At 66.9% G+C, this 55,501-nt stretch carries 52 protein-coding genes (1 of these 52 only partly in view); 25 read left to right on the top strand and 27 right to left on the bottom strand.

Going from position 1 to position 55,501, the window contains the following annotated elements; all coding sequences use genetic code 11:
• Positions 1-68: 68 nt before the first annotated feature.
• From HV783_RS14340 to HV783_RS14295, 10 genes are all read left to right on the top strand, one after another.
• Entirely contained in the window at positions 69-1,427 is a 1,359-nt protein-coding gene (locus tag HV783_RS14340) for a THUMP domain-containing class I SAM-dependent RNA methyltransferase (protein WP_175189355.1), read from the top strand.
• A 251-nt stretch (positions 1,428-1,678) separates the two neighbouring features.
• On the top strand, positions 1,679-1,867 hold the full coding sequence (locus HV783_RS14335; protein WP_006393542.1) for a hypothetical protein: 189 nt from the start codon (positions 1,679-1,681) through the stop codon (positions 1,865-1,867).
• 152 nt (positions 1,868-2,019) lie between these two features.
• On the top strand, positions 2,020-2,535 hold the full coding sequence (locus tag HV783_RS14330) for an RDD family protein (protein WP_054501505.1): 516 nt from the start codon (positions 2,020-2,022) through the stop codon (positions 2,533-2,535).
• Positions 2,536-2,687: 152 nt separating this feature from the next.
• The gene (locus tag HV783_RS14325) at positions 2,688-3,596 is read left to right on the top strand and encodes a DUF2167 domain-containing protein (protein ID WP_054501506.1); all 909 of its coding nucleotides are present in this window, start codon (positions 2,688-2,690) and stop codon (positions 3,594-3,596) included.
• Positions 3,597-3,599: 3 nt separating this feature from the next.
• Entirely contained in the window at positions 3,600-4,325 is a 726-nt protein-coding gene (locus tag HV783_RS14320; RefSeq protein WP_054501507.1) for a site-2 protease family protein, read from the top strand.
• Between the two features lie 105 nt (positions 4,326-4,430).
• Positions 4,431-5,303, top strand: coding sequence for a UDP-2,3-diacylglucosamine diphosphatase (locus tag HV783_RS14315; RefSeq protein WP_175189352.1), 873 nt, complete (start codon positions 4,431-4,433; stop codon positions 5,301-5,303).
• Between the two features lie 128 nt (positions 5,304-5,431).
• Entirely contained in the window at positions 5,432-7,099 is a 1,668-nt protein-coding gene (locus tag HV783_RS14310) for an acetate--CoA ligase (protein WP_054501508.1), read from the top strand.
• Between the two features lie 46 nt (positions 7,100-7,145).
• Complete coding sequence (locus HV783_RS14305; protein ID WP_054501509.1) at positions 7,146-7,667, top strand: gamma carbonic anhydrase family protein; 522 nt, start codon at positions 7,146-7,148, stop codon at positions 7,665-7,667.
• Between the two features lie 86 nt (positions 7,668-7,753).
• Positions 7,754-8,683: an Hsp33 family molecular chaperone HslO gene (gene hslO / locus HV783_RS14300; RefSeq protein WP_054501510.1), complete on the top strand. Its 930-nt coding sequence runs from the start codon at positions 7,754-7,756 to the stop codon at positions 8,681-8,683.
• A 47-nt stretch (positions 8,684-8,730) separates the two neighbouring features.
• Positions 8,731-9,504 carry a TadE/TadG family type IV pilus assembly protein gene (locus HV783_RS14295; RefSeq protein ID WP_240806393.1) on the top strand — a complete coding sequence of 258 codons (774 nt, stop codon included), beginning with the start codon at positions 8,731-8,733 and terminating at the stop codon, positions 9,502-9,504.
• An 82-nt stretch (positions 9,505-9,586) separates the two neighbouring features.
• On the opposite strand, the gene ftsB is transcribed toward HV783_RS14295, so the two are convergent.
• The 4 genes from ftsB to pyrG form a co-directional block, all read right to left on the bottom strand.
• On the bottom strand, positions 9,587-10,033 hold the full coding sequence (gene ftsB / locus HV783_RS14290) for a cell division protein FtsB (protein ID WP_175189351.1): 447 nt from the start codon (positions 10,031-10,033) through the stop codon (positions 9,587-9,589).
• 64 nt (positions 10,034-10,097) lie between these two features.
• Positions 10,098-11,384 carry a phosphopyruvate hydratase gene (gene eno, locus HV783_RS14285; protein WP_006389345.1) on the bottom strand — a complete coding sequence of 429 codons (1,287 nt, stop codon included), beginning with the start codon at positions 11,382-11,384 and terminating at the stop codon, positions 10,098-10,100.
• A gap of 4 nt (positions 11,385-11,388) precedes the next feature.
• On the bottom strand, positions 11,389-11,673 hold the full coding sequence (locus HV783_RS14280) for a DUF1330 domain-containing protein (protein WP_006389344.1): 285 nt from the start codon (positions 11,671-11,673) through the stop codon (positions 11,389-11,391).
• Between the two features lie 227 nt (positions 11,674-11,900).
• Positions 11,901-13,553, bottom strand: coding sequence for a CTP synthase (gene pyrG, locus HV783_RS14275; protein ID WP_054501512.1), 1,653 nt, complete (start codon positions 13,551-13,553; stop codon positions 11,901-11,903).
• A 191-nt stretch (positions 13,554-13,744) separates the two neighbouring features.
• On the opposite strand from pyrG, the gene HV783_RS14270 reads away from it, so the two are divergent.
• The gene (locus tag HV783_RS14270) at positions 13,745-14,749 is read left to right on the top strand and encodes a hypothetical protein (protein WP_116792764.1); all 1,005 of its coding nucleotides are present in this window, start codon (positions 13,745-13,747) and stop codon (positions 14,747-14,749) included.
• An 80-nt stretch (positions 14,750-14,829) separates the two neighbouring features.
• On the opposite strand, the gene HV783_RS14265 is transcribed toward HV783_RS14270, so the two are convergent.
• From HV783_RS14265 to HV783_RS14225, 9 genes are all read right to left on the bottom strand, one after another.
• A complete protein-coding gene (locus HV783_RS14265) occupies positions 14,830-16,620 on the bottom strand; it encodes an aminopeptidase P family protein (protein ID WP_175189350.1) in 1,791 nt (596 codons plus the stop codon).
• 8 nt (positions 16,621-16,628) lie between these two features.
• Positions 16,629-17,531, bottom strand: a complete 903-nt coding sequence (locus HV783_RS14260) for a M55 family metallopeptidase (RefSeq protein WP_054501515.1) — start codon at positions 17,529-17,531, stop codon at positions 16,629-16,631.
• Positions 17,532-17,551: 20 nt separating this feature from the next.
• Positions 17,552-18,646 carry a DmpA family aminopeptidase gene (locus HV783_RS14255; protein WP_144654975.1) on the bottom strand — a complete coding sequence of 365 codons (1,095 nt, stop codon included), beginning with the start codon at positions 18,644-18,646 and terminating at the stop codon, positions 17,552-17,554.
• Positions 18,647-18,815: 169 nt separating this feature from the next.
• Positions 18,816-19,718, bottom strand: coding sequence for a glutathione ABC transporter permease GsiD (gsiD, locus tag HV783_RS14250; protein WP_054501517.1), 903 nt, complete (start codon positions 19,716-19,718; stop codon positions 18,816-18,818).
• 7 nt (positions 19,719-19,725) lie between these two features.
• Positions 19,726-20,646, bottom strand: a complete 921-nt coding sequence (gene gsiC, locus HV783_RS14245) for a glutathione ABC transporter permease GsiC (protein ID WP_006389337.1) — start codon at positions 20,644-20,646, stop codon at positions 19,726-19,728.
• 89 nt (positions 20,647-20,735) lie between these two features.
• Positions 20,736-22,289 carry a glutathione ABC transporter substrate-binding protein GsiB gene (gene gsiB / locus HV783_RS14240; RefSeq protein ID WP_054501518.1) on the bottom strand — a complete coding sequence of 518 codons (1,554 nt, stop codon included), beginning with the start codon at positions 22,287-22,289 and terminating at the stop codon, positions 20,736-20,738.
• Between the two features lie 66 nt (positions 22,290-22,355).
• A complete protein-coding gene (locus tag HV783_RS14235; RefSeq protein WP_064524437.1) occupies positions 22,356-24,242 on the bottom strand; it encodes a dipeptide ABC transporter ATP-binding protein in 1,887 nt (628 codons plus the stop codon).
• Between the two features lie 46 nt (positions 24,243-24,288).
• Positions 24,289-25,269: an isoaspartyl peptidase/L-asparaginase family protein gene (locus HV783_RS14230; RefSeq protein WP_054501520.1), complete on the bottom strand. Its 981-nt coding sequence runs from the start codon at positions 25,267-25,269 to the stop codon at positions 24,289-24,291.
• Positions 25,266-26,141, bottom strand: coding sequence for a MurR/RpiR family transcriptional regulator (locus HV783_RS14225; protein ID WP_054501521.1), 876 nt, complete (start codon positions 26,139-26,141; stop codon positions 25,266-25,268). The genes HV783_RS14230 and HV783_RS14225 overlap by 4 nt, the downstream gene beginning before the upstream one ends.
• A gap of 188 nt (positions 26,142-26,329) precedes the next feature.
• Here HV783_RS14225 and HV783_RS14220 point away from each other — a divergent pair, with 188 nt between their 5' ends.
• Positions 26,330-26,788, top strand: a complete 459-nt coding sequence (locus HV783_RS14220; protein ID WP_175189349.1) for a GNAT family N-acetyltransferase — start codon at positions 26,330-26,332, stop codon at positions 26,786-26,788.
• A 96-nt stretch (positions 26,789-26,884) separates the two neighbouring features.
• Here the strand turns inward: HV783_RS14220 and HV783_RS14215 are convergent, their stop codons facing one another.
• From HV783_RS14215 to HV783_RS14205, 3 genes are all read right to left on the bottom strand, one after another.
• Complete coding sequence (locus HV783_RS14215; protein WP_175189348.1) at positions 26,885-27,538, bottom strand: CoA transferase subunit B; 654 nt, start codon at positions 27,536-27,538, stop codon at positions 26,885-26,887.
• A gap of 12 nt (positions 27,539-27,550) precedes the next feature.
• A complete protein-coding gene (locus HV783_RS14210; protein WP_054501524.1) occupies positions 27,551-28,249 on the bottom strand; it encodes a CoA transferase subunit A in 699 nt (232 codons plus the stop codon).
• Between the two features lie 298 nt (positions 28,250-28,547).
• Positions 28,548-28,997 carry an acyl-CoA thioesterase gene (locus tag HV783_RS14205; protein ID WP_054501525.1) on the bottom strand — a complete coding sequence of 150 codons (450 nt, stop codon included), beginning with the start codon at positions 28,995-28,997 and terminating at the stop codon, positions 28,548-28,550.
• Between the two features lie 112 nt (positions 28,998-29,109).
• On the opposite strand from HV783_RS14205, the gene HV783_RS14200 reads away from it, so the two are divergent.
• The 6 genes from HV783_RS14200 (at position 29,110) to aptA (ending at position 35,522) form a co-directional block, all read left to right on the top strand.
• Positions 29,110-30,756, top strand: a complete 1,647-nt coding sequence (locus HV783_RS14200) for an electron transfer flavoprotein-ubiquinone oxidoreductase (protein ID WP_054416785.1) — start codon at positions 29,110-29,112, stop codon at positions 30,754-30,756.
• A gap of 15 nt (positions 30,757-30,771) precedes the next feature.
• Positions 30,772-31,617, top strand: a complete 846-nt coding sequence (locus HV783_RS14195; protein WP_116792760.1) for an NAD-dependent epimerase/dehydratase family protein — start codon at positions 30,772-30,774, stop codon at positions 31,615-31,617.
• A 71-nt stretch (positions 31,618-31,688) separates the two neighbouring features.
• Positions 31,689-32,807 carry a cytochrome P450 family protein gene (locus tag HV783_RS14190; RefSeq protein ID WP_175189347.1) on the top strand — a complete coding sequence of 373 codons (1,119 nt, stop codon included), beginning with the start codon at positions 31,689-31,691 and terminating at the stop codon, positions 32,805-32,807.
• Complete coding sequence (locus HV783_RS14185) at positions 32,804-33,148, top strand: antibiotic biosynthesis monooxygenase family protein (protein WP_144654972.1); 345 nt, start codon at positions 32,804-32,806, stop codon at positions 33,146-33,148. Before HV783_RS14190 ends, HV783_RS14185 begins: the two co-directional genes overlap by 4 nt.
• Positions 33,149-33,198: 50 nt before the next feature.
• Positions 33,199-34,080 carry a GntR family transcriptional regulator gene (locus HV783_RS14180; protein WP_175189346.1) on the top strand — a complete coding sequence of 294 codons (882 nt, stop codon included), beginning with the start codon at positions 33,199-33,201 and terminating at the stop codon, positions 34,078-34,080.
• A 107-nt stretch (positions 34,081-34,187) separates the two neighbouring features.
• Positions 34,188-35,522, top strand: a complete 1,335-nt coding sequence (aptA, locus tag HV783_RS14175) for an omega-aminotransferase AptA (RefSeq protein ID WP_175189345.1) — start codon at positions 34,188-34,190, stop codon at positions 35,520-35,522.
• Between the two features lie 67 nt (positions 35,523-35,589).
• On the opposite strand, the gene ltaE is transcribed toward aptA, so the two are convergent.
• From ltaE to HV783_RS14145, 6 genes are all read right to left on the bottom strand, one after another.
• The gene (gene ltaE / locus HV783_RS14170; protein ID WP_054501531.1) at positions 35,590-36,600 is read right to left on the bottom strand and encodes a low-specificity L-threonine aldolase; all 1,011 of its coding nucleotides are present in this window, start codon (positions 36,598-36,600) and stop codon (positions 35,590-35,592) included.
• 42 nt (positions 36,601-36,642) lie between these two features.
• The gene (locus tag HV783_RS14165) at positions 36,643-37,530 is read right to left on the bottom strand and encodes a DMT family transporter (RefSeq protein WP_116792770.1); all 888 of its coding nucleotides are present in this window, start codon (positions 37,528-37,530) and stop codon (positions 36,643-36,645) included.
• Between the two features lie 138 nt (positions 37,531-37,668).
• On the bottom strand, positions 37,669-39,648 hold the full coding sequence (acs, locus tag HV783_RS14160) for an acetate--CoA ligase (RefSeq protein ID WP_054501532.1): 1,980 nt from the start codon (positions 39,646-39,648) through the stop codon (positions 37,669-37,671).
• Between the two features lie 265 nt (positions 39,649-39,913).
• Positions 39,914-41,254, bottom strand: a complete 1,341-nt coding sequence (locus HV783_RS14155) for an MFS transporter (protein ID WP_116792756.1) — start codon at positions 41,252-41,254, stop codon at positions 39,914-39,916.
• Positions 41,251-41,658 (bottom strand): heme-binding protein, encoded by a 408-nt coding sequence (locus HV783_RS14150; RefSeq protein ID WP_054501534.1) that lies wholly within the window; start codon positions 41,656-41,658, stop codon positions 41,251-41,253. Before HV783_RS14150 ends, HV783_RS14155 begins: the two co-directional genes overlap by 4 nt.
• Positions 41,655-43,544: a propionate--CoA ligase gene (locus HV783_RS14145; RefSeq protein ID WP_175189344.1), complete on the bottom strand. Its 1,890-nt coding sequence runs from the start codon at positions 43,542-43,544 to the stop codon at positions 41,655-41,657. The genes HV783_RS14150 and HV783_RS14145 overlap by 4 nt, the downstream gene beginning before the upstream one ends.
• A 313-nt stretch (positions 43,545-43,857) precedes the next feature.
• Here HV783_RS14145 and HV783_RS14140 point away from each other — a divergent pair, with 313 nt between their 5' ends.
• Positions 43,858-44,517 (top strand): C40 family peptidase, encoded by a 660-nt coding sequence (locus HV783_RS14140; protein ID WP_054501536.1) that lies wholly within the window; start codon positions 43,858-43,860, stop codon positions 44,515-44,517.
• A 201-nt stretch (positions 44,518-44,718) separates the two neighbouring features.
• On the opposite strand, the gene HV783_RS14135 is transcribed toward HV783_RS14140, so the two are convergent.
• From HV783_RS14135 to HV783_RS14120, 4 genes are all read right to left on the bottom strand, one after another.
• Positions 44,719-45,042 (bottom strand): DUF2325 domain-containing protein, encoded by a 324-nt coding sequence (locus HV783_RS14135; protein ID WP_035361296.1) that lies wholly within the window; start codon positions 45,040-45,042, stop codon positions 44,719-44,721.
• A gap of 233 nt (positions 45,043-45,275) precedes the next feature.
• Positions 45,276-46,220, bottom strand: a complete 945-nt coding sequence (locus HV783_RS14130; RefSeq protein WP_175189343.1) for a CysB family HTH-type transcriptional regulator — start codon at positions 46,218-46,220, stop codon at positions 45,276-45,278.
• 93 nt (positions 46,221-46,313) lie between these two features.
• Positions 46,314-47,807, bottom strand: coding sequence for a CoA-acylating methylmalonate-semialdehyde dehydrogenase (locus tag HV783_RS14125; RefSeq protein WP_049072202.1), 1,494 nt, complete (start codon positions 47,805-47,807; stop codon positions 46,314-46,316).
• Positions 47,808-47,904: 97 nt separating this feature from the next.
• Positions 47,905-49,122 (bottom strand): ABC transporter substrate-binding protein, encoded by a 1,218-nt coding sequence (locus HV783_RS14120; protein ID WP_054501537.1) that lies wholly within the window; start codon positions 49,120-49,122, stop codon positions 47,905-47,907.
• A 170-nt stretch (positions 49,123-49,292) separates the two neighbouring features.
• On the opposite strand from HV783_RS14120, the gene HV783_RS14115 reads away from it, so the two are divergent.
• On the top strand, positions 49,293-50,213 hold the full coding sequence (locus tag HV783_RS14115; RefSeq protein ID WP_054501538.1) for a LysR family transcriptional regulator: 921 nt from the start codon (positions 49,293-49,295) through the stop codon (positions 50,211-50,213).
• Positions 50,214-50,305: 92 nt separating this feature from the next.
• Here the strand turns inward: HV783_RS14115 and lptF are convergent, their stop codons facing one another.
• Complete coding sequence (gene lptF / locus HV783_RS14110; protein WP_064524420.1) at positions 50,306-51,406, bottom strand: LPS export ABC transporter permease LptF; 1,101 nt, start codon at positions 51,404-51,406, stop codon at positions 50,306-50,308.
• 55 nt (positions 51,407-51,461) lie between these two features.
• On the opposite strand from lptF, the gene HV783_RS14105 reads away from it, so the two are divergent.
• From HV783_RS14105 to HV783_RS14085, 5 genes are all read left to right on the top strand, one after another.
• A complete protein-coding gene (locus tag HV783_RS14105; RefSeq protein ID WP_116792754.1) occupies positions 51,462-52,967 on the top strand; it encodes a leucyl aminopeptidase in 1,506 nt (501 codons plus the stop codon).
• A 22-nt stretch (positions 52,968-52,989) separates the two neighbouring features.
• Positions 52,990-53,445 carry a DNA polymerase III subunit chi gene (locus HV783_RS14100; RefSeq protein ID WP_054501540.1) on the top strand — a complete coding sequence of 152 codons (456 nt, stop codon included), beginning with the start codon at positions 52,990-52,992 and terminating at the stop codon, positions 53,443-53,445.
• A gap of 60 nt (positions 53,446-53,505) precedes the next feature.
• Positions 53,506-54,018, top strand: coding sequence for a hypothetical protein (locus HV783_RS14095; protein ID WP_175189342.1), 513 nt, complete (start codon positions 53,506-53,508; stop codon positions 54,016-54,018).
• A gap of 150 nt (positions 54,019-54,168) precedes the next feature.
• Positions 54,169-54,879, top strand: coding sequence for a Bax inhibitor-1/YccA family protein (locus tag HV783_RS14090; protein ID WP_006393496.1), 711 nt, complete (start codon positions 54,169-54,171; stop codon positions 54,877-54,879).
• A 67-nt stretch (positions 54,880-54,946) separates the two neighbouring features.
• Positions 54,947-55,501, top strand: partial view of an aldo/keto reductase gene (locus HV783_RS14085; RefSeq protein WP_175142177.1) — the 5' portion only. Its footprint extends 363 nt past the window's final position; only the first 555 of its 918 coding nucleotides appear in the window; its start codon is at positions 54,947-54,949; its stop codon lies beyond the right edge, outside the window.

Raw genomic sequence — 55,501 nt, 5'->3', positions numbered from 1 at the left:
GAGACCGCCCGCGCCGCGATGCCGCGCCGGCGCCGCGACCGGGCCGTACGCCGCAGCGCGCCCCGCGCCTGGACGACAAGTACGTCGCCCCCGCCACGCCCGCTGGCCGCTTCTACGATCCGTTCGAAGACGACGGCCCCGCGCCCGAATTCGCGCCGGAACCCGATTACGACGACGAGGCGCCGGTCGACGCCGGCCCGGCGCACGGCGCCGACGCGCCACATCGTCGCGCCCCGACCGTCGAGGTGCGCGAACGCCGTCCGCGCGAACCGCGCCAGGCCGAACGCTTCAAGGTGTTCGCCCCCTGCCCCCAAGGCCTGGAGGAAGCACTGACGGCCGAGATGCAGGCCCTGGGTTACGAAGATGCCGAAGCCGGGCGCGCCGGCTGTTCCTTCACGGCCGATTGGGCGGGCGTGCAGCGCGCCAACCTGTATTCGCGCCTGGCGACCCGCATCCTGGTGCAGGTCGCGCACGCCGAGATCTCGCACGAAGACGACATCCTGGATCTGGCCCGCGACACGCCCTGGGAGCGCTGGTTCGGCGCCGAACAGACTCTGCGCGTGGACACCTCGGCGATCAAGAGTCCGGTGCAAAGCCTGCAGTACTGCAACCTGCGCGCCAAGGACGGCATCTGCGACCGCCTGCGCGAGCTGGAAGGCGAACGCCCCAGCATCGACACCGTCCGCCCCGACGCGCGCGTACACCTGTTCCTGACCGGCCACACCGCCACCCTGTACCTGGACACCTCGGGTGAATCGCTGTTCAAGCGCGGCTGGCGCCTGGACAAGGGCGATGCGCCGCTGCGCGAGAACCTTGCCGCCGGCATGCTGGCGCTGGCGGGCTGGGACCCGGCCGCGCCGTTGCTGGATCCTTTCTGCGGCTCGGGCACCATCCTGATCGAAGCCGCCTGGATCGCCCTGGGCGTGCCCCCCGGCATCTCGCGCCCGTTCGGCTTCGAGCGCCTGCGCGGCCACGACGCCTACCGCTGGCGCGACCTGAAGGACGACGCGCGTTCGCGCATCCTGCCGCAGTTGGACGCGCCGCTGGTGGGCTACGACCTCGATCCACAGGCGGTCGAATTCGCCCGCAACAACGCCGAGCGCGCCTGGCTCACCGCCGACACCATCCGCTTCGAGGTGGGCGACGCCCGTGAAATACAGGCGCCGGCGGATCATGGCTGGATCGTCACCAACCCGCCCTACGGCGAGCGCATGGCCACCGAACAGGATGCCGACCTGTGGCGCGACTGGGCCACGTGCCTGAAGCGCAATTTCGCCGGCTGGCAACTGCACATCATCACCAGCGACCTGACCCTGCCCAACCAGATGCGCCTCAAGCCCAGGCGCCGCGTGCCGCTGCACAACGGCGCGCTGGACTGCCGCCTGTTCGGCTTCGAACTGGTCGCGGCCGGCTACCGCGACGCCTGACGTCATCCCCGCCACCCCCGGGGCGGTTCTTCCCCGGGGCGTCATCCTTTTTCCACGGCCCGCGCGTTGTAAAAGCGCCGCAACATCGCGCCCGTATCTTTGCTTATGGTGCCCCGCAGCGCCGATTTGGGGCATCATCAGCACCAGGGTGTTGCCAATGCGCACCAGGTGCTTGCACAGTTTCAGGGTTAACCCTATAATTCGGGTTATCCCTAGTAGCTAAACAACAGTGCAAGCCCGTGGAGGCTATTGTGATCAACCCGAACAACACCATCCGCCTGACCGACGAACTCGAGCGTCAACTGATGCTCCAGGCCATTGAAGAACAGTTCCGCCCGCACCCGATGCGTGCGTTGGCCGCGGGCCTGCGTAAGCTGGCCCACGGCGTCCGTGCCCTGGCTGGCAAGACGAGCGCCAAGAACGCGCACTCCGCCGCCTGAGCAGGACCCAGGCCTTCGGGCCTGAACGATTTCCCCTTGGGGGCTGCATAGCCCCTTTTATAGACCCGCCCTTACCGGCGGGTTTTTTTTATGGCCGGCACCGGGAAATCGTCAACCCACTGGGCGGTGGCTTTGTCGGATAATACCGGCCCATGACCGACGCCTCCCTCGACCAGACCCCCAACCGGCTGCGCCGGTTCGCCTGCATGATGTACGAAGCCGTGCTGCTGTTCGGCGTGGTCTTCCTGGCGGGTTATCTGATGGACACCCTGACCCAGAGCCGCAACGCCCTGGAATTGCGGCCCGTCCGCCAGGCCTGGCTGTTCGTGGCAATCGGCGCCTACTTCGTGCTGTGCTGGCGCCGCCGCGGCCAGACGCTGCCGATGAAGACCTGGAACATCCGCCTGGTCGATCGCGACGGCAATCCGCCCTCCACTGCCCGCCTGATCCTGCGCTATGTGCTGGCCTGGCCCCTGGTGCTGGCCGGCGCCGCCGTGGTTTGGGCCGCCGCCAGCGCCACCGGCTGGCCTTCGATGGACATGTTCATCGTGGCCGCGCCGTTCACGATCTTCGTCTGGTCGTGGTTCGATCCCGACGGCCAGTTTCTGCATGACCGCCTGCTAGGCACGCGCCTGCGCAATGCGCCGCAGCGCAAGAAGACCCGGTGAGCAAGCATTGAGTCAGGTGCCTGACCACACGCTGAACATACCTGCTTACAACTGGCAAAATCATGCGGCGAATTAGGCGGAGCCTTTCAGAAAGTTGAAAGTCGCGCGCAAAGACAATGGGGCCCCTTTCATAGACGCTCCAATAACCAATCATGCGCGCATTCCTTTCCCGCCTGTCGCTGGCCGCCGCCAGCGCCCTCCTGTTCCTGCCGTTCGGCGCCTCGGCCCAGAATGCCGCCGCGCAACAGGAGATCGAAGCCGCGATGAAAGCGGCCTACGCGGCCGCCCAGGAAGGCCCGGCGGATGTGAAGCTGGGCGACCAGGCCGTGGTGCACCTGCCGGAATCCATGTTCTTCGTGCCGCGCCTCCAGGCCGACCGCCTGATGGCAGCCTACGGCAATGGCAAGGACCCCTCGCTCTTGGGCGTGGTCATGCCCAAGAGCGACGATGACGACTGGGTCATCACCATCAACTTCGACAAGGCCGGCTACATCAAGGACGATGACGCCAAGAACTGGAACGTCAACGAGCTGCTGGACAGCCTGCGCGACGGCACCGAGGAATCCAACGTCGAACGCAAGAAGCGCGGCTTTCCCGAACTGGTGATGGACGGCTGGGTCGAGGCGCCCAAGTACGACAGCAACACCCAGCGCCTGGTCTGGTCGGTCGCCGTCAAGCACAAGGGCGAGACGGCCAACGACAACCCCACCGTCAACTACAACACCTATGCGCTGGGCCGCGACGGCTACATCACGCTGGACCTGATCACGCAGAAGAACCTGGTGCCGAAGGACAAGACCGCGGTGCTGACGCTGCTGGACAACCTGAAGTACGTCGAGGGCAAGCGCTACGCCGACTTCAACTCGTCCACCGACAAGGTCGCCGAATACGGGCTGGCCGCGCTGGTCGCGGGCGTCGCCGCCAAGAAGCTGGGCCTGTTCGCCGTGATCGCGGCGTTCCTGGCCAAGTTTGCCAAGGTCGGCATCCTGGCCGCCGCGGCGCTGGGCGGCGGGCTGTGGAAGCGTTTCCGCGGCAAGAAGGCCGAACAGCAGCAACCCTGAGCAATGAAGCTGCTCCTGCTGCTGTTTTCCGGTATCAAATACCTGAAATTCGGCAAGCTGTTCGCCACCGGCGGCACCATGCTGCTGTCGGTGGCCGTCTACGCCTTCGTCTTCGGCTGGCGTTACGCGGCCGGCTTCGTGCTGTTGCTGCTGGTGCATGAACTGGGCCACTACATCGCGGCGCGCCAGCGCGGGCTGGACGTGGGTGCGCCCGTCTTCATCCCGTTCGTCGGCGCCTGGATCCAGCTCAAGGACATGCCGCACGATGCCGACACCGAGGCCTATGTGGGCCTCGGCGGGCCGCTGGCCGGCACGGTGGCGTCGCTGGCCTGCTATTTCGCGGCGCGCAGCACCGGCAGCGACCTGCTGCTGGCGCTGTCGTACGCGGGCTTTTTCATCAACCTGTTCAACCTGATCCCGCTGTCGCCTTTCGACGGCGGCCGCATCACCGCGGTGCTGTCGCCGCGCATCTGGCTGGTGGGCGTGCCGGTGCTGGTGGCCCTGTTCTTCTGGCGTCCCAGCCCGATCCTGATCCTGGTGGCGGTGCTGGCCTTTCCGAACGTGCTGCGGGCCTTCAAGTACGACCCGACGCTGCCCGAGAACCAGGCCTATTACGGCACCACGCTGGAAAGCAAGCTGACCTATACCTGCGCCTACCTGGGCCTGGTCTGCGTACTGGCCATCATGGCCCACGACGTGCACGACATGCTGGGCCATCTGCGCGGCTGATCCCGCCTGTTTGACGGCCGCCGCCGCCGAAACGGAGGCGGCCGTCACAACAGCGTCACTTTTTTTTCATGTCACGGTCATCGCGGGGTGGTTTCATTCCCAGGCATGACGACAGCCCCCATGGACAGCACCGTGAACGAAATCCGCCCCACGCACTGGCGCGCTCTCTGGATTTCCGACATTCACCTGGGCACCGCCGGGTGCAAGGCGGAATTCCTGCTGGATTTCCTCGAGCATAACGATTCCGACACCCTGTACCTGGTCGGCGACATCGTCGACGGTTGGCAACTGCGCAAGCACTGGCACTGGCCCAGGGCCCATAACGACGTGATCCAGCGCATCCTGCGCAAGGCCCGCAACGGCACCCGGGTGGTGTTCATCCCCGGCAACCATGACGAATTCGCGCGCGAATTCGCCGGCTACGCCTTTGGCGACATCGAGATCCTGGACGAAGACGTGCACGTGACGGCCAAGGGCCTGCGCCTGCTGGTGCTGCACGGCGACCAGTTCGACGGCGTGATCCAGCACAGCCGCTGGCTGGCGCACCTGGGCGACGGCCTCTACCAACTGGCGCTGTGGATCAACCATCATTTCAACCGCCTGCGCCACCGCCTGGGACTGCATTACTGGTCACTGTCGCAGTACCTCAAGCACAAGGTCAAGAACGCGGTGTCGTTCATCACCGACTTCGAGGAAGCGCTGGCAGGCGAGGCCCGCCGCCGCGGCCTGGACGGGGTGGTGTGCGGCCACATCCACAAGGCCGAGCTGCGCGACGTGGGCGGCATCCTGTACTGCAACGACGGCGACTGGGTGGAAAGCCTGTCGGCCCTGGCCGAGACCCATGACGGCCAGTTGCAGTTGCTGGACTGGGCCGCGATCCAGGCCGGGCGCCAGGCCGACCCGACGCCGCGCAAACCCCGTTCGCTGTCCCTGCCGGCGCTGCCGTCGGCGCTGCGCCGCCAGGGCAAACACCCGTGATAACCCTTATACGTCCCCGTTACGCAACGCGGATATTGCAGTTCACGGCCCTCTAGGTCATGCTTGCAGTTGGGGCAACGGGCAAAAACTGACCCGTTCACGCTGCAACATGCTCACAACATAGGGCCATGAACGACCAATATCAGGTGCTCTACCAAACATTCCGCTGGCTGGTTCCCACCCAGTTCAACATAGCGGAAGCGTGCTGCCACCGCTGGGCATCCAGTAGTCCGGATGCGCGGCGCATCGCCATCTACTACGAAGATGAAGCCGGCAACCGCGAGGTCTGGACCTATGCACGGCTGGCCGAGGCCGCCAATCAGTTGGCCAATGGCTTGGTCAAGATGGGCGTGGGCCGTGGCGACCGGGTCGGTGTGGTTTTGGGGCAACGCCCGGAGACCGTGGTGGCCCACATGGCCATCTACAGCGTGGGCGCGGTGGTGCTGCCGCTGTCGGCGCTGTTCGGCCCCGAAGCCCTGCAGAGCCGCCTGTGCGATTCGGAAACCCGCGTCGCCATCGTCGACCATGCTTCCAGCGCCAACCTGCTGGCCGTCAGCGACAATTGCCCCAACCTGCAACAGATCATCGGCATCGGTTTCGCCGACGAGCGCGTCCTGCCCTGGCGCAGCCTGCTGGCGCGCCAACCCAGTGAATTCAAGCCGGTGCCGACGCGTTCGTCGGATCCGGCCATCCTGCTCTATACCTCCGGCACCACCGGCGCCCCCAAGGGCGCCCTGCTGCCGCACAGCGCGCTGATCGGCAACCTGCCGGGTTTCGTCGCTTCCCAGGACTGGTTTCCGCGGCCCGCCGACGTATTCTGGTCGCCCGCCGACTGGGCCTGGACCGGCGGCATGATGGACGCGCTGCTGCCGACGCTGTATTTCGGTCATCCCATCGTCGGCACCCGCGGCCGTTTCTCCGTCGAGCGCGCCTTCGAGCTGCTGGAACGCTACCAGGTCACCAACACCTTCCTGTTCCCGACCGCGCTGAAGATGATGATGAAGGCGGTGCCCGAGCCTCGCAGTCAATACCAGTTGGCGCTGCGGTCCATCATGAGCGCCGGCGAAAGCGTCGGCGAGACCGTATTCGAATGGTGCCAGTCGGCGCTGGGCGTGACACCCAACGAGATGTTCGGCCAGACCGAGATGAACTACGTGGTCGGCAACAGCCAGAAGCGCTGGCCGGCCAAACCGGGCAGCATGGGCCGGCCCTACCCCGGCCATCGGGTCGCGGTGCTGGACGACGCCGGCCAGCCGGTGGCGCCTGGCGAAACCGGCGAGATCGCCGTGAATCGCTACGACATCCACGGTTTTCCCGACCCGGTCCTGTTCCTGGGCTACTGGCGCGACGAAGCCGCCACCCAGGCCAAGTTCAAGGGCGACTGGTGCCTGACGGGCGACCTGGCCCGGATCGACGCTGACGGCTATCTCTGGTACGCCGGCCGCGCCGACGACGTGTTCAAGTCGTCCGGTTACCGCATCGGCCCCGGCGAGATCGAAAGCTGCCTGGTCGGGCACCCGGCCGTGGCCAATGCCGCGGTGGTGCCCAAGCCGGACGCCGAGCGCGGCACGGTGGTCAAGGCCTATGTGGTGCTGACGCCGGAATTCGCCCAGCGCGACCGCGGCGACATCATCGAGAACCTGCAGGAACACGTGCGCGAGCGCCTGGCGCCCTACGAGTACCCGAAGGAAATCGAATTCGTCGAAGAATTGCCCATGACCACCACCGGTAAAATCCAGCGTCGCATCCTGCGCCAGCGCGAAGAAGAACGCGCGCGGGCGTCCAGGCCCCAATGACGCGGGCGGGTCCGCAGAGATCCGCCGCCGCACCCGGAGACAGGGCATGCCCATTTACCAGCTCGACGACCTCATTCCCCGCATCGATTCGGCCGCCTACGTGGCCGACAGCGCCGACATCATCGGCAACGTCACGCTGGAGGCCGGCGTCAGCATCTGGTCACACGTCTCGATCCGCGGCGACAACGACGCCATCCTGATCCGCCAGGGCACCAATATCCAGGAAGGCAGCGTGCTGCACGTGGATACCGGCTGTCCCATGAGCATCGGCCCGAACGTCACCGTGGGCCACCAGGCCATGCTGCATGGCTGCACCATCCACGAAGGCGCGCTGGTGGGCATGCAGGCCATCGTGCTGAACAATGCCGTGATCGGCCGCAACTGCCTGATCGGCGCCGGCGCCATCATCCCGGAAGACCGGGTGATTCCGGACAATTCCCTGGTCATCGGGATCGGCAAGATCGTGCGCGAACTGTCGGACGAGGAAATCGCCAACCTGCACAAGAACACCGCCCATTACGTGGCGCGCGGCCAACACTACAAGACGGCCCTGAAACGTCTGGCCTGAGCCCGCCGCCGGGGACGCCCCGGCAACCGCCGACACCCCTGCCGCCGACAGGGGGAATCGGCCGTCCGATCGGCTAACATTCTTCCATGACCGATCAGCTCAAGAAATACCTCCTCGAAGACCGTAGCGTCCGCGTCCAAGCGGTGCGCCTCACGGATACCTGGAAGGCCGTCCAGGCCAACCACGACTACCCGCCCGCCATCACCCACCTGCTGGGCGAATTGGTGGCGGCCTCCACCCTGCTGGCCGCCAACATCAAGTTCGATGGCTCGCTGGTGCTGCAGATCCAGGGCGACGGCCCGATCGCCCTGCTGGTGGTGGAATGCCGCTCCGACCTCAGCCTGCGCGCCACCGTCAAGGTGCGCGAAGGACATGACGTGCCGACCGATGGCGACATGCAAAGTCTGCTGAACCCGGGCGGCAATGGCCGCTTCATTGTGGTGCTGGACCCCCAGCACAAAGTGCCCGGCCAGCAGGCCTACCAGGGCATTGTGCCGCTGGAAGGCGAAACCGTCGCCGAAGCCCTGCAGCACTACATGAAGGCCTCCGAGCAGCTCGACACCCGTCTCTGGCTGGCCGCCGACGCCGACCATGCCGCCGGCATGCTGATCCAGCGCCTGCCCCACCACGGCGGCTCGGACACGACGACGCTCAGCGAACAGGCTGCCACCGAGACCTGGGACCGCGCCACGGCGCTGGCCACCACGCTCAAGCGCGACGAACTGCTGACCACCGAGATCGACACCCTGATCCACCGCCTGTTCTGGGAAGAAACGCTGGTGGCGTTCGATCCGCTGCCGGTGCGCTGGCACTGCCCGTGCACCCGCGAACGCGTGGCCAACATGCTGCGCTCGCTGGGCCAGGCCGAAGTCGACGACATCCTGGCCGAACGCGGCCAGGTCGACGTGGCCTGCGATTTCTGCGGCAAGCCCTACGTCTTCGACGCGGTCGATTGCGCCGCGCTGTTCACCGGCAGCCAGCCGGCCAACGGCGACGCGCCGCCCACCGTGCATTGAACCGCGCCGGGGTCCCTGCCTCGGCTTGTACGAATCGACAGGCGGTCATGCCCGCGCCACACTGGCCGGCCATGACCGCCTTTTTTGTCGCCTCGCGCTCCCGCGCCGCGCGCCCGCTGCAGCGTGGCGCCGCCGCCCTCGAGTTCACCCTGATCGCCGCCCTGATGCTGCTGCTGGCGCTGGGCACGGTCGAGGCCGTCCGCTGGCAACTGACACGCCAGATCGTCCACCTGGCGTTGTTGCAGGCGGCCCGCGCCGGCGCCACGACCCACGGCGATCCGGTCCACATCCGCGCGGCATTCCAGCAGGCCCTGCTGCCGCTGCACGCCGGCGCCGGCGGCCAAGCCGGCGCCCGCCGCCGTCAGGCCCACGCCCAGGCGCGCATCGCCGGGCAAGTAGGCGCGTCCCCATGGCGTATCGAGATCCTGCGGCCCGACGCCCAGGCCTTCCGCGATCATGCCCGGCCGGGGCTGCGCACCGATGCACCCGCCGGCCTGCAGGCCATCGACAACGCCTACCAGGCGCTGCAATACGCGCGCCGGCCCGACTTGCCGGACAGCCGCAGCATCTTCCGGGCCAATACGCTCAGGCTGCGGCTGACCTATCTGTACCGTCCCCTGCTGCCGCCATTGCGCCCACTGCTGGCGGCATTGGCCGGAGCCGACGGCAGCTACGCGGCCGCGGCGCGGGCTATCGGTCTCGCGCCGATCGGGATGGAACTCGAGGTGGAAATGCACAGCCATCCCGTGGACTGGCGCGGCGCCCAGCCGTATCCGCCCGGCATGGTGGCCGGGGCGTGCCGCGGCCTCCACTGCCCGTGAACGGACCGGGTGGGGCGGACATCAGCACTGGAGTATGACGGGACCGTTGGCGGGTCCGGGCATTGCCCGGACGCGTGGCGGATCAGCGTTGGGGAGTGGCGGTGCCGTTGGCGGGCCGGGCATTGGCCGGCCGCGTGGCGGAAGTGGCGGCCGGGGCCGGCCTGGCGGGCGTGGCCGGCGCGCTCGCACGCACCGGAGCGGCCGGGCGGGTGGCGGCCTCGGTGGCCAGCGACGCGCCGCCCGCGGGCGGCTGGGTGTTCTGCGGCAGGATGTGCACGAAGACTTCGCCGTCGCGCATCATGCCCAGTTCACCGCGGGCCCGTTCCTCGATGGCGCCCGACCCGTTTTCCAGGTCGCGGACTTCGGCCTCCAGGGCCGCGTTGCGCGCGCGCAGGCCTTCGTTGGTCTCGCGCTGCGCCGCCACCTGGCGTTGCAGGTCCCAGACCTTGAGCCAGCCGCCCTTACCCAGCCAGAGCGGGTACTGGATCAGCCCTACCAGCACGAACAGCACCAGGAACAACAGGCGCATACGCGGGAACCCTCAGCAGTCGTGGCGCTAACGAGGCCGCGGCGCGTGCCGCGGCCCGCTTACATTAACGCAAGTTGTAGAAGGCTTCCAGGCCGGGGTACGACGCGACTTCGGCCAGTTCTTCCTCGATGCGCAGCAACTGGTTGTACTTGGCCATGCGGTCCGAACGCGACAGCGAGCCGGTCTTGATCTGCATGGCGTTGGTGGCCACGGCGATGTCGGCGATGGTCGAATCCTCGGTTTCGCCCGAACGGTGCGAGACGACGGCGGTGTAGCCGGCGCGCTTGGCCATTTCGATGGCGGCGAAGGTCTCGGTCAGGGTGCCGATCTGGTTGATCTTGATGAGGATCGAGTTGGCCACGCCCTTCTGGATGCCTTCGCGCAGGATCTTGGTGTTGGTGACGAACAGGTCGTCGCCCACCAGTTGCACCTTCTTGCCGAGCTGGTCGGTCAGCAGCTTCCAGCCTTCCCAGTCGTTTTCGGCCATGCCGTCTTCGATCGAGATGATCGGGTACTTGTCGCACCAGGTCGCCAGCAGATTGGTGAATTCCTGCGAGGACAGCGAGATGCCGCCTTCGCCGGCCAGGGTGTACTTGCCGTCGCGGTAGAACTCGGAGCTGGCGCAGTCCAGGCCCAGGGCGATCTGCGTGCCCGGCTCGTAGCCGGCTTCGGTGATGGCCTTCAGGATCAACTGGATGGCGGCTTCGTGGCTGGCCACGTTGGGGGCGAAACCGCCCTCGTCGCCCACCGCGGTGGACATGCCCTGGCCGTGGATCAGCTTCTTGAGCATGTGGAAGACTTCGGCGCCCCAGCGCAGGGCTTCGCGGAAGCTGCCCGCGCCCACCGGCAGGATCATCAGTTCCTGCAGGTCGAGGGTGTTGTTGGCGTGCGCGCCGCCGTTGATGACGTTCATCATCGGCACGGGCATGCTCATGGGGCCGCTGCCGCCGAAGTAGCGGTACAGCGACAGGCCGGACTCGTCGGCGGCGGCGCGCGCCACGGCCATGGAGGCGGCCAGGATGGCGTTGGCGCCCAGGCGTTCCTTGGACTCGGTGCCGTCCAGTTCGATCAGGGTGCGATCGACGAAGGTCTGCTCCTGGGCGTCCAGGCCCATCAGCGCTTCCGAGATTTCGGTATTGAGGTTCTCGACGGCGCGCAGCACGCCCTTGCCGAGATAGCGGCCCTTGTCGCCGTCGCGCAGCTCGATGGCTTCGCGGGCGCCGGTGGACGCGCCCGACGGCACGGCCGCGCGGCCCATGGCGCCGGATTCCAGCAACACGTCACATTCGACGGTCGGGTTGCCGCGCGAATCCAGAATCTCGCGGCCGATGATATCGACGATTGCACTCATGACTTTACATTCCCTGAACGATAAACATATTCATCACGGCCGCGCCTTCACGGGCATTGCGGGCGCGTCGGTACTGCCAGGAGTCGTAGAAGGCCTGGGCCGCGGCCATGGACGGAAACTCCATGACGACGGTGCGGCCGGGCTCACGCCCCTCGAGGTGCCGGGATTCGCCGCCGCGCACCAGGATCTTGGCATCGTACGCGCGCATGGCGAGCGTGGACAGACGCTTGTAATCCTCGTACTGCGCGGGCTTGGTCACTGTGACGTCGGCGATGAGATAGGCACTCATGGGGTTCCTTCAGGACAGTTGCATTGATGGGGTCGCGGCGCCGGACAGCGAGACACGGGCAGTGTCGCGCAACACGGCGGGGCCGTGCCTGTCCGATGCTAAGTGGTTGTATCCGAAAGCAGCGCCGCGGCGCGAGGCCGCGGCGCATTGTCCGCCAGGAGCGACGGCGGGAACGGGGCCGGCGGCCCGGGCGGCGCAGATGCGCGGCTCGGTGCCGCCGACCGCCATTACGCCCCCTGGCCGCGGCGAGCCTTCTGCTCGATGGCGGCGCGGATGTAGCTGGAGAACAGCGGGTGGCCGTCACGCGGGGTGGACGTGAACTCCGGGTGGAACTGGACGCCGACGAACCAGGGGTGGTCGGGCAGTTCCATGATTTCCGGCAGGTTCTCCGTCGGGGTGCGCGCGCTGATCACCATGCCGGCCTCTTCAAGGCGCGGCACGTAGACGTTGTTGACTTCGTAGCGGTGGCGATGGCGTTCGTTGACTTCGTCGCCGTAGATCGACTGGGCGCGGGTGCCCGGCTTGATCGGCACGCGCTGCGCGCCCTTGCGCATGGTGCCGCCGAGGTCGGACGAGTTGTCGCGCTTCTCTACCTTGCCTTCGCGGTCCATCCATTCGGTGATCAGGGCCACCACGGGATGCGGCGCCGACGGATCGAACTCGGTGCTGTTGGCGCCGCCCAGGCCGGCCACGTGGCGCGCGAATTCGATCACGGCCAGTTGCATGCCCAGGCAGATGCCCAGGTACGGCACGCCGTTTTCACGGGCGTAGCGGATGGCGGCGATCTTGCCCTCGGTGCCGCGCTTGCCGAAGCCGCCCGGCACCAGGATGGCGTCCAGGTGCTTGAGCTGGTCGGTGCCGCGGGTTTCGATGTCTTCGGAATCGATGTACTCGATGTTGATCTTCGAGCGCGTGTGGATGCCGGCGTGCACCAGGGCTTCGGTCAGCGACTTGTACGATTCGGTCAGGTCGACGTACTTGCCGACCATGCCGATGGTGAGCTGGTGTTCGGGGTGTTCGAGCGCCTCGACCAGGTTGTCCCACATGGACAGGTCGGCCGGCGGCGGGGTCAGGCCCAGCGCTTCGCAGACGATGTTGTCCACGCCCTGCTTGTGCAGCATGGCCGGGATCTTGTAGATCGAGTCGGCGTCCCACACCGAGATGACGGCATCCAGGGGGACGTTGGAGAACATCGAGATCTTGGCGCGCTCGTCGTCCGGGATGGGACGGTCGGCGCGGCACAGCAGCGCGTTCGGGTAGATGCCGATTTCGCGCAGCTTCTGCACCGAGTGCTGGGTGGGCTTGGTCTTGAGTTCGCCGGCGGACGCGATGAACGGCACCAGCGTCAGGTGCACGAAGGCGGCATTGTTGCGGCCCATGCGCAGGCTCATCTGGCGCGCGGCTTCCAGGAAGGGCAGCGATTCGATGTCGCCCACGGTGCCGCCGATCTCGACGATGGCGACGTCGGTGTTGCCGTTCCAGGCTGCGTCCGCGCCACGGGCGATGAAGTCCTGGATCTCGTTGGTGATGTGCGGAATGACCTGGACGGTCTTGCCCAGGTAGTCGCCCCGGCGCTCCTTGCGCAGCACCGATTCGTAGATCTGCCCGGTGGTGAAGTTGTTCACCTTGTGCATGCGGGCGGAGACGAAACGCTCGTAGTGGCCCAGGTCCAGGTCGGTCTCGGCGCCGTCTTCCGTGACGAACACTTCACCATGCTGGAACGGGCTCATGGTGCCCGGATCGACGTTGATGTAGGGGTCGAGCTTGAGCATGGTGACCTGCAGACCACGCGACTCGAGGATGGCGGCGAGCGACGCAGCGGCGATGCCCTTGCCCAGGGAAGACACCACTCCGCCGGTGACAAATACGTATTTGGTCATCGTAATAAGCGCCCGGGACGAGCGGGCGCGTGCGGGAAATTTGGATTATAGCCGGGAGGCGGAACTTGTCTGGGTTTTCCCCTAGCAGCCAGGCGTAACATTTGGCTGCACTCGCGCGCAAGACCGAAATGCCGTGACGGTGGCCATCATGCTATGGTCGTCCCCGATTTTCTTGTCCCGAGGCCCCTGCGATGAACCTTCCGACCGCACACCCGAACGCGCTGGCCAGGCGCCTGACCACCGCCGCCGTCGGCCTGCAGTTGCTGGGCGCCATCCTGGTCCAGCTCTACCTGATAAGCGCCGGACCGCTGGCCGCGCTGACGCGCGAGGCGTTTGCCCGGCCCGACATGCTGGCGAGCACGGTCGTGAACATCGTCGCCGGCTGCATCCTGGTCGGCCTGACCACCTGGGGAGCCACGCAGCGCTGGCTGCGCCGGCACAACGCGGGCGACGTCGACCGCCCGGGCAGGATGGTGGCCGTGCTGCTGGCGGTCTCGCTGGTGCTGTTCGTGCTGATCTCGACCGGGCTGGCGTTGCTGCAGCACGGTTTCTACACGCTCATCGTGAGGCACAAGGAATGGGTGGACGAGGCCTTCGGCTATTACGGCGTCCGCCGCATGCTCCTGATGGCCCTGCCGCCCAAGCTGTGCGCCATCCTGCTCACCATCCTGGGCAGTTGGCTGGCGGTGCGCATCGCGGCCTGGAGCGTCACCCCCGTAGCAGCGCAGGCGCCGTTCCTGCAGCGGCGCCACGCCGCGTGGATCGCCGCGCTGACGCTGCTGCTGTGGCAATTGCACGTCGCGCTGGTGATCGGCCTGTACTTCATGCCCGATGCGGGATCGGCCGGCATGCTGGAATACGCGATCGGCTATTGGATACTGCCCGCTTTGCTGCTGGCGCTGGCCGCATGGGTCTGCCTGCGCAGCCTGCCGCAAGCACTGGGCGCGGCAGGCATGGGCCGCGCCATCGCCCACGGCACTTTCGCGTTCTGGCTGACCCAGGTGCTGGGAATCGGTCTGGCGCTTTTGATCATCTGGTCCATGACCTGGAGCCAGTTGATACGCACAGCCGCGTCATACACGACCTCGGTGGTGTCGGTGCTGATCTACAGCGTGCTGCTGGCGCTGAGCTGCTACCTTGGCGCCCGGTTGCTCTACCGCCGCCGCGAGACGCCGCCGGAGAGCGCGTCGGCCTGAGCGCCGCGCGAAGGCGCAACGCCGCAAGCGCAATGACAAAAGGCCCCGACGGGGCCTTTTGTCATTGCAGGACGCGACCGTCAGATCGCCGCGGTGCGGCGTTCCAGCCAGGCCAGCGCTTCGCCCTCGACCAGCGGCGACAGGCGCTCGAACACGGTCTTGTGATAGTCGTTGAGCCACGCGATTTCATCCGCGCGCAGCAGCGACGGTTCGATGCAGCGCGTGTCGATCGGGCACAGCGTCAGCGTCTCGAAACACAGGAACTCGCCCAGCTCGGACGTCAGCCAGGCGCGGTTGGCCACCAGGTTCTCGATGCGCACGCCCCAGCGGCCGGGACGATAGATGCCCGGTTCGTTGGACGTGATCATGCCCGGTTCCATGGCCGTGTGCGGACCGGGAACCGCGCGATACGAGATGACCTGCGGGCCTTCGTGCACGTTCAGGAAGTAGCCCACGCCGTGGCCGGTGCCGTGGCCGTATTCGGCGCCGCCCTCCCAGATCGGGGCGCGCGCGATGGCGTCCAGCATCGGCGACGGCGTGCCGCGCGGGAACGAGGCGCGCGACAGCGCGATCATGCCCTTGAGCACCAGCGTGAAATCGACCTTCTGGTCGGCGCTGGGCGTGCCTACCGCGACCACGCGGGTGATGTCGGTGGTGCCGCCCAGGTACTGGCCGCCGGAGTCGATCAGCAGCAGGCCGTCGCCTTCGATGGTGGCGTGCGATTCGGCCGTGGCGCGATAGTGCGGCATGGCGCCGTTGGCGTTGAAGCCGGCGATGGTGGCGAAGCTGGGGCAGACGTAGTCCGGGCGGCGGGCGCGAGCGGCGGTGATCTGTTCGTCGATGGCCAGCTCGGTGATGCGCTCGTTGCCCAGCGCGCCCTCGAACCAGGCGAAGAATTCGCACAGCGCCGCCCCGTCCTGCGCCATGGCCTGGCGCACATTGGCCAGTTCAGCGTCGGTCTTGCGCGACTTGAGCAGCGTGGACGGATTGATGGCCTCGACACGGGGCACGGCGGGGTCCATCGCGTGGAACACGCCACAGGTGACGCGCGCCGGATCGATCAGCAGCTTCTGGTCGAGTTCGAGCGAGGCCAGCGCGTCGGCGGCCTGGGCGTAATCGGCCACTTCGACGCCATCGGCGGCCAGCGTGGCGCGCAGCGCGGCGTCGATCTTGCCGTCGGCCACGAACAGCGTGGCGTGGTCCAGGCCAAGCAGCGCATGGCCGACGAACACCGGGTTGTAGTCGACATCGGCGCCGCGCAGGTTGAAGAGCCAGGCGATGTCGTCGAGCGTGCTGATGAAATGCACGTCGGCGCCATGGGCGCGCATGGCGGCGCGCACCTGGGCCAGCTTGTCGGCGCGCGTGACGCAGGCCTGCGGCGCCACGTGTTCGTAGATCGCGGCCGGCGGCAGGCCGGCCCGGTCGGTCCAGATATCGTCCAGAAGGTCGGCGCGGATCTCCAGCGTGGCGCCGGACGTGGCGGCGGCCACCGACAGCGCGCGGAACGCGGCCAGGCCCAGCACCTGCCCATCGACGCCGATGACATCGCCGGCGCGGGTGTTGGCGGCCAGCCAGTCCACATGGCCCGGCGTGGTGGCGACGGCGATCTTCATCAGTTGCACGCCGGTGCCGGCCAGTTGCGCCTCGGCCTGCACCCAGTAGCGGCTGTCGACCCACAGGCCGGCGAAATCGGCGGTCACCACCAGCGTGCCCACCGACCCCGTGAAGCCCGACAGCCAGCGCCGGCCCTGCCAGCGCGCCGGCAGGTATTCGGACAGGTGCGGATCCGAGGACGGCACGATATAGGCGGACAGGCCGCGGCGGCGCATGGCCTGCCGCAGTTGGGCGATACGGGTGTCGGTGCTGGACATGGGTTTCCTTAGCGCAACATGAAGGACATGGCGGCCAGGCTGTTCAGCGTGCGGATGGCGGCCTGCATGCTGTCCGTGGTGAACCGCAGCGTCACGCCGTCCACGCGCTCCAGCGTGGGCCACATGCAGAACAGGTCGGCCAGGGCCGACGACTGCGTCTGCAACCGGCATTCTATAGGGGCGGGGATGCGGAACGGAACCGCCTTTCCACCGCTGGGCCGCCCCGAGGTGGAAACGCCCCCCTGGGGGGCAGCAAGCCCGCCTTGCGGGCGCGGCGTGGGGGTCGTTCCCTTCAAGTTGCGCACGGCCGTCTCGGCAGCGGCGGCGATCGCGCGGCGCGAGGCCGCCGGCGACAGCGTCACGCCGCTGCCCTGGCCATGCGCCACCTTGGTCTGCACCCACTGCGCGCCGGGGAACAGGTCGGTGGTCTCGGCGATGAACACGTCGTCGCCGGTGGCCAGGATGACGGGCACGCCCATTTCGCCGGCCAGCGCGCCGTACAGGCCGGCCTCGCCCAGCTCCATGCCATTGATGAAGACGCGCGAGAAAGCGAAGCTGTTGATGGTGTGCGCGAGGATGCCGCGCCCCTGCGAGCGCGAATGGTAGCCGATCATGAAGACGGCGTCGCAGCCCTCTTCCAGGCCGCCCATCATGCCCAGGTAGCGCGGCTTGCCCAGCACCAGGCGGGCGCGTTCGTCGATGCCGTCCGGCAGCAGGTTGCGGAAGCCGCCGTGCGAATCATTGACCAGGACCTCTTCGGCGCCGCCGGCGATGGCGCCCTGCACGGCCGCGTTGGCTTCGGCGGTCATCCAGGCGCGGGCGCGCTCGTATTCGCCGTTGCCCGCGCGGACTTGTTCGGCGTGGAAGACGCCGGCGACGCCTTCGATATCGGTGGAAATCAGGATCTTCATGGAGAGTGCCTTCGTAGGATTCAGAATTCGGTGTCCGCCAGCCATTGGCGCCAGTCGGGCGCGGCGTCGCGGATGGCGGCGCGGTGATGGCCATCGCGGCCCAACACGCCGTCGGCCTGCCACAGCGCGGCGATGATGGCCTGCTCGCAGGCCTCGGCCGCCGCCTCGAACAGCGGATCGATGCGGGTCTCGTGCAGCATGGCGATGGCCGGCATCGGCCGCTCGGCCTGTTGCGGCACGGTGTAGGCGGTGGAGAACGCCAGCGCGATGTCGCCGCTGCCATGGCCGAACACCGAGCCGGTGCGGGCCAGGCCGGCGCCGGCGCGCAGCGACAGGCGGCGCAACTGGCGCGCGTCCAGCGGCGCGTCGGTCGCCACCAGCAGGATGATGGAGCCCTTTTCCGGCACGATGGCGGCGTTCTCGCCCGCCTGCGCCAGGCCTCGGTCCAACTGGTCCGCCAGCCGCCGGCCGAAGGGCCGGCCGGCCACGGTCAGGTTGGGCAGGCGGCCGAAATTGGCCAGCACCAGCGCGCCGACCGTGTAGCGCAGGCCAGGCTGGATCGCGGCCACGCGCGAGGCCGAGCCGATGCCGCCCTTGAAGGAAAAGCACGACATGCCACGGCCCGCGCCGACCGCGCCCTGTGCCATGCGCTTGTCCGCGGCGGCCAGCGCCTGGACGTAGTGCGATTCCTGCACCGCCATGGCCTGGATGTCATTCAGATAGCCGTCGTTGCACTCGAACACCAGCGGATTGACCGTCGACATGCCGCGGCCGATCTCGGGCGTGGCCGCCACCGCCGCGCGGATCTGGGCGTTGGCCACGGTGCCCACGCCGAAGGTGTTGGTGAGCGCGATCGGCGTTTCCAGCACGCCCAGTTCCTGCACCTGGACCAGGCCGGTGCTCTTGCCAAAGCCGTTCAGCACCGTGGCGGCGGCCGGCACCTTGTCCAGGAACAGGTTGCCGCCATGCGGGCGCACCACGGTCACGCCGGTCTGCAGCGCGCCGTCGTCCAGCGTGCTGTGGCCAACGGTGATGTCGCCCACGTCGCAGATCGAATCGAGCGCGCCGGCTTGCAGCTTGCCGATGCGGGGTTGGTCCAGCGCTTGTTTGTCCATGCTTGTCGCTGCGTGTCGCCACGCTCCAGAATGCAAAATGCCGCCGTCCCGCGCGGCCGTGGCGCGCGCCGCGAGGCGGGCGCCCGGACGCGGGCGGCGGCAAGGGAACCGATGACACGCGCCGAGCCCCGAGGGGCGACCGACGCGGCGGCCATCATCCGCTTGGCGGTTACTTGCGGTCGATCTTGGGATCGAGCGCGTCGCGCAGACCGTCGCCCAGCAGGTTGAACGCCAGCACGGTCAGGAAGATCGCCAGCGCCGGGAAGATCGCCACGTGCGGGGCGATCACCATGTCGGCGCGCGCCTCGTTCAGCATCGCGCCCCACTCCGGCGTGGGGGGCGAAGCGCCCATGCCCAGGAACGACAGGCTGGCCGCGGTGATGATCGAGGTGCCGATGCGCATCGTGCCGTACACCACGATCGGCGAGATCGTGCCGGGCAGGATGTGGCGCATGATGATGGTCCAGTCGGACGCGCCCACGCTCTTGACCGCCTCGACGTAGGTCATCTGCTTGATCGACAGCGTGTTGCCGCGCACCAGGCGGGCGAACGCCGGCACGCTGAACACGGCCACGGCCACGATCACGTTGACCATGCTCGAGCCCAGGATCGCGACCACGCCGATGGCCAGCAGCATGCCGGGGAACGCCAGCAGCACGTCGGAGACGCGCATCGTGATGCGTTCCCACCAACCTTCGTAGTAGCCGGCCATCAGGCCCATGAAGGTGCCGACGATGGCGCCCATGGCGACGGACAAAAAGCCCGCGGCCAGCGAGATGCGCGCGCCCATGATGATGCGGCTGAAAATGTCGCGGCCCAGCGAATCCACGCCCAGCCAGTGCGTCCAGGACGGACCGGCGTTGAGCGCGTCGTAGTCGAAGAAGTTCTCCGGGTCGAACGGCACGATCCAGGGGGCCAGGATCGCCACCACGACCAGCAGCAGGACGAAGACGCCGGCGCCCACGGCCAGCTTCTGCTTCTTGAACTTGCGCCAGAACTCGGTGGCGGGCGTGCGCACGTCGTTCTTGGGCACGGCGGCGGCAACGGTTGCGGCGGGTGTCGTATTGCTCATGGCCGCCTCACTTGTAACGGATGCTGGGATTGATGACGCCATAGAGCACGTCGACAATCAGGTTGATCAGGATGAATTCCAGCGAGAACAGCAGCACCAGGCCCTGGATCACCGGATAGTCGCGTTGGGTCACGGCGTCGACCAGCAGGCGGCCGAGGCCGGGCCAGTTGAACACCGTCTCGACCACGATCGAGCCGCCCAGGAGGAAGCCGAACTGCAGGCCCATCATGGTGACGACCGGAATCAGCGCGTTGCGCAGCGCGTGCTTGATGACCACGCGACGCTCGCTCAGGCCCTTGGCCCGGGCGGTGCGCACGAAGTCTTCCTGCACCACTTCGACGAAGGAAGCGCGGGTAAAGCGCGCCATCACCGCGGCCACCGCCGCGCCCAGCGTGATGGACGGAAGAATGTAGTGTTTCCAACTGGAGGCGCCCACGGTCGGCAGCCAGCCCAGGTTCACGGAAAAGATCTGCATCAGCATCATGCCCAGCGCGAACGCGGGGAACGAGATGCCGGACACCGCCAGCGTCATGCCGAGGCGGTCGGGCCAGCGGTTGCGCCACACGGCCGACACGATGCCGATGATCATGCCGAAGGTGACGGACCAGACCATGCTGGCGATCGTCAGCCACAGCGTGGGCATGAAGCGATCGGCGATTTCGGTCGAGACGGGACGCTTGGTGCGCAGCGAAGTGCCGAGGTCGCCTTGCAGCATGTGGCTGAAGTAGCGCACGAACTGCTGCGGCAGGGGCAGATCCAGCCCCAGTTCCTTGCGCACCAGTTCGACGGTCTGCTGGTCGGCCTCCTGGCCCGCGGCCAGTCGCGCCGGGTCGCCCGGAAGCATGTGCACAAACAGGAACACGACCACGGCCACCAGCAGCAGCGTGGGGATCATGCCCAAAAGACGTTTGACGATGTAGGTCAGCATTGAAATTCCTGCAACATCGGCGGGGACACCGCGTCCCCGCCGTATGTGGCCTTGCAAGGGGCCGAACGGCCCCGTGAGTTACCGCCGGTTTACTGCTTCAGGTCGATGTCGCCGAACCAGAACGAGGTGTCCGGTTCCACGTACACGCCCGACAGGTTCTTCGACTTGACGTACAGGTTGTTCTGGGTCACCAGGAAGGCCCACGGGGCGTCCTTCCAGATGGTTTCCTGAACGGTCTTGTAGATCTCGGTCTTCTTGGCGCGGTCGGTCGTCGCCAGGGCTTGCTGGATGCCGTCGTCAACCGACTTGTTCGAGTAGTACGACACGTTGTTGAGCACCGGCGGGAACGCGGCGGTGGTCAGCAGCGGACGCAGGCCCCAGTCGGCTTCGCCGGTCGAGGACGACCAGCCGGCGTAGTACATGCGGACCTTGGCGTCTTCAGGCTTTTGCACCTGTTGCACGCGCTGCACGCGCTGGCCCGATTCCAGCACTTCCACCGACACCTTGATGCCGACTTGCGCCAGTTGCTGCTGCAGGAACTGCACCACCTTCACCGAGGTGCCGTCGTTGTAGGCGGACCAGAGCTGGCTTTCGAAGCCATTGGGGTAGCCGGCTTCGGCCAGCAGGGCCTTGGCCTTCTTGATGTCGTACGGCCACGGGCCGGTCTTGTGGGCGAAGTCGACGCCGGTCGGCACGACGCCGTCGACGACGGTGGCGTAGCCCGAGAAAGCGACCTTGGCCAGGGCTTCCTTGTTGATGGCGTAGTTGATGGCTTCACGCACCTTGACGTTGTCGAACGGCTTTTGCTGCACGTTCATCGACAGGTAGCGGGCCATGATCGAGTTCTTGTGGTCGACCACGTCCAGCTTGTCGTTCTTGGACAGCACGGCAGCCTGCTCGAACGGCACCGGGAAGGCGAATTGCGCTTCGCCCGTCTGCACCACGGCGGCGCGGGTGTTGTTGTCGGTCACGGTGCGGAAGGTCAGGGTGTCGACCTTGGGGTAGCCCTTCTTCCAGTAGCCGTCGAACTTCTTGACCTTCAGGTATTCGGCGGGCTTCCATTCGACGAATTCGAACGGGCCGGTGCCAACCGGGTGGAAGCCGATTTCCTTGCCGTACTTGGCCAGGGCGGCCGGCGAGATCATCATGGCGGCCGGGTGGGCCAGCGCGTTGATGAAGGCCGAGAACGGCTTCTTCAGCGTGATCTTGACGGTCAGCGGGTCGATCACTTCGATCTTCTCGATGACGCTGAACTGGATGTAGCGCGACAGGCGGTTTTCCGGGTTGGCCGGACGGTCGAAGTTGATCTTGACGGCTTCGGCGTTGAACGGGGTGCCGTCATGGAACTTGACGCCATCGCGCAGCTTGAAGGTGTACACCAGGCCGTCTTCGCTGACGGTGTAGTCGGTGGCCAGGACCTTCTGGACCTTCAGGTCCTTGTCGAACTCGAACAGGCCTTCGTAGTAGGCCTTGCCGGCCGCCTGGTTCAGCGTGCTGTTGGTGTTGTACGGGTCGAGCGTTTCCAGCGCGATGGAGACGGCAAACGTCACGTCCTTGGCAGCATGCGCCAGCGGCGAGGTGAGCACGCCGAAGGCCACCGCGGCGGCGGCCATCAGCTTGGTGGGGCGCAGAACTTTCATCATTGCAACTCCTGGTTCCTGTGCGGAATTAGGGGGTTTGGTGGAAGAAAAACAAGTACGACAACTGACTCAATACGCTCCGCCGACCGCGTGGCGGGCGACAAAGTGATCGGTTCCTACCTGCACCAGCGGTTGCACCACCGGCTCGTCGCCGAGCTTGCGGATCGGGCTGGGAATTTCATCGGACAGCAAGGTGCGTTTCATGTGGCGGCGCGCCGGATCGGCGATCGGCACGGCGGCCATGAGCTTCTTGGTATAGGGGTGCTGCGGGTTCTCAAAGATGGCCCGGCGCGGACCGATCTCGACAATCTGCCCCAGGTACATGACCGCCACGCGATGGCTGACGCGCTCGACCACGGCCATGTCGTGGGAAATGAACAGGAACGAAATGCCCATGTCGCGCTGCAGGTCGATCAGCAGATTGACGATCTGCGCCTGGATCGACACATCCAGCGCCGACACCGATTCGTCCGCGATCACGACCTTGGGGTTCAGGGCCAGGGCGCGCGCGATACAGATGCGCTGGCGCTGGCCGCCGGAGAATTCATGCGGGTAGCGCTGCGCCATTTCGGGCGGCAGGCCGACGCGCTCGAGCAGTTCTGCCACGCGCTGTTCGGCCTCTTTGCCCTTGGCCACGCCGTGCACCAGCAGCGGTTCCATGATCGAGAAACCGACGGTGACGCGCGGATCAAGCGAGGCGAACGGATCCTGGAACACGAACTGGATGTCGCGGCGCAAGGCTTGCAGTTCGGAAGTCTTCAGGCGCACGATGTCGCGCCCGCCGAAGCGGATCTCGCCGCCCTGGCTGTCCACCAGGCGCAGCAGCGAGCGGCCGGTGGTGGATTTGCCGCAACCGGATTCGCCCACCAGCGACAGCGTCTCGCCGGGGTACAGGTCGAAGCTGACCTTCTCCACGGCGTGCACGCGGCGCTGCACGCGGCTCAGTATGCCGCCGCGCAGGTCGAAGCGCGTCACCAGGTCGCGCACGCTCAGGATCGGCTCGCGGCGCGCGGCCGGCACTTCCTGGGTGCTGGTGGCGCCGGGTTCGGCCACCGGCTGCGCCTTGCCGTCCACCTGCAGCAGCGGGAAACGCGCCGGCAGGTCGGTGCCCTGCATCGCGCCCAGCTTCGGCACGGCCGACAGCAGCGCCTTGGTATAGGCATGCTGGGGCGTGGCGAACACCGACGCCGACGGGCCTTCCTCGACCTTGTCGCCGCGGTACATAACCAGCACGCGGTCGGCCACTTCGGCGACCACGCCCATGTCGTGGGTGATGAACACCACGCCCATGTGCATTTCTTCCTGCAACTGGCGGATCAGTTGCAGGATCTGCGCCTGGATGGTGACGTCCAGCGCGGTGGTGGGTTCGTCGGCGATCAGCAGCGCCGGCTTGCAGGCCAGCGCCATGGCGATCATGACGCGCTGGCGCATGCCGCCCGACAACTGGTGCGGGTAGCGGTCCAGCACCGACTTGGCTTCCGGAATGCGCACCTGTTCCAGCATGCGCAGGGCTTCGGCGCGCGCGGCCGCGGCGTCCATGCCCTGGTGCTCGCGGATCGACTCGGCGATCTGGTCGCCGGCCGTGAACACCGGGTTCAGGGACGTCATCGGCTCCTGGAAGATCATGGCCATGTCGGCGCCGCGCACGTTGCGCATGGCGCGCTGATTGGCGTTGACCAGGTCGATCACGGAACCGTTGCGCCGGCGCAGGGCCATGCTGCCCTGGGCGATGCGGCCGCCGCCGTGCTCCACCAGGCGCATCAGCGCCAGCGACGTCACCGACTTGCCCGACCCCGATTCGCCCACGATGGCCAGGGTCTCGCCCCGGTCCACATGGAACGACAGGTTGCGCACGGCTTCGACCGTGCGCTCCGAACCCACGAAGCGCACCGTCAGGTCGTCGACCTGGACCACGCGGTTATCCGGCAGCGCCAGGCTGTTTGCGCGATCAACCATATCTCTAGTAATCCCTAAAACTGACAAAAACGAAGCCCGTCGCCGCTCAGCGATAGATGGCGGTGACCGGCTTCTCACCGACGCGGGCGTAACCGCGGTACATGCCTTCCGTGTTGAACGGCAAGGCCACATTGCCCTGGGCGTCAACGGCCACCAGGCCGCCCTTGCCGCCGATGGTGGGCAGTTTTTCCATCACGACGCGGTCCGCCGCCGTTTCCAGCGAGGCGCCGCAATATTCCATCTGGGCCGCCACGTCATAGGCGGCGACCATGCGGATGAACATCTCGCCCGTGCCCGTGGTGGACACGGCGCAGGTCTTGTTGCTGGCGTAGGTGCCGGCGCCGATCAGCGGCGCGTCGCCGACGCGGCCGACCTGCTTGTTGGTGATGCCGCCGGTGGAGGTGGCCGCGGCCAGGTTGCCCTGCGCGTCCACGGCCACGGCGCCCACGGTGCCGAACTTCTTGTCGGAATCGAGCGGATCGGCCGGCGCCGGCTGGCCGCGCGCGACCATGGCCTGGCCGTCGTGGTCCAGCACCGCCGCTTCCGGCGTTTCGCGCTGCACGCGCAGCAATTGCTCGCGGCGCGCCTCGGTGGAGAAATACGAGGGGTCGACGATTTCCAGGCCGGCGTCCTTGGCGAAGGCTTCGGCGCCCTCGCCCACGAACAACACGTGCTTGCTGGTTTCCATGACCTTGCGCGCGGCGAACACCGGGTTGCGCACGCAGTTGACATTGGCGATGGCGCCCGAACGCAGCGTGGCGCCGTCCATGATGGCGGCGTCCAGTTCATGGGTGCCGGCGCTGGTGAACACGGCGCCATGGCCGGCGTTGAACAGCGGGCAATCTTCCAGGAGGCGCACGGCTTCGGTGACGGCGTCCAGCGCGCTGCCGCCACGGGCCAGCACGGCCTGGCCGGCCGTCAGGATGGATTCGAGGGCGCTCAGGTATTCCTGCTCTTTCTCGGGCGACATGGCCGCGCGGGACATCGCGCCGGCGCCACCGTGAATCGCGATCACGGGTTGAATCATCGTTTACCTACTCCATGGATGAGCCACGGCATCACGGACTGGGTCACCCCAGCGGCGGCCGCGACGGAATTCTTGGCCCGATAGGCCACCGCCGCCGAAAGGGCTTCGATCAGGCCCAGCGCGGCGGTTTCGGAATTGGGAATCAGTTGGCGCGTGGACACCGCGTACAGCACCACCGACGCGGTCGGCGCCAGCGGCGAGGTGGGCTTGTCGGTCAGCACCAGCACCGGCACGCCGGCCTGCTTGGCGGCGCCCGCCAGGGTCACGGTGTCTGCCAGATAGCGCGGAAAGCCGATGGCGATGACCAGATCCTTGCTGGTCATGCGCGACATCTGACGCGCCGCGTGCGATACGCCGCCCGGGCCGGCCAGCGATTCGACCGAATGCAGGTGCATGCACAGGCCACGCTGCAGCATGCCGGCCAGGAAGCCGCTGGCGCCAAAACCGATGATGAAGACGCGGTCGGCGGCCAGGATGGCATCGACCGCCTGCTCACAGGCGGCGGCATCCAGGCTCTGCAGGTTGCGCTGGGCGTTGCGGATGTCTTCTTCGAGGGTCGCGGCAAAGATCTGCACCGCGCTGGCCGAGTGCGCGAGTTCGGTGCGCAATTTTTCGACCGGCTCCAGCGCCGCCTCGAAACCGCGTGCCAGTTCGGCGCGGAATTGCGGGTAACCGGGCAGGTCCAGGGCGCGCGCGAAACGGTTGGCGGTGGCGACCGACACGCCCGCCGCCGTCGCGAATTCGTCGATGGTCATCGTGGCGACGCGGAACTGGTGCGCCAGGACGTACTCGGCCATCTTGTGCTGCGTGCGGCTCAGCGCGGGCTGGGCCCGGGCGATCCGATCAGCGATCGTGAGTGCGGCCTTGTTCATCGAGAAAGAGGGGGGAAACGTAGCGAAGGTTTGTGTAAATCTGTTTACACGCAAATTTTAGATAAGAAAATTCATTTTCATACTAAGGGTATACCCGTGAATTTATGTAACAGTGCTTCAAAAGAAACGGGGCCGGTTTGATGTACGCTTGATCCCAGCCCTTCTTCCCCGCATTTCGGACTTTTCAAATGCCTCTCTGGACCTGCAAGCCCCACGCCGAATTGACCCTGGCCGAGCTCTACGCGATCCTGCGCCTGCGCTCGGAGGTCTTCGTGGTGGAACAGGATTGCGTCTTCCTGGACATGGACGGCAAGGACCTGCAGGGACAGACGGAACACCTGATGGCCTGGGAAAACGGCGCGCTGCTGGCCTATTGCCGCCTGCTCGAACCCGCGCTGAACGACGGCCAGGCGATCATTGGCCGCGTCATCACGGCGTCAGCGGCGCGCGGCACGGGCCTGGGCCACGAACTGATGCGCCGCGCCAAGGACGAAGTGGCGCGACTGTGGCCGGGCCAGCCGGTCTACCTGGGCGCGCAGGCCCGGTTGCGCGGCTATTACGGCGGGCACGGCTTCGTGCCGGTGACCGAGGAGTACATCGAGGATGGCATCCCGCACGTCGGCATGCTGCTGCGCGAAGCGGCCTGATCGCCACGCCCCGGGGCGCCCTGCCCGCCACGCCTGGCGGGCCTTCAATGAAAAACGCCCCTTGCGGGGCGTTATTCATGATGCCTTGGCGGCGGATTACTTGACCGCCGACACGTCCAGCTTGGCGTGCGTCTTGGACTGGATCTCCTCCACCGTCACGCCCGGCGCCGTTTCCAGCAATTTCAGGCCGTTGTCGGTGACTTCCATCACGCCCAGGTCGGTGATGATCAGGTCGACCACGCCCACGCCCGTCAGCGGCAGGTTGCATTCGGGCAGCAGCTTGATGTCCTCGGTGCCGTCCTTCTTCTTGGCCACGTGTTCCATCAGCACGACCACGCGGCCGACACCGGCCACCAGGTCCATCGCGCCGCCCATGCCCTTGACCATCTTGCCCGGGATCATCCAGTTGGCCAGGTCGCCCTTTTCGGACACCTGCATCGCGCCCAGGATGGCCAGGTTGATCTTGCCGCCGCGGATCATCGCGAACGAGTCGGCCGACGAGAAGATCGACGAGCCGGGCAGCGTCGTGACCGTCTGCTTGCCGGCGTTGATCAGGTCGGCGTCGACCTCGGCGTCGGTCGGGAACGGGCCGATGCCCAGCAGGCCGTTTTCGGATTGCAGCCAGACCTCGACGCCCTTGGGAACGTGGTTGGCCACCAGGGTCGGCAGGCCGATACCCAGGTTCACGTAAAAACCGTCTTGCAGCTCGCGCGCGGCGCGCGCCGCCATTTCATCGCGGGACCATGCCATGTCGTGTTCTCCTTAGGCCGGGCGAGTGGTGCGTTGTTCGATGCGCTTTTCCGGATTGGCGTTCAGCACGATCCGGTGCACATAGATGCCGGGCAGGTGGATCTGGTCAGGGTCCAGGCTGCCGGTGTCGACGATCTGCTCGACCTCGACCACCGTGAACTTGCCGGCCATCGCCACGTTCGGATTGAAGTTGCGCGCCGTCTTGCGGAACACCAGGTTGCCGCTGCGGTCGGCGATGTGCGCCTTGACCAGCGACACGTCCGGCACCAGCGAGCGTTCCATCACATATTGCTGGCCGTCGAATTCGCGGATTTCCTTGCCATCGGCGACGATGGTGCCCACGCCGGTGCGGGTGAAGAACGCCGGAATGCCGGCGCCGCCGGCGCGCAGCTTCTCGGCCAGCGTGCCCTGCGGCGTGAATTCGAGCTCGAGTTCGCCCGACAGGAACTGGCGTTCGAATTCCTTGTTCTCGCCCACGTACGACGCGATCATCTTGCGGACCTGGCGCGTGTTGAGCAACTGGCCCAGGCCGAAGCCGTCGACGCCCGCGTTATTGCTGATGCAAGTGAGATCCTTCACGCCCGAATCGCGCAGCGCGGCGATCAGGGCCTCGGGAATGCCGCAAAGGCCGAAACCGCCGACGGCGATCATCTGGCCGTCCTTGACGATGCCTGCCAGCGCCTCCTGGGCGCTTGCAAAAACCTTGTCCATCGCTCCAACTCCTAGTTAAGGTCGAACTGAAGAGGATCCGCCCGCCTTGCCGGACCGCTTGCCCCGAGAAGGAGGCCGGCGATCCTGGGTGGACCCTGTTTTTACTTGGGGCGCGGCTGCCGGTTTCGCGGTCCGGCGGCATCGCGGCCGGGCCCGATGCCTGCTGGCTCGCGGCGCCGAGGGTGGCGCGCCCTGTCATTCGTATTGTGGTTCTGTCCTGGATTTTAACGGCATGGCCGGCAAATGCGGGCGTCGTTTCAAACGCCGCATCGAAGTCGGACCGCCACCGCCCCCGCGCCTAGGCGGCCGGCTGGAACTGCGTGGCCATTTTCGCCAGCACTTCGGGCGGCCACGGAGCGGACGTATTGGCCACGTAATCCATCCACACCAGCACGTTACGGCCGCGGGCATAGGGACCCGCGTCATCGCCGACCTTCTCGAGCAGCAGCTCGAATTCCGCGCTGGAACGACCGATGCGCGTCACCTTGTGCGTCACCCGCACCGTCGCCGGATAGGTCAACGGGCGCAGGAAATCACAGGATGCATGCGCCAGGATGGCGCCGTCATCGGCCGGCAATTCGAAGCCCGCGTCATAGAGGATCTGCATGCGCGCCTCTTCCATGAGGCGGAAATACAGCGTGTTGTTGAGATGGTTCAAGGCGTCGGAATCGCCCCAACGCAAAGGCAAATCCACTTGGTGGGTGTCGCCCACCGCCAGAATCCGCGCAGACAGAGTGTCCGGGTTCACCAATTGCTCCTGATGTCTGATGGAAATGCGAAGACGTGCAAGGTCTCCGCCTGCAATACAATCGCCGATAATACTTCCAGCCATATATGGAATACATACGGGGAGCTTTGCAATGTCTGAACGCGAGTCGATGGAATATGACGTGGTCGTGGTTGGCGGGGGTCCCGCCGGCCTGGCCACCGCTATCCGTCTGAAGCAGCTAGCCGCTGAAAAGAATCAGGAAATCGGCGTCTGCGTCCTGGAAAAAGGCGCCGAACTGGGCGCCCACATCCTTTCCGGGGCGGTGATGGATCCGCTGGCGCTGACCGAACTGATTCCCGACTGGAAAGACAAGGGCGCCCCGCTCAATGTGCCCGTGACGCAGGACAAATTCCTGTTCCTGTCCGAGAACGGCGCGCGCGCCACCCCCAATTGGCTGCTGCCGCCCTGTTTCCACAATGAAGGCAACTACATCGTCCGCCTGGGCGACGTGGTCAAGTGGCTGGGCGAGCAGGCCGAGGCGCTGGGCGTCGAGATCTTCCCCGGCTTCGCGGCGGTCGAAGTGCTGTACGACGAGAACGGCGCGGTGCGCGGCGTGGCCACCGGCGACATGGGCGTGGCCCGCGACGGCAGCCATACCGCCCACTACCAGCCCGGCATGGAACTGCACGCGCGCTACACGGTGTTCGCCGAAGGCGCGCGCGGCCAGCTCGGCCGCCAATTGATCGAACGCTACAAGCTCGACGATGGCCGCGACCCGCAGGCCTACGGCATCGGCATCAAGGAAATGTGGGAAGTCGATCCGGCTCAGTCCAAGCCCGGCCTGGTGATCCACACCGCCGGCTGGCCGCTGGATTCCGACACCTACGGCGGCTCGTTCCTCTACCACCTGGACAACAACCTGGTGGCGGTGGGGATGATCGTCGGCCTGGACTACGCCAACCCCTGGCTGTCGCCGTTCGACGAATTCCAGCGCTACAAGACCCACCCCGCCATCCGCGGCACCTTCGAAGGCGGCAAGCGCATCGCCTATGGCGCGCGCGCCATCACGGCGGGCGGCCTGCTGTCGCTGCCCAAGCTGACCTTCCCCGGCGGCGTGCTGGTCGGCTGTGAGGCCGGCTTCCTGAACGCCTCGCGCATCAAGGGCAGCCATGCCGCCATCAAGTCCGGCAAACTGGCCGCCGAGGCCGCGTTCGACGCGTTGGTGGCCGACCGCCGCCACGACGAACTGGCCGCGTATCCCGAGGCCTTCAAGAATTCGTGGCTGCACACCGAGCTGAACAAGGCGCGCAACTTCAAGCAGTGGTTCAAGAAGGGCCGCACCGTGGCCACGCTGATGACCGGCATCGAGCAACTGGTGTTCAAGGGCAAGATGCCGTGGACCCTGCGCCACAGCAAGCCCGATCACGCCTGCCTGCAGCCGGCCTCGCAGTGCGCCCGCATCGATTACCCCAAGCCCGACGGCAAGCTGACCTTCGACAAGCTCAGCTCGGTGTTCATCTCCAACACCAACCACGACGAGAACGAGCCCGTCCACCTGACGCTGAAGGATCCCTCAGTGCCGGTGCAGGTCAACCTCGCCAAGTACGGCGGTCCGGAATCGCGCTACTGTCCTGCTGGCGTCTACGAGTTCGTCAAGGACGACCATGGCGAGGACCGCCTGCAGATCAACGCGCAGAACTGCGTGCACTGCAAGACCTGCGACATCAAGGACCCGACCCAGAACATCGTCTGGGTGGCGCCGCAGGGCGGCGAGGGCCCGGTCTACAGCGGCATGTAGCAGGCGTCGGCGGCCATGGCTGAACGCGTGCTTTTCATCGGCTGCGGCGATCTCGGCCAACGCGCCGCGCGCCGCCTGCTGGCGCGCGGCGACACGGTCTACGCATTGCGCCGCCACCCGCCGGCCGACGACGCCAGCGGCATCCGCTGGCTGGCAGGCGACATCAGCCAACCGGATAGCCTGCCGGCGCTGCCGGCAGGCATCACCCGCGTGATCCACGTCGCCACGGCTGGCGCGCGCGATCCCGCCGCCTATCGCGCCGTGTTCGTCGACGGCCTGAACCACGTGCTGGATGCGCTCGACACGCGCCAGGTCGAGCGCGTCGTGTTCGTATCGTCCAGCGCGGTGTATGGCGAACATCGCGGCGACTGGGTCGATGAAGACACGCCGCCCGCGCCGCAAGGCTTCAACGGCCGTATCCTGCTCGAGGCGGAAGCGGCGCTGGCCGCGCGCGCGATCCCGCACACCACCCTGCGCTTCGCCGGCCTCTACGGCCCCGGCCGCCTGCAACTGATCGAACGGCTGCGGACGGGCAAGGCCAGCGCGCCGCTCGAACCGCCGCACTGGGCCAACCGCATCCACATCGACGACGCCGCGGCCGCCATCGCGCACGTGGCGCTGCTGCCCGATGCGTTGCCGGTCTACATCGGCTGCGACGACACGCCCCTGCCGCTGCATGAACTCTATGCCGAGCTGGCGCGGATGATCGGCGCCCCGGCGCCTGGCGACGGCCCCGCGCCCAATGGGGTCGGCAGCAAGAAGCTCAACAACGCCCGTCTGCGGGCCAGCGGCCTGGCGCTGCAATGGCCGGACTCGCGCGCCGGCTATGCCGCGCTGCTGGCGGACACCGCGCAGGCATAGTTCGACCCGGGCCGAATCGTCGCTGGCGCGACGCGGTGATACTGGCGGTCCCCGAGCCAGCCGCGCCGCCCATGTCCACGCCCTTTCCTACCGATCCGCTGCAGGCGGTCACGCACGTCGATCCCTATCCCTATTACGCCGCGCTGGCCCGCGATCGCCCCCTCTACCGGGACACTCGGCTGGGCCTGTGGGTGGCCAGCGATCCAAGGCTGATCCGCGACATCATGCGCCACCCCGCCGCCCGTGTGCGCCCCCTCGCCGAGCCAGTGCCCAAGGGAATCGCCGCGGGTCCCGCCGGCCTGCTGTTCGGCCGCTTCCTGCGGATGAACGATGGTCCGCGGCAGCGCCGTCTCAAGAGATTGTTCAGCGGCTTCCTGGCGCGACAGGCGCCGCTGGCCCCCGCGCCCGACTGGCAACGGCTGGACCTGGACGCACGCTCGGCCAGCAGCGTCGACCGCTGCCTGCACGCCGCCCCGGTTTTTGCGCAAGCCTGTGCCATCGGCCTGCCTGGCGCCGTGGCCGCGGAATGCGCACGCGATATCGGCGCGTTCCTCGCAGCCCTGCCGCCCTCCGCCGCCGAGGACCGGACGGCGGCCGGACACGCGGCGGCCGAGCGCCTGCTGGCGCGCCTGCGCGCCCATTTGGATGATGCCGCCGCCAGCCCGGCCTTGCGCGAATTGCGCGTCCTCGGCACAGAGGCCGGCCTGGATCCGATGCTGCTGGCCGCCAACCTGGCGGGCCTGCTGTTCCAGGCCTGCGAAGCCGGCGCCGGCCTGCTGGGCAATGCGCTGCTGCGCGCCGCGCGCCTGGGATCCGGCGCGGACCTGACGCGGGCGCAGGCCTGGGAAATGGTCGATGCGACGCTGCGGCACGACCCGCCCATCCACAACACCCGCCGCTTCCTGGCCGGCCCGATTGAACTGGATGGCCAGCGCATCGAGGCCGACGAGACCGTGCTGCTGGTGCTGGCCGCGGCCGCCATGGCGCAACCCGATGCGCACTGGACTTTCGGCGCACAGAGTCATGCCTGCCCGGGCCGCGACGCGGCACGGCGCGATGCGGCCGGCGCGCTCGTTCACCTGCTGAAGGCCGGCATCGATGGCGCCGCCCTGGCGGCGCGCTTTCGCTACCGCCCCCTGCCCAACGCGCGCATTCCCCAATTTGATTTCACCGAGGAGCCCACCCCATGATCGCCGTGATATTCGAAGTCGAGCCCGCCGACGGCAATGCCGCGCCCTATCTGCACATCGCCGCGGGCCTGATCGATGAACTGAAGACCATAGACGGCTTCCTTTCGGTCGAGCGCTTCCAGAGCCTGACGACCCCAGGCAAGCTGCTGTCGCTGTCGTTCTGGCGCGACGAGGACGCGGTCAGGCGCTGGCGCTCGCTGGAATCGCATCGCCGCGCCCAGGAAGCGGGACGGGGCGGCGTGTTCGCCAACTATCGCTTGCGCGTCGCGCAGGTGCTGCGCGACTATGGCATGCGGGACCGAGACCAGGCGCCGGGCGACAGTCGCGCGCATCATGGCTGAGGCCGCGTCTGTCCGTTACCATTGCAGCACCGCCGTTCCCGCGCTCCTCCATGCCTCCTGCCGCTCCCGCCCGCCCCACTGCGCTGCAAGTCGACCTGGCGCGCCTGATCGCACAGGACATCGTGGCGCGGCGCCACGCGCCTGGCGCCCACTTGTCCGAGGAAGCGCTGGCGGCGAGCTATGAGGTATCACGTACCCCGGTGCGCGGCGCGCTGCGGCTGCTGGCTACCCAGGGGCTGATCACGCATCGTCCCAACAGCGGCTACACCGTGGCCGAAAACGCCGCCCAGGCCTCGCCCGCCATCGCCGGCGCGGGTCCGACCCAGGACGAACTCTACCGCCGCCTGATCGCCGACCGCGCCACCCGCGTGCTGCCCGACCAGTTCACCGAGCGCGAGCTGCTGCAGCGCTATCCCGCGCCGCGCAGCGTGCTGGCCAAGGCCCTGCTGCAGTTGTCGGCCGACGGCCTGCTGGAAAAGCGCAAGGGCCACGGCTGGCAATTCGCGCCCTCGCTGGAGAACCGCGAGGCGCTCGACGAAAGCTACCGCTTCCGCATGACGATCGAATGCGCCGGCCTGCTGGAGCCAACGTTCCGGCTCGACCGTAATGCCCTGGAGCGCATGCGCGCCGCGCACGAGGCGCTGATCCAGCGCGACGACGCCGGGATCTCGGCCGCTGAGTTCTTCGGCCTGAACGCCGCGTTCCACGAAATGCTCGCGCGCTGCTCCGGCAACCGCTACATCCTGCAGGCCGTACAACAGCAGAATCAATTGCGCCGCCTGGAAGAACACGCCGCGTTCCACCGCGAAGCGCGCTTCGTGGACTCCAGCAACGAACACCTGCGCATCATCGCCGCGCTGGAAGCCGGCGACCAGGAAAAGGCCTCGCAACTCATGCGCGAACACCTTTCGACCTCACTGCGGCAATCCTGAACCTGCATTCCCGAACCGCCGTTCCGTCTTTTCTGCCCTCTAAATTGTATTTTTCTTATTATTAATACAAAATGGTCGCACCTGAACTTCCTTGAAGCAGCAAGCCCATGCCCTCGCCCACGCCTCATCTGTCCTCTCCCCTCAACGCCGACGCCTATTGGATGCCCTTCACCGCCAACCGTCGCTACAAGCGCGATCCGGTGCTTTTCAGCGCGGCCGAGGGCATGCACTACATCCGGCCCGACGGCCGCCGCGTGCTGGACGGCATCGCGGGCCTGTGGTGCGTCAACGCCGGCCATCGCCGGCCCGAAATCGTCGAGGCCATCGCCCGCACCGCCTATGAGCTGGACTACGCGCCGTCGTTTCAGATGAGCCATCCGCTGGCGTTCGAATTGGCCGAAAAGCTGTGCGAAGAGGCGCCCGCCGGTTTCTCCAACGTGTTTTTTTCCAACTCCGGATCCGAGGCCGTCGATACCGCCCTCAAGATTGCGCTGGGCTACCACCGCGCGCGCGGCGAAGGCCAACGCGTGCGCCTGATCGGCCGCGAACGCTCGTATCACGGCGTGGGGTTCGGCGGCCTGTCGGTCTCGGGCATCGGCGGCCATCGCAAGCCGTTCGGCAACCTGCTGCCCTATGTGGACCATCTGCCGCATACCTACGACCGCGAGCGGATGGCCTACAGCCGCGGCCAGCCGGACTGGGGCGCGCACCTGGCCGATGCGCTCGAGCGCATCGTGGCGCTGCACGACGCCTCCACCATCGCCGCTGTCATCGTCGAACCGGTGGCCGGATCCACCGGCGTGCTGGTGCCGCCACGCGGTTACCTGCAGAAGCTGCGCGAGATCTGCGACCGGCACGGCATCCTGTTGATCTTCGACGAAGTGATCTGCGCCTTCGGCCGCGTCGACGGCGCCTTCGCCTCGGCGCATTTCGGCGTCACGCCCGACCTCATCACCAGCGCCAAGGGGCTGACCAACGGCGCCATTCCGATGGGCGCGACGCTGGTGCGCCAGCATGTCTACGACGCCTTCATGCAAGGCCCGGAGAACGCCATCGAGCTGGCCCACGGCTACACCTACTCGGGCCACCCGGTGGCCTGCGCGGCCGGGCTGGCAATGCTGGACATCTGCCGCCGCGACGGCCTGTTCCAGCGCAGCCGCGACCTATGGCGCTATTGGGAGGACGCGGCCCACGGCCTCAAGGGCCTGCCGCACGTGGTGGACATCCGCAACATCGGCCTGCTGGCCGCGATCGAACTGGCGCCGCTCGCGGGCAAGCCGGGCCAGCGCGGCTATGCCGTGCACCAGGCCTGCCTGGAACGCGGCTGCCTGATCCGCGCGGCCGGCGACACCATGCTGCTGTCGCCCCCGCTGGTCATCGAGCCCGCGCAGATCGACGAGCTGTTCTCCGTGCTGGCGCAGGTGCTGCGCGCCGGCGACTGACCCGACGTGGCGGGAGGCATGCCGGCATGGGCGGTCCCTTGCGGGCCAGCCCGCCTTACGCTATCGGTCATCGCAGATGGCGAGCGACGGCCTCGATCACCCGGCGCACGTCCGCGCTCGACACATCCAGATGCGTCACCAGGCGCGTCGGCCCGCCGTAAACCGCGCGCATCAGGATGCCATCGGCAGCCAGCGCGGCGGTCAGCGCATCGCAACGCGCCGGCTCGAATTCCGCGAACACCATGTTGGTGTCCTGGCTCAGGACCCGCACGCCGGTGATACCGCGCAGGCCGTCGGCCAGCAGGCGTGCGTTGGCGTGATCCTGCGCCAGGCGTTCGACGTTATGTTCCAGCGCGTACAGGCAGGCCGCAGCCAGCACGCCCGACTGGCGCAGGCCGCCGCCCAGCACCTTGCGCCAGCGGCGCGCGCGGGCGATCAGTTCGGCGCTGCCCACCAGCACCGAACCGACCGGCGCCCCCAGCCCCTTGGAAAAGCAGATCGACACAGAATCGAATGGCTGGCACATCTCGGCCAGCGGCTTGCCGCTGGCGACGGCGGCGTTGAACACGCGGGCCCCGTCCAGGTGTGTGGCGAGGCCATGGCCGCGGGCCCAGTCGGTCGCCGCGCGCACGTAATCCGCCGGAATCAGCTTGCCATGGAAGGTGTTCTCCAACGCCAGCAGCCGGGTGCGGGCGAAGTGCGGATCGCCTTCGGGCTTGAGCGCGGCAGCGAGCTTCTCCAGCGGCAGAGAGCCATCCTCGGCGTGCTCGATGGGCTGGGGCTGGATGCTGGCCAGCACCGCCGCGCCGCCGCCCTCGTACTTGTAGGTATGGGCCTGCTGGCCCACCAGGTACTCGTCGCCGCGTTCGCAATGGGCCATCAGGCCGGCCAGATTGCTCTGCGTGCCCGACGGAAAGAACAGGCCCGCGACCTTGCCCGCCCGCTCGGCAACTGCCTGCTGCAACTGGATGACCGTGGGGTCATCGCCCATCACATCGTCGCCCAGCGGCGCGCTGACCATGGCCTGCAACATGGCCGGAGACGGCCGGGTGACGGTATCACTGCGCAAATCGATCATGAAGCTTCCTTGAAGGAGAACGGAATCCGGTTAACGGGCCGATCAGCCCGCGCGCGCGGCAGGCGCCGCGCGACTAACGACAAAAATGCCGGCAAGGATCAGGGCCATGCCGCCCAGCTCGACCGGCGACGGACGCTCGGACAGCACCGCCCACGCCATCAGCATCGCCACCACCGGCACGCCCAGGCTGGAAAGGCCGGCAATCGAAGCCGGAACCCGCCGCACCACCTGCAGCCACAGCAGCCAGCCGGCGGCCGTGGCGATCAGGACGATATAGACCATGCCGGTCCACAGTTGCCAGCCCCACTGCGCCGGGATCTGCGGCGCCAGCCACGCCACCGGCGTCATCACCAGTCCGCCAAACAGCATCTGCCAGGCCGTGAAGGTCATCACGTCGGGCGCGTGACGCTCGAACATGCGCTTGGACAGCACCGTGCCCACGCCCCAGCACAGGCCGCTGCCCAGCCCCAGCAGCACCGGCCGCATTTCGCCCACGCCGTGCCAGGGTTCGATGAACAGCACCAGTCCGATCGCGGCCAGGCCGATGCCGACGCCGTGGCGGGCCGTCGGCCGCTCGCCCAGCAGGCCCCACGCGAACAGCACCACCCAGAACGGCATGGTATAGGCCATCAACGACACCTTGCCGACGCCGCCGGATACCAGCGCAGTCTGCACGAAGCCCTGGAAACCGGCGGTCTGGGTCAGGCCGATCAGCAAGGTCAGCTTCCACGACGGCAGGCCCAACGGCCGCCGGGTGGCGGCGGCCAGCGCGAACAGCACCAGCGCGCCGGTCACGTAGCGCAGCGCCACGAAATCGAACGGACCGATGTACGGCACGATCAGCTTCATCGCGATCCAGCTCCCCGCCCACACGAGGATGGTGCTGAACATCAGGGCCAGCCCTGCGCGATCGAAACTGCTGCGGCTCACGGCGGCGTCTCCAGTGAAAGTGGCGAAGGAAAAAACGACGATGCCCATGCCGGCAAACCGGCATGGGCATCTCGCATTATGCTCCCGTTGGGCGGGCGACCGTCCGCGCCGTCCGCATGACGGACGGCGCGCGCCGCGTCACAGCGGCTTGGACAGTTGTTCCAGGATGGCGGGGTTTTCCAGCGTGGACACGTCCTGCGTCACTTCCTCGCCCTTGGCGACCACGCGCAGCAGGCGGCGCATGATCTTGCCAGAGCGGGTCTTGGGCAGGTTGTCGCCGAAGCGGATGTCCTTGGGCTTGGCGATCGGGCCGATTTCCTTGGCCACCCAGTCGCGCAGCGTCTTGGCGATGGCCTGCGCCTCGGCGCCTTCGGGACGGGCGCTCTTGAGCACCACGAAAGCCACCACGGCTTCGCCGGTGGTGTCGTCGGGACGGCCGACCACGGCGGCCTCGGCCACCAGTTCGTGCGCGACCAGCGCGGATTCCACTTCCATCGTGCCCAGGCGGTGGCCCGACACGTTGAGCACGTCGTCGATGCGGCCCATGATCCAGAAGTAGCCGTCCGCATCGCGCTGCGCGCCGTCGCCGGCCAGGTAATAACCGCGCAGTTCCGACGGGAAGTAGCTCTTCTTGAAGCGCTCCGGGTCGCCCCAGATGTTGCGGATCATCGCCGGCCACGGACGCTTGATCACCAGGAAGCCGCCGTTGCCCTGGTCGACGTCGCCGCCGGTCTCATCGACGATGGCGGCGGCGATGCCCGGCAGCGGCAGGGTGCACGAGCCCGGCTTGGTCGGCGTGGCGCCCGGCAGCGGCGTGATCATGTGGCCGCCGGTCTCGGTCTGCCACCAGGTGTCGACGATGGGGCAGCGCTCGCGGCCGACGTTCTTGTGATACCAGATCCAGGCTTCGGGGTTGATGGGCTCGCCCACCGTGCCGATGATGCGCAGGCTGTCCAGGTCGTATTTGGACGGATGGGTCTCGGGCGCGGCCTCGGCGGCCTTGATCAGCGAGCGGATCGCGGTCGGCGCGGTGTAGAAGGTGGTGACCTTGTGGCGCGCGATCATGTCCCAGAAGCGGCCGGCGTTGGGGAACGTCGGCACGCCCTCGAACACCACCTGCGTCAGGCCCGCGGCCAGCGGGCCGTAGGTGATGTAGGTATGGCCGGTGACCCAGCCCACGTCGGCCGTGCACCAGTAGACGTCGTCCTTGCGCGCGTCGAAGGTCCACTTGACGGTCAGCAGCGCCCACAGCAGGTAGCCGGCGGACGAGTGCTGCACGCCCTTGGGCTTGCCGGTGGAACCGGAGGTGTACAGGATGAACAGCGGATGCTCGGCATTGACCGGCACCGGCTCGCAGGTGTCGGCCTGGCCGGCCTCGACGTCGTGCATCCAGAGATCGCGGCCTTCGTTCCAGGCCACCTTGCCGCCGGTGCGGCGATAGACGATGACGCGCTTGACGGCTTCGCAGCCGCCCATGGCAATGGCGTCTTCCACCGCCGGCTTGAGCGGAATGGTCTTGCCGCCGCGCACCTGCTCGTCGGCGGTGATGACCAGCGAGGCGCCGACGTCGACGATGCGCTCCTGCAGGCTCTTGGCCGAGAAGCCGCCGAACACCACCGAATGCGTCACGCCCAGGCGGGCGCAGGCCTGCATCGCCACCACGGCCTCGATCGACATGGGCATGTAGATGATGGCGCGGTCGCCCTTCTTGTAGCCCAGCTTGGCGATGCCGTTGGCGAAGCGGCACACGCGCGCCAGCAGTTCGCGGTAGGTGACCTTGACGACCTTGCCGTCATCGGACTCGAAGATGATGGCGGTCTTGTCGGCGTTGCCGTTGGTCAGGTGCACGTCCAGGCAGTTGGCCGAAACGTTCAGTTCGCCGTCGCCGAACCAGCGGTAGAACGGCGCGTTGGATTCGTCCAGCACCTCGGTGAACGGCTTGGTCCACTGCAGGTTGTCGCGGGCCTGGCCGGCCCAGAAACCGTCGAAATCCTTTTCGACCTGCGCGCACAACGCGTTGTAGGCGTCCATGCTGGGAATCGCGGCGCCCTGCGCCGCGCGCTCCGGCGGCGGGAACACCCGGGTTTCCACCAGTACGGACTCAATAGCATTCGACATGATCTTGTCTCCAATCTGTGATTCTGTTGTTGATGCCGTTTTTATCTGACTGCCCACTCGCAACCGTATCGCCGCGCTCTTACGGGCACCTTACGCAAAATACGGGCCATAAGCCCGTATCCCGCGGAAACGCGCGCCAAACATGGCGGCAACGGCATCGACAACTGACAGCGCAATACGCAACCCGCCGGACATCGCGCCGCCATCAGGCGCAGCGATGTCCGGGACTTCATAAGAATATCAGTTGCGGCGAACGCCCGCGCCGTCATGCGGCGCGGCGCGCCAGGCCGCGCGCCATGTCCACGCGCGACAGCAGGATCAGGCCGCCGACAAAGAACAGGCCGGTGACCAGGATGGCCAGACGGTGGTTGCCATGCGTGGCCCAGGTCACCAAGCCGTAGGTCAGCGGGCCGATGACCGCGGCCAGTTGCACCGCGAACGTCCACAGTGAGAAGAATTCGGCCAGGCGTCCGGCCGGCGCCAGCGCGCCGGTCATGGCGCGGCCCGCGCTCTGCGTCGTGCCCATGCACAGGCCGGCCAGCGTCGCGGCCACCCAGAACACCGGCGCCGTCGCCGCGGCGTAGGCCACCAGCACCATCAGGATCCAGCCGCACAGCGTGATCGCCAGCGCCGGCTTGTGGCCGATGCGGTCCTGCACATAGCCGAACGAGAACGCGCCGGCAGCGGCGCCGATGTTGACGGTGAACACCAACAGCATGATCTGCGGCGTGGTGAAACCCATGACCTCCGAGGCATACACCGCGGCAAGCGTGATCACCACCGAAATGCCGGCCTGATAGCAGGCGATGCACATCAGCAGGCGGCGGAACTCGGGAAAATGCTGGCCGGTTTCGCGCCAGGCGTAGGCCAGGCGCTTGAGCATCGCCAGCGCCGCTTGCGGTTCGCCGGAAGGCCGCGCGCGCTCGCGCAACAGGAAGAACGACGGCAGCGCCGCCAGCGCGAACACCGCGCAGGTCACCAGGATGACGCGCGGCACGAAGTGTTCGGCGTCGAGGCCGTCGGCCTCGGCCAGTTTCACCACCACCAGCGACAGGCCCAGGGTGAGCATGCCGCCGCAGTAGCCGAAGCTCCAGCCCCAGCCCGACACCCGGCCCAGCGCCGACGGCTTGGCCAACTCGGGCAGGAATGCCGCCACCACGGACTCGCCGACGCAGTAGCAATAGTTGGAGACGACGATGGCGGCCAGCGCCAGCCATACATCGCCCGGCCCCGCCTGGGTCAGCACCAGCGTGGCGGCCACGCAGCCGATCGTGCTGCTGTACAGCAGGCGCCGCTTGCCGGCGCGCGCGTCGGCGCGCGCGCCCAGCGTGGGCATCGTCAGCATGATGAGCAGATAGGACAGCGACAGCGCCGCGGTCCAGGCCAGCGTGGCCCACGGCGCGCGGCCGCCGACCACGCCGACGAAATAGGTGCTGAACACCGCCGTGAGGATCACGGTGGTGTAGCCGGAATTGGCGAAGTCGTACATGGCCCAGGCCCAGACTTCGCGCTTGGCCACGCCGGGGTTCAGCGGACTCCTGTCCGCCGCCCCGCCGGCGGAGACGGCGGCGCCATCGGGCGCCTGCCGCGGCGTTTCCTGGCTCACAGACCCAGCGCGGCGATGCCAGCCTGGGCGATCTGGGCGTCTTCGGTGGACTTCACGCCCGACACGCCGACCGCGCCCACCACCTGGCCGTTGGCCACGATCGGCACGCCGCCTTCCAGCATGCCTTCGATCAGCGGCGCCGACAGGAAGGAATAGCGGCCGTTGTTGATGATCTCTTCGTAGACGCGCGACTCACGGCGGCCCAGGGCCGCGGTCTTGGCCTTGGCCGGCGCAATGTGCGAGGAAATGGGCGCGGCGTCGTCCAGTCGCAGCATGCCGAGCAGGTGACCGCCGTCGTCGGATACGGCGATGGTGACGGCCCACTTGTTCTGCTGGGCGTGTGCTTCGGCCGCGGCCAGGATCTTCTTGACGTCTTCGGCGGTCAGCACGGGTTTGGTATTCATTGCAGCGACTCCTTGATCTGTTCGAGGGTGGTGGGATCTTCGATCGTGGTCAGGTCGCCGGGATCACGGCCTTCGCATACCGCGACAATGGCGCGGCGCAACACCTTGCCCGAGCGGGTCTTGGGCAACGCGCCCACGAACCGGATGCGGGCCGGTCGCGCCACCGCGCCCAGCTGATCTTCCACCAGCCGCATGATATCCGCTTCCAGTTGCTTTGCGCCCTCCGCCGTCTCCGCCGCCGCGGGATTCTTCAGCACGGCGAAGGCCATCGCCGCCTGCCCCTTGAGCGCGTCCGCCACGCCCACCACCGCGCACTCGGCGATGCCGCTATGGCTGTTGACCGACTCCTCGATCTCGCGCGTGCCCAGGCGGTGGCCGGCCACGTTGATCACGTCGTCGGTGCGTCCCAGGATGAACCAATACCCATCCGCGTCGACCAGCCCCCAATCGAAGGTCGAATACACCTGGCGCCCCGGGATCGACGTGAAATAGGTCTGGACGAAGCGCTCGTCGTCGCCCCAGATGGTCGACATGGCGCCCGGCGGCAACGGCGGCACAATGGCGACCACGCCCTTCTGGTCGGGTCCGAGGTCCTCGCCGCTGGACTCGCTGACGATGCGCGCATCAAAACCATAGACCGGGAACGATGGACTGCCGAAGCGCGTCGGCACCTTTTCCACGCCCGGCTGCGCCGACAGAATGGGCCAGCCGGACTCGGTCTGCCAATAGTTGTCGATGATGGGCTTGCCCAGGCCCTCGGAAATCCATTGCGCGGTGGGCTCATCGAGCGGCTCGCCCGCCAGGTACACCGCCCGCAGCGAGGACAGGTCATGCTTGCGCAGCAAGGCCGGGTCCTGGCGCTTGAGCACCCGCACCGCCGTCGGCGCCGAAAACAGCGTGTTGACGCCGAACTGCTCCACCAGCTTCCACAGGATGGCGCCGTCGGGGCGCACCGGTGTGCCTTCGTACAGCACGGTCGCCTGCCCGCCAATCAGCGGGCCATACACAATGTAGGAATGCCCCACCACCCAGCCGATGTCGCTGGTGCAGAAGAACGTGTCGCCGGCCTTGCCGTCGAACAGATATTCCATCGACGACGCCAGCGCCACCGCATAGCCGCCGGTGTCGCGCTGCACGCCCTTGGGCTTGCCGGTGGTGCCGGACGTGTACAGGATATAGCTCGGTTCGGACGACTCCAGCCAGGTCACCGGCACGTGGACGCCGCGCTGCGCAGCGCGCAGGGTGGCGTAGTCCAGGTCGCGGCCGGCGACCGGCTCGAACGGCGCCAGGCCACGGTCGAACACCACCACCGAGGCCGGCGGCGTCTTGCACAGCGCCAGCGCCCGGTCCAGCAGCGGCTTGTAGGGCACCACCTTGCCGCCGCGCGAGCCGCCGTCGGTGCACACCACCACCTTGGGCGCGGCATCGTCGATACGCTGTGCCAGGTTGACCGAGGCGAAACCGCCGAACACCACCGAATGCACCGCGCCGATGCGGGCGCAGGCGAGCATGGTGAAGACCGCCTCGGGCACCATCGGCATATAGAGCAATACGCGATCGCCGCGTCCCACGCCCAGGTCCTGCAGCATCGCGGCGGCCGCGTTCACTTCGTCATAGACGTCCTGGCGGGTGTAGATGCGCTCGCGCTCGACTTCGGTGGAGACCCAGATCAGGGCCGGCTTGTCGGCCTGGGTCGGCAACCAGCGGTCCACGGCGTTGTAACAGAGGTTGGTCGTCCCGCCCACGAACCACTTGGCGAAAGGCGGCCGGGAAAAATCCAGGACCGACTCGAACGGCGTATCCCAGTGCACCCGGCCGGCCTGCTCGCGCCAGAAGGCGTCGCGGTCGTGCACCGAGCGGTAATGGAAATCCCGGGTTTTTTGCATTTTTGTCTCCTGTTATTGTGCATACGCCGTATGGCTGATTGCTTTCTTTTCGAATCCTTTGGTCATTCTGGTGGGCAAACCTTGCACGAGGCTTGCCGCAGGTCAAAAAATTCTGCCACGCGTCTACGCCTCACGGGCGCCGGGCTGGTTACAGTAACGAACCAGTCTTAAAAGTTTGGTAGAATCCCCGCGAAGTTGTAGACAACATATCTGTTGGTTGGCTGCTTGATTTCAGCTATTCAGGTGTTTTTTAGCGTTTTTGACGCTTTATTGCCCGAAAATTGCGAAACAGGCGGCGACCTTCCCCAGGCGAATGCATCGACACTCCAAAAGCGCGCGACTGAATTCATCCTCTGGCCAGGCAAACCGCGGTCTGCGTTTGCTGGCGCTGGCGGCGTGCGTCGCGGGTCTGGCGGGTTGTGCAAACACCTCTCAAAAATCCACCGCCTATACGTCCGAGATCGATCCCTACGAGACGGAATGGGTCGCCACCGCCGATGATCCCATCGGCATGCTGGTGGTGCAGAAGTTCAAGCGCGAACGCCAACGCAACCACAGCGAAGTCAACAGCGACAACGCGATGGTCAGCGAAGCCCTGAACTACCTGGGCATCCGCTACCGCTTCGGCGGCAACTCCCCCGATACCGGTTTCGACTGCAGCGGCCTGGTCGCTTACACCGCCGAACGCTCGCTGGGCCTGAAGCTGCCCCGCAACGCCGCCGAAATCGCACAGCAAGGCATTTCGGTCGCCAAGAACGAGCTCAAGGCCGGCGACCTGGTCTTCTTCAACACCCTGGGTCGCCGCTACTCGCACGTCGGCATCTACCTGGGCGACGACCGCTTCGTGCACTCGCCCAGCGCTGGCGGCGTGGTGCGGGTCGAAAACATGACCATGGCCTATTGGAGCAAGCGCTACAACGGCGCCCGTCGCCTGGACAACAGCCTGGTGGCCAGCGCCCGCGCGGCCAACTGACCGCGCTTGTAGTGTGACGCGCCGGCCGCGACGCGGCTATCCTCCAAACGGCGCGATGGGCCGACGCAATCCGACACAGACAGCAAAACGCCGCCGGACTTTACAGTCTGGCGGCGTTTTGCATTCCTCTTCGCGGCTTGAGCCGCGGGCCTTTTCGGCCTCCCCAGTTTTCAGTGTTGGCGGCGGCGTGGCATGGCAGGGTCAGTGGACCGCGGCGCCCCGGCTGCACAGGCCGCATTGCTGCAAGGCCTGCTGCATGCTGCATACCGAACGGCGACAAGCCACGACACGGATGCCACCACGCTGCGCGGCATTGCGGAAGGTCTTCATGACGTTGTGGCCGAGGAAATCGGTCAGCAAGATGACCAGTTGGGTGCCCGAGGGCAATTGCAGCGTCTTCTTCTGATGCGAGGGATCACGACCACTGATGTGGTGCGTGATCGAGATGTTGTGTCCTTTGAGCAGATCCGGAATGTTGCCGAGCCTGTCGGCGCCCACTACCACTGCACTCAATCCTGCCGTCATGTTTAACCTCACTGGGTCGTTGAGACTGGATGTAATGATAATGATTCCTATTTTTTAGTCAACCCAAATGAGATCGGTTCTTATTTAATATTTTTTATGAGCTTATGAAAAGGGATAGTGAGACACCTTGTCCGCGCCCTTCCCCGCCCCCGCTTCCATGAAAAAAAAGCGGCTCCCCACCAAGGGAACCGCTTCTTCTCGTCCGACTTCCACGGCGCTCGTCATGGCCCAGCCTACTTCGGCGTTCCCTGCACGGCCTCGGTCACGACCGCGCGCGTCAGGGAAGGCGCCAGCATTTCCAGGAAGGTATAGACGTAATCGCGCAGGAACACTCCGGCCTTTACCCCGACGCGGGTGGTGTGCGTGCCGAACAGGTGGCCGACCGGCAGACCCACCAGGCTGGAATCGCGCCGCGGGTCATAGGCCACGCCGGCGATGATGCCGATGCCCAGCCCGACGTCGACGTAGGTCTTGATCACGTCGGCGTCGATGGCTTCCAGGACGATGTCCGGATGGATCCCCTGGTTGGCGAAGACCTCGTCGATCGTGCTGCGGCCAGTGAAGGCGCGGTCATAGGTCACGATGGGGTATTCCGCCAGTTGCGCCAGCGACAGGCGCTTGGCGGCGCTGGACGTCAGCTCGGCCAGCGGATGATCGGGCCGCACCAACACGGTGTGCTCCCAGGCATACACGGGCAATGTCGCCAGGCCCGGCGTCAGGGCCAGCGACTCGGTCGCCAGCGCCAGGTCGGCCTGCTCGTGCAGCACCATCTCGGCCAACTGCGCCGGGCTGCCTTCGGCCAGCGACAGGTGCACCTTGGGGAACTGCTTGCGGAACGCCGGAATCACGCGCGGCAGCAGGTAACGCGCCTGGGTGTGGGTGCAGGCGATCACCAGGCCGCCTTCGTCGCGGCGGGCGAATTCGTCGCTGACCTTCTTCAGATTGTCGACCTCGCGCATGATGCGGTCGATCACCTGCGACACGGCCAGGCCGGGCTTGGTCAGCCCCTTGATGCGCTTACCGTGGCGTTCGAAGATCTTGATCCCGAGTTCATCCTCGAACTCGATGATGGCCTTGGACACGCCCGGCTGTGAGGTATAGAGCATCCGGGCGGCTTCGGTCAGGTTGAAGTCGCGCCGGATGGTTTCGCGCACAAAACGAAATTGCTGCAGGTTCATGAATTGGCCCCTGATAGACGGGCCAATTATAAGTAATAAGGACGCCTTGTTATATGACTTATTAATATAAGCTTAGGACAAGGCGTCCCTTTTTCAGCGCATCGAGATCGTGGTGTTCACGGTCTTGGCGTGGGCCGACCAGCGCGCCGTGACGGTCTTGGTCTGGGTCCAGAACTGCACCGCCTGCTTGCCGTTGGGGCCCAGGTCGCCCAGCTTGGATCCGCGCGAACCGGTGAAGCTGAACCACGCCACCGGCACCGGGATCGGCACGTTGATGCCGACCTGGCCGACGTCGATGTTGTTCTGGAAGTAACGCGCCGCGCCGCCGTCCTGCGTGAACAGGGCAACGCCGTTGCCGTTGGGGTTGCGGTTGATGAATTCCACCGCCTCTTCCAGCGTTTCCGCGCCGACCACGCACAGCACCGGGCCGAAGATTTCCTCGGTGTAGATGGTCATGTTCTCGGTCACGCCGTCGAACACGGTCGGGCCGACGAAGTTGCCCTGCTCGAAGCCGGAGACCTTCAGGTTGCGGCCGTCCAGCAGCAGCTTGGCGCCTTCGTCCACGCCCTTCTGGATCAGGCTTTCGACGCGCTTCTTGGCGTTCGGCGAGACCAGCGGGCCCAGGTCGGCGGCGCGGTCCATGCCCGAGTTGACCTTGAGCTTCTTGGCGCGCTCGACGAAATCAGGCAGCCAGTTGCGGGCCTCGCCCACCAGCACAGCCACCGACGAGGCCATGCAGCGCTGGCCGGCGGCGCCGAACGCGGCACCCAGCAATTGGTTCAGCGCGACTTCCGGATCGGCGTCCGGCAGGATCACGCAGTGGTTCTTGGCGCCCATCATCGACTGGCAACGCTTGCCGGCCGCCGAAGCACGGTTGTAGATCTCGGTGCCGACGCGGGTCGAACCAATGAACGACACGGCCTTGATGTCGGGATGCTCGCACAGCCCGTTGGCCGTTTCCGGACCGCCATGCACCACGTTCAGCACGCCCGGCGGCAGGCCGGCTTCCAGCGCCAGTTGCGCCAGGAACAGCGACGAGCTGGGGTCCTGCTCGGACGGCTTGAGCACGAAGGTATTGCCGCAGGCCACCGCGATCGGGAACATGAAGCACGGCAGCATCACCGGGAAGTTGAATGCGGTGATGCCCGCGCACACGCCCAGCGGCTGGATCAGCGTGTAGACGTCGATGCCCGAGGCGGCGTTCTCGGCGTACTCGCCCAGTTGCAGGTTGGCGATCGAGCAGGCGTGCTCGACCACTTCGAGGCCGCGGCCGACTTCGCCCTCGGCGTCGGGCAGCGTCTTGCCATGCTCGCGGGTGATCATCTCGGCCAGCTTGGCGGTGTTGGCGCGCAGCAGCTCCTGGAACTTCAGCATGACGCGCATACGCGCGCCCTGGCCGCTGTTGCGCCAGGTCTTGAAGGCTTCCTTGGAATTGGCGATGGCCTCGTCCAGTTCCGCGCGCGTGGCGAACGGCACCTTGGCCACGACTTCCTGGGTGGCGGGGTTGATCACGTCGCGCCATTCGGTGGTCTTGGACTGCACGAGCTTGCCGCCGATCAATAGCGGAACGCGGGGGACTTCACTCATTTGATGCTCCTCACACTGCATTGTCGATGCGGATGGAATCCGCGTTCTTGGATCTCGCGCGCGCGCCGCCGGGCGAGCCCGGACGGCGCGCCACGCCTTACTTTTGCACCAGCGGGCAGGCCGAATCGGCCAGCGGCTGGAAGGCCTCGGCCGCCGGGATGGTGGCCACCAGCTTGGAATAGTCCCAGCCGCCCTTGGACTCGGACGGTTTCTTCACTTCGTACAGGTACATGTCGTGGATCACGCGGCCGTCGGGCCGGATCGAAGCGTTGCGCATGATCGGATCCTTGATCGGCAACGCGCGCATCTTGTCGGCCACCACCTTGCCGTCGGTGCTGCCCGAGGCCGCCACCGAACGCAGGTAGTGCAGCACGCTGGAATACACGCCGGCCTGCGTCATGGTCGGTTTCAGGCCGCGGAAGGCCTTCTCGAAGCGGGTCGACCACTGGCGCGTGGCGTCGTCGTAATCCCAGTAGAAGCCGTCCACGTACGACAGGCCCTGGGCGCTTTCCAGCCCCAGCGCGCGCAGGTCGGACAGGAAGATCAGCAGCGACACCAGGCGCTGGCCGCCGGCCACGATGCCAAACTCGCGCGCCTGCTTGACGGCGTTGACGGTGTCCTGGCCGCCATTGGCCAGCGCCACCACCTGCGCCTTGGAGCTTTGCGCCTGCAGCAGGTAGGAGGCGAAGTCCGGCGCGTTCAGCGGATGGCGCACGCTGCCGGCAACGGTGCCGCCCAGCGCCTTGACCGCCTTGGCCGTGTCGGCCTCGAGCGAATGGCCGAAGGCGTAGTCGACGGTGATGAAGTACCAGGACTTGCCGCCCGCCCTGACCGTGGCCTTGGCGCCGCCGGCGGATTGCGAATAGGTGTCGAACATCCAGTGGAATCCGACCGGCGAGCATTCCTTGTTGGTCAGCGCCGTGGTGGCCGGGCCGGAAAACATCACGACCTTGTTCTTTTCGCGCGCGATGCCCTGCACCGCCAGCGCCACGGCCGAATTGGTCAGATCGGCGATGGCGGTGACGCCGTCGCGGTCGAACCATTCGCGCGCCTTGGCCGCCCCCACGTCGGCCTTGTTCTGGTTGTCGGCCGACACCAGCTCGATCTTCATGCCCTTGCATTCCGCGGCCAGGCAATCGTCGATGGCCAATTGCGCCGCCGCCACCGAACCGGGCCCGCCCATGCCGGCGTAGGTGCCCGACATATCGGTCAGGATGCCGATCTTCACCGGCGGTTTATCCGCCGCGTGCGCCTGCCCCAACAGCGCTGCGCCCAGACACAAGCCTGCGGCCAGCCCGCGTGCGTGCAATTCCATGGATTTGTCTCCTGAGTTTTATGCGTTATGGCGCCGTCTTCGCGGCGTGCGGCTCCCGGAGCATTCCCCCAGGGCTGCCGACCCAGTGTAGATGTGTGAAAATCAACAAGCAACACCAGAAATGCACATTCCTTGTGCATCAATGCACAACCTTATCAGGGGCGGATAACGTGCTGGATTGGGACAGCCTGCGGTACTTCCTGGAGGTCGCGCGGACGCAGCGCGTCAGCGCCGCGGCGCGCAAGCTCGGGGTCGAGCACACCACCGTGTCACGGCGCATCCGCGCCCTGGAAGCCGAATTGGACACGCTGCTGTTCGAGAAATCGCGCAGCGCCGGCTTCGTGTTGACCGAGGACGGCCAGCGCCTGTTCGTGCACGCGGAGCAAATGGAAAGCACGGTGCACAGCGCCCGCGAGACGCTGTCGGGGATCGGCCAGGCGCTGTCCGGCCACCTGCGGATCGGCGCCACCGAGGGCTTCGGCAGCTACGTCTTGACGCCGCTGGCGGCCGATTTCCAGCGGCGTTATCCGCACATCACGCTGGACATCCTGCCGGTGCCGCGCTTCGTCAGCCTGTCCAAGCGCGAGGCCGACTTGGCCATCACCATTGAGCGCCCCCAGCGCGGCCCCTATGTATGCAGCAAGCTGTGCGACTACACGCTGCGCCTGTATGGCACGCCCGAATACCTGGCGCGCCATCCGCCGATCCGCGGCCGCGCCGACCTGGCCGGCCACAGCTTCATCGGCTATGTCGACGAACTGCTGTTCAGCGAGCGCCTGCGCTACCTGGAAGACCTGCTGCCAGCCAGCCGGGTGGTGTTGCGCAGCACCAGCGTGGTGGCGCAGTACCACGCGGCGCTGCAAGGCCAGTCGCTGGCCATCCTGCCCTGCTTCATCGCGGCGCAGGATCCGCGGCTCAAGCCGGTGCTGGAAAAGGAGGTGGAGATCACGCGCTCGTTCTGGATGTATTGCCACGAGGACCTGCGCAAGCTCAAGCGCGTCACGGTGCTGTGGGAATTCATCCGCAAGTCGGTGCTGCGCAATGCCGACCTGCTGGCCGGCAAGCGCGGGACGATGAAATACCTGCCCTGAAGGCGGCAGCGGCGGCGCGATCACGGGCCCCCGCGGTCGGCGGCCCGCCTTGCCTATCCCCCCGCCAATGGATCGGGCCGCGGGTGGGACCGCTAGCTGTTCCTGGGCGCCTTGACGCGCAACCGGCGCATCAGCAGGAACGCCGTAAACGCGGCCACCACCAGGTGGATCGCCACGGTGCCCACGCCGAAACTGAGCTTGCCGTTGGAAATCCAGGCACGCGACAGGTTGATCAAGTTCATATACAGCAGCCCCACCAGGCCGGCAATCAGCAGGTCGCCGGAGCGGCCCAGTCGCGGGTTCACGGCGCCCAGCGGGATTGCCAGCAACGCCAGGTTCAGCGCGGCCAGCGGCAGCGAGATGCGCCACATCACCTGCGACCAACTGCTGGTGGTGTTGTCGGCCATCAGTTGCGGCGTGGTGCGAGCCTTGGCCGAGCGTTCGGCGGCGGCGCGCGCGGAAGCGACGGGGTCATCGCCGCCCTTGCTTTCCAGGCGCAATCCGTATTTCTCGAAGTGCACCAGTCGGATCTCGGGCGTGCCCGGCTTCAGGTCGTAGCGATGCCCCTCGCCCAGCACCAGGAAGCGGTCGCCATTGGGCAGCGTTTCGCTGTGGGCGCTGCTGGCGGTCAGCACGCTGAGCCATTCCGGTCCGGTTTCGCGCGCGAACACATTGCCCAGTTCGTCTGTCGGCTTGGCCGGATCCTCGGCGAAGAACACACGGTTGCCGCCTGCCGATTCCGCGAACTGGCCCGCCGTGACCTTGGACAGGTCGGAGCGTTGTTCAAAGCGCTCGTGGTATTCGCCGATCTGGCGATACGCCCAGGGCGCGGCCACCAGCGTCAGGCCGGCCACCGCGATGGCCACGGGAATGGCGACGCGCAGCACCGGCTTGAGCCAGTCCGCCAGCGACAGGCCGCTGGCGAACCAGACCACCATCTCGGATTCCCGATAATTACGCGTGACGGTGGTCAGCACCGCGATGAAGACCGAGACTGCCAGGATGGTAGGCAGCGCCGTGATGGTGGACAGCGCGGCCAGCACGAGCACGACGTCCGCCCCGATGTTGCCGCCCGCCGCCTCGCCGAGCAGGCGCACCAGCAGCACGCTGAGCCATACGATGAGCAACGTGGAAAAGACAACGCCAGCGTGACTGGTGATCTCGCTGACGACAGAGCGTTTGAATAGAGACATGGGAGAATATGCGGGATAATCGACCGCATCATACAGACGCACACGGGAAACCCTCATGGAATTTAGCACACAGACCACTGCTTCCCTGCACCAGATCAAGACCGCCGCGCTGGCGGTCGGGGTCTTCGCCGACGGCGTGTTGAGCCCCGCCGCCGACCTGATCGACCGCGCCTCCAACGGCGCCGTGCGCGCCGTCGCCAAGAACGAGTTCCGCGGCCGCGCCGGCTCGACCCTGGTGCTGCGTTCCCTGCCGGGCGTGTCGGCCCAGCGCGTGGTCCTGGTCGGCCTGGGCAAGCAGGACGAATACTCGGCTCGCGCCCACGCCTCGGCCGAACAGGCCTTCGCCGCCGCCTGCGTCGCGGCCCAACTGACCGAAGGCGTGTCCACCCTGGCCGCCAACCCGATCGCCGACGTGCCCCTGGTTGCCCGCGCCCGCAGCGCCGCCATCGCCGCCGGCAGCGCCACCTATCACTACGACGCCAGCTTCGGCAAGCCCGACCGCGACGCCCGTCCCAAGCTCAAGAAGATCGTGCAGATCGTCGAGCGCGCCGACGCCGCCCAGGTCCAGAAGGGCCTGCGCGAAGGCGCCGCCATCGCCAACGGCATGGAACTGACCCGCACCCTGGGCAACCTGCCGGGCAATATCTGCACCCCCACCTACCTGGGCGACACCGCCAAGCGCCTGGCGCGCGAATTCAAGTCGCTCAAGGTCGAGGTCATGGACCGCAAGCAGGTCGAAGCGCTCGGCATGGGCTCGTTCCTGTCGGTGGCGCGCGGCTCCGAGGAAGCGCTGCGCTTCATCGTCCTGCGCCATGCCGGCAAGCCCGCCAAGAAGAGCGCCAAGGCGTCCGAAGGCCCCATCGTGCTGGTCGGCAAGGGCATCACCTTCGACGCCGGCGGCATCTCGCTCAAGCCCGCGGCCACCATGGACGAAATGAAGTACGACATGTGCGGCGCGGCCAGCGTGCTCGGTTCGTTCCGCGCACTGGCCGAACTGGAACTGCCGCTGGACGTGATCGGCCTGATCCCGGCCTGCGAAAACCTGCCCAGCGGCAAGGCGAACAAGCCGGGCGACGTGGTCACCAGCATGGCCGGCCTGACCATCGAGATCCTCAACACCGACGCCGAAGGCCGCCTGGTGCTGTGCGACGCGCTGACCTACGCCGAGCGCTTCAAGCCGTCCGCCGTCATCGACATCGCCACCCTGACCGGCGCCTGCGTCGTGGCCCTGGGCCATGTCAATACCGGCCTGTTCACCAAGGACGACGCGCTGGCCGAGGCCCTCTCGTCCGCCGGCCGCCAGGCCCTGGACACCGCCTGGCGCATGCCGATGGACGACGCCTACCAGGACCAGCTCAAGTCCAACTTCGCCGACCTGGCCAACATCGGCGGCCCCCCCGCCGGCGCCGTCACGGCCGCCTGCTTCCTGTCGCGCTTCACCAAGTCGTATCGCTGGGCGCATCTGGACATCGCCGGCACCGCCTGGAAGAGCGGCAAGGACAAGGGCGCCACCGGCCGACCCGTGCCGCTGCTGATGCAATTCCTGCTGGACCAGGCTTGAGCGGCAGCCCGCGGATCCCGGCATGACGCGCATCGATTTCGCCTTTGGCGCGCCCGACCGCCTGCGCATGGCCTGCCAGGTGGTGCGCAAGCGCTACCTGGCGGGCCAGCGGCTGGTGGTGTATTGCCGCGAGGGCTCGCGCCTGGCCCAGTTCGACCGCATGCTGTGGGCCTTCGATGACACCTCGTTCGTGCCGCACGTCCTGGCCAACGATCCGCTGGCGGCCGAGACGCCCGTCGTCCTGACCGCCGGCGATCCGCAGCAGGCGGCGCAGGCCGCCGGCGACGGCCCTTCGCCCTGGCTGCTCAATCTCGACGACGACTGCCCGCCGGGCTTCGAGACCTTCGAGCGGCTGCTCGAGATCGTCTCGGACGATCCCGACGACAAGCAGGCCGCGCGCCAGCGCTGGCGCGTCTATCAGGGCGCCGGCCACACGCCGCAAAGCCACGACCTGAGCCAACGACAGCAGGGCGCCTGACCGCCCTCCCCGCCTCCCGCGCCGCCCCCGGCGGCGCCATCTCGACCCTCGGGAGCCCCCATGCCCCACCGCCCCTCCGACCCCGGCATCCCCACCCTGACCCAGCGGGCCGAACCCACGCTGTCGCCTCCGGAAGCGCCGCTGCTGACCGACGCGCCCCAGGATGACGACGCCTTCCCATTGCTGACCGACGTTGCCCCGAATGACGACGCCTTCCCGCTGCTGACCGACGTTGCCCCGAATGACGACGCCTTTCCGCTGCTGACCGACCTCGCCCGGGATGATGATGCCTTCCCGCTGCTGACGGATGTCGCTCAGGACGGCGCCGACGCGCCGCGTCTGGCTGAAGCGGCCGATACGCCCGCCCTTCCGGCCCTCGCCGCGGCAGTCGCGCCCGACGCCCCGGCCGCCGCACCGGCAGAGGCCTCGGTGCTGGCCGCCCGCCTGCAGGCGGAAGTCGAACAGGTCATGCGCCAGGCCCTGGCCGACGCCATCGAACAGATCCAGACGCGCATGGATGAGGAACTGCCGCGTATCGTGGCGCGGGTGATGCAGGACGTCAGGCCCGGTTGAAACCGGCTTGACCATCCCCATAACAGGGTCATGCCTGCCCGCCCTGCGCGCTAATTCTTCTGAAAACTGGATTCTTCAGGGAACTGTAAGGTATCCTTGGCATCTAAGCCTTCTAGGCAAATCAATTTCTGCCGTACACAGGAGTCCTCCATGAACGAATATCGTCCGTCCCCCTTTAACCGTTCCGGCACCCTCGCCGGCGCGCCGGGCGAGGTCGTGCGCAACAAAGTCCTGCGCAACACCTATTGGCTTCTGGCGCTCTCGCTGATTCCGACCGTGCTCGGCGCGGCCGTCGGCCTGTACACCGGCATCAACCGCGTCATGGGCGCCAGCCCGGGCCTGTCCGCCATCGTGTTCCTGGTGGGCGCTTTCGGCATGATGTTCGCCATCGAGAAGAACAAGAACAACTCGCTCGGCGTGGTCCTGCTGCTCGCCTTCACGTTCTTCATGGGCGTGATGCTGTCGCGCCTGCTGGGCTTCGTGATGGGCTTCAGCAACGGCTCGCAACTGGTCATGACGGCCTTCGGCGGCACCGCGATCGTGTTCGGCACGATGGCCACGCTGGCCACCACCATCAAGCGCGACCTGTCCGGCCTGCAGAAATTCCTGTTCATCGGCGCGGTCGTGATCCTGGTGGCGGCCCTGGCCAACATCTTCCTGCAGTTGCCCGCGCTGATGCTGACCATCTCGGTGCTGGCCATCGTGATCTTCTCGGCGTTCATGCTGGTCGACCTGCAGCGCGTCGTGAACGGCGGCGAGACCAACTACGTGTCCGCCACGCTGGCCATCTACCTGGACGTCTACAACGTCTTCTCGAACCTGCTGATGCTGCTGGGCATCTTCGGCGGCAACCGCGAGTAAGCGCGCGGCTGTCACAGTCACAAGGGCCTGCATGAACCATGCAGGCCCTTTTTCATTGGAGCGAGCCATGCCTGATCGCCGTCGATTCCTGCAGGCCGCCGCCTGCGCATCGCTGCTGGCCCAGCCGTGGACGGCAAGCGCCCTGAGCCTCCAGCGGCCGATGCTGACCCGCCCGATCGGGGCCACCGGCGACATGCTGCCGGTGATCGGCCTGGGCACCGCCGACACCTTCAATGTGTCGCCCTCGGACGCGGCCGCCATGGCGCCGCTGGCGCAGGTCGTGGACGCCTTGCTGGAGGCGCGCGGCTCGCTGATCGACACCGCCCCCAGCTACGGACAGGCCGAAGCCGTCACCGGAGCGCTGCTGGCGCGCGAGCCGGACCGGCGTCCGCTGGTGTTCCTGGCCACCAAGATCAGCACCCAGGGCCACGAGGCGGCCCGGCGCCAGATCGAGAACTCGCTACGCGCGCTGCGGACGCAGAAGCTCGACCTGATCCAGGTCCACAACCTGATCGACACCCGCAACCAGTTGGCGCTGCTGCGCGAACTCAAGCAGCAGGGCGTAACGCGCTACCTCGGCATCACGCACTACACCGACGCCGCCCATGACGAACTGACCGAG

The organism is Achromobacter dolens (assembly GCF_902859745.1).
Lineage (GTDB): Bacteria > Pseudomonadota > Gammaproteobacteria > Burkholderiales > Burkholderiaceae_B > Achromobacter > Achromobacter dolens.
This window is presented reverse-complemented; position numbering and strand designations above follow the sequence as displayed.

Excerpts from the sequence above, each read along its gene's own strand:
- gsiD (WP_054501517.1), bottom strand. The coding sequence starts at position 19,718 with ATGAGCAATACGACACCCGCCGCAACCGTTGCCGCCGCCGTGCCCAAG.
- HV783_RS14195 (WP_116792760.1), top strand. The coding sequence starts at position 30,772 with ATGGCTGAACGCGTGCTTTTCATCGGCTGCGGCGATCTCGGCCAACGC.
- aptA (WP_175189345.1), top strand. The coding sequence starts at position 34,188 with ATGCCCTCGCCCACGCCTCATCTGTCCTCTCCCCTCAACGCCGACGCC.
- HV783_RS14095 (WP_175189342.1), top strand. The coding sequence starts at position 53,506 with ATGCCCCACCGCCCCTCCGACCCCGGCATCCCCACCCTGACCCAGCGG.
- gsiB (WP_054501518.1), bottom strand. The coding sequence starts at position 22,289 with ATGATGAAAGTTCTGCGCCCCACCAAGCTGATGGCCGCCGCCGCGGTG.
- HV783_RS14265 (WP_175189350.1), bottom strand. The coding sequence starts at position 16,620 with ATGTCCAGCACCGACACCCGTATCGCCCAACTGCGGCAGGCCATGCGC.
- HV783_RS14185 (WP_144654972.1), top strand. The coding sequence starts at position 32,804 with ATGATCGCCGTGATATTCGAAGTCGAGCCCGCCGACGGCAATGCCGCG.
- HV783_RS14270 (WP_116792764.1), top strand. The coding sequence starts at position 13,745 with ATGAACCTTCCGACCGCACACCCGAACGCGCTGGCCAGGCGCCTGACC.
- HV783_RS14305 (WP_054501509.1), top strand. The coding sequence starts at position 7,146 with ATGCCCATTTACCAGCTCGACGACCTCATTCCCCGCATCGATTCGGCC.
- HV783_RS14330 (WP_054501505.1), top strand. The coding sequence starts at position 2,020 with ATGACCGACGCCTCCCTCGACCAGACCCCCAACCGGCTGCGCCGGTTC.
- HV783_RS14235 (WP_064524437.1), bottom strand. The coding sequence starts at position 24,242 with ATGGTTGATCGCGCAAACAGCCTGGCGCTGCCGGATAACCGCGTGGTC.
- HV783_RS14140 (WP_054501536.1), top strand. The coding sequence starts at position 43,858 with ATGCATCGACACTCCAAAAGCGCGCGACTGAATTCATCCTCTGGCCAG.
- HV783_RS14215 (WP_175189348.1), bottom strand. The coding sequence starts at position 27,538 with ATGGCATGGTCCCGCGATGAAATGGCGGCGCGCGCCGCGCGCGAGCTG.
- ltaE (WP_054501531.1), bottom strand. The coding sequence starts at position 36,600 with ATGATCGATTTGCGCAGTGATACCGTCACCCGGCCGTCTCCGGCCATG.
- HV783_RS14120 (WP_054501537.1), bottom strand. The coding sequence starts at position 49,122 with ATGGAATTGCACGCACGCGGGCTGGCCGCAGGCTTGTGTCTGGGCGCA.
- HV783_RS14100 (WP_054501540.1), top strand. The coding sequence starts at position 52,990 with ATGACGCGCATCGATTTCGCCTTTGGCGCGCCCGACCGCCTGCGCATG.
- HV783_RS14190 (WP_175189347.1), top strand. The coding sequence starts at position 31,689 with ATGTCCACGCCCTTTCCTACCGATCCGCTGCAGGCGGTCACGCACGTC.
- HV783_RS14135 (WP_035361296.1), bottom strand. The coding sequence starts at position 45,042 with ATGACGGCAGGATTGAGTGCAGTGGTAGTGGGCGCCGACAGGCTCGGC.
- lptF (WP_064524420.1), bottom strand. The coding sequence starts at position 51,406 with ATGTCTCTATTCAAACGCTCTGTCGTCAGCGAGATCACCAGTCACGCT.
- HV783_RS14150 (WP_054501534.1), bottom strand. The coding sequence starts at position 41,658 with ATGAATACCAAACCCGTGCTGACCGCCGAAGACGTCAAGAAGATCCTG.
- HV783_RS14260 (WP_054501515.1), bottom strand. The coding sequence starts at position 17,531 with ATGAAGATCCTGATTTCCACCGATATCGAAGGCGTCGCCGGCGTCTTC.
- pyrG (WP_054501512.1), bottom strand. The coding sequence starts at position 13,553 with ATGACCAAATACGTATTTGTCACCGGCGGAGTGGTGTCTTCCCTGGGC.
- HV783_RS14225 (WP_054501521.1), bottom strand. The coding sequence starts at position 26,141 with ATGAACAAGGCCGCACTCACGATCGCTGATCGGATCGCCCGGGCCCAG.
- HV783_RS14145 (WP_175189344.1), bottom strand. The coding sequence starts at position 43,544 with ATGCAAAAAACCCGGGATTTCCATTACCGCTCGGTGCACGACCGCGAC.
- HV783_RS14125 (WP_049072202.1), bottom strand. The coding sequence starts at position 47,807 with ATGAGTGAAGTCCCCCGCGTTCCGCTATTGATCGGCGGCAAGCTCGTG.
- hslO (WP_054501510.1), top strand. The coding sequence starts at position 7,754 with ATGACCGATCAGCTCAAGAAATACCTCCTCGAAGACCGTAGCGTCCGC.
- HV783_RS14255 (WP_144654975.1), bottom strand. The coding sequence starts at position 18,646 with ATGGACAAACAAGCGCTGGACCAACCCCGCATCGGCAAGCTGCAAGCC.
- HV783_RS14090 (WP_006393496.1), top strand. The coding sequence starts at position 54,169 with ATGAACGAATATCGTCCGTCCCCCTTTAACCGTTCCGGCACCCTCGCC.
- HV783_RS14105 (WP_116792754.1), top strand. The coding sequence starts at position 51,462 with ATGGAATTTAGCACACAGACCACTGCTTCCCTGCACCAGATCAAGACC.
- eno (WP_006389345.1), bottom strand. The coding sequence starts at position 11,384 with ATGAGTGCAATCGTCGATATCATCGGCCGCGAGATTCTGGATTCGCGC.
- acs (WP_054501532.1), bottom strand. The coding sequence starts at position 39,648 with ATGTCGAATGCTATTGAGTCCGTACTGGTGGAAACCCGGGTGTTCCCG.
- HV783_RS14130 (WP_175189343.1), bottom strand. The coding sequence starts at position 46,220 with ATGAACCTGCAGCAATTTCGTTTTGTGCGCGAAACCATCCGGCGCGAC.
- HV783_RS14210 (WP_054501524.1), bottom strand. The coding sequence starts at position 28,249 with ATGGACAAGGTTTTTGCAAGCGCCCAGGAGGCGCTGGCAGGCATCGTC.
- HV783_RS14230 (WP_054501520.1), bottom strand. The coding sequence starts at position 25,269 with ATGATTCAACCCGTGATCGCGATTCACGGTGGCGCCGGCGCGATGTCC.
- HV783_RS14220 (WP_175189349.1), top strand. The coding sequence starts at position 26,330 with ATGCCTCTCTGGACCTGCAAGCCCCACGCCGAATTGACCCTGGCCGAG.
- HV783_RS14280 (WP_006389344.1), bottom strand. The coding sequence starts at position 11,673 with ATGAGTGCCTATCTCATCGCCGACGTCACAGTGACCAAGCCCGCGCAG.
- HV783_RS14320 (WP_054501507.1), top strand. The coding sequence starts at position 3,600 with ATGAAGCTGCTCCTGCTGCTGTTTTCCGGTATCAAATACCTGAAATTC.
- HV783_RS14295 (WP_240806393.1), top strand. The coding sequence starts at position 8,731 with ATGCCCGCGCCACACTGGCCGGCCATGACCGCCTTTTTTGTCGCCTCG.
- HV783_RS14315 (WP_175189352.1), top strand. The coding sequence starts at position 4,431 with ATGACGACAGCCCCCATGGACAGCACCGTGAACGAAATCCGCCCCACG.
- HV783_RS14180 (WP_175189346.1), top strand. The coding sequence starts at position 33,199 with ATGCCTCCTGCCGCTCCCGCCCGCCCCACTGCGCTGCAAGTCGACCTG.
- ftsB (WP_175189351.1), bottom strand. The coding sequence starts at position 10,033 with ATGCGCCTGTTGTTCCTGGTGCTGTTCGTGCTGGTAGGGCTGATCCAG.
- HV783_RS14310 (WP_054501508.1), top strand. The coding sequence starts at position 5,432 with ATGAACGACCAATATCAGGTGCTCTACCAAACATTCCGCTGGCTGGTT.
- HV783_RS14200 (WP_054416785.1), top strand. The coding sequence starts at position 29,110 with ATGTCTGAACGCGAGTCGATGGAATATGACGTGGTCGTGGTTGGCGGG.
- HV783_RS14325 (WP_054501506.1), top strand. The coding sequence starts at position 2,688 with ATGCGCGCATTCCTTTCCCGCCTGTCGCTGGCCGCCGCCAGCGCCCTC.
- gsiC (WP_006389337.1), bottom strand. The coding sequence starts at position 20,646 with ATGCTGACCTACATCGTCAAACGTCTTTTGGGCATGATCCCCACGCTG.